The organism is Nocardioides sp. NPDC058538 (genome assembly GCF_042719275.1).
In the GTDB taxonomy this organism is placed as follows: Bacteria; Actinomycetota; Actinomycetes; order Propionibacteriales; family Nocardioidaceae; genus Nocardioides.
The window spans coordinates 1-56180 of the sequence record NZ_JBHXNY010000018.1; the positions used below are offsets into that span (position 1 = coordinate 1).

At 69.4% G+C, this 56180-nt stretch carries 54 protein-coding genes (1 of these 54 running past the window's edge); 26 read left to right on the top strand and 28 right to left on the bottom strand.

The features are described from left to right. Positions 1-86 precede the first annotated feature (86 nt). From ACFWQC_RS16705 to ACFWQC_RS16730, 6 genes are read right to left on the bottom strand one after another with little or no spacing between them, the layout of a single operon-like run. Positions 87-1067: a cyclase family protein gene (locus tag ACFWQC_RS16705; protein WP_378680048.1), complete on the bottom strand. Its 981-nt coding sequence runs from the start codon at positions 1065-1067 to the stop codon at positions 87-89. Further along, a complete protein-coding gene (locus ACFWQC_RS16710; RefSeq protein ID WP_378680051.1) occupies positions 1064-2236 on the bottom strand; it encodes an alpha/beta hydrolase family protein in 1173 nt (390 codons plus the stop codon). Before ACFWQC_RS16710 ends, ACFWQC_RS16705 begins: the two co-directional genes overlap by 4 nt. A 27-nt stretch (positions 2237-2263) precedes the next feature. Next, complete coding sequence (locus ACFWQC_RS16715; protein WP_378680054.1) at positions 2264-2980, bottom strand: SDR family NAD(P)-dependent oxidoreductase; 717 nt, start codon at positions 2978-2980, stop codon at positions 2264-2266. Continuing rightward, positions 2977-3966, bottom strand: a complete 990-nt coding sequence (locus tag ACFWQC_RS16720) for a fumarylacetoacetate hydrolase family protein (RefSeq protein WP_378680057.1) — start codon at positions 3964-3966, stop codon at positions 2977-2979. The genes ACFWQC_RS16715 and ACFWQC_RS16720 overlap by 4 nt, the downstream gene beginning before the upstream one ends. 9 nt (positions 3967-3975) lie before the next feature. Next, the gene (locus ACFWQC_RS16725; RefSeq protein WP_378680061.1) at positions 3976-4965 is read right to left on the bottom strand and encodes a VOC family protein; all 990 of its coding nucleotides are present in this window, start codon (positions 4963-4965) and stop codon (positions 3976-3978) included. 26 nt (positions 4966-4991) lie between these two features. After that, entirely contained in the window at positions 4992-6119 is a 1128-nt protein-coding gene (locus ACFWQC_RS16730; RefSeq protein WP_378680063.1) for an FAD-dependent monooxygenase, read from the bottom strand. Positions 6120-6235: 116 nt separating this feature from the next. Here ACFWQC_RS16730 and ACFWQC_RS16735 point away from each other — a divergent pair, with 116 nt between their 5' ends. The 5 genes from ACFWQC_RS16735 to ACFWQC_RS16755 all read left to right on the top strand — a co-directional run bounded on the left by ACFWQC_RS16735 (position 6236) and on the right by ACFWQC_RS16755 (position 12191). Beyond that, positions 6236-7162 (top strand): LysR family transcriptional regulator, encoded by a 927-nt coding sequence (locus tag ACFWQC_RS16735; RefSeq protein WP_378680066.1) that lies wholly within the window; start codon positions 6236-6238, stop codon positions 7160-7162. Between the two features lie 122 nt (positions 7163-7284). Next, positions 7285-8472 carry an MFS transporter gene (locus ACFWQC_RS16740; protein ID WP_378680070.1) on the top strand — a complete coding sequence of 396 codons (1188 nt, stop codon included), beginning with the start codon at positions 7285-7287 and terminating at the stop codon, positions 8470-8472. Positions 8473-8827: 355 nt separating this feature from the next. Then, on the top strand, positions 8828-9739 hold the full coding sequence (locus ACFWQC_RS16745; RefSeq protein ID WP_378680073.1) for a hypothetical protein: 912 nt from the start codon (positions 8828-8830) through the stop codon (positions 9737-9739). A 29-nt stretch (positions 9740-9768) separates the two neighbouring features. After that, on the top strand, positions 9769-10476 hold the full coding sequence (locus ACFWQC_RS16750; protein WP_378680076.1) for an LppX_LprAFG lipoprotein: 708 nt from the start codon (positions 9769-9771) through the stop codon (positions 10474-10476). Next, a complete protein-coding gene (locus ACFWQC_RS16755) occupies positions 10473-12191 on the top strand; it encodes an MFS transporter (protein ID WP_378680079.1) in 1719 nt (572 codons plus the stop codon). The genes ACFWQC_RS16750 and ACFWQC_RS16755 overlap by 4 nt, the downstream gene beginning before the upstream one ends. Here ACFWQC_RS16755 and ACFWQC_RS16760 read toward each other — a convergent pair. Next, a complete protein-coding gene (locus tag ACFWQC_RS16760; RefSeq protein WP_378680082.1) occupies positions 12178-12738 on the bottom strand; it encodes a DUF4188 domain-containing protein in 561 nt (186 codons plus the stop codon). The two genes, ACFWQC_RS16755 and ACFWQC_RS16760, sit on opposite strands and share 14 nt — an antisense overlap. Before the next feature lie 88 nt (positions 12739-12826). On the opposite strand from ACFWQC_RS16760, the gene ACFWQC_RS16765 reads away from it, so the two are divergent. Continuing rightward, on the top strand, positions 12827-13459 hold the full coding sequence (locus ACFWQC_RS16765; RefSeq protein WP_378680084.1) for a MerR family transcriptional regulator: 633 nt from the start codon (positions 12827-12829) through the stop codon (positions 13457-13459). A gap of 149 nt (positions 13460-13608) precedes the next feature. Here the strand turns inward: ACFWQC_RS16765 and ACFWQC_RS16770 are convergent, their stop codons facing one another. Together ACFWQC_RS16770 and ACFWQC_RS16775 are read right to left on the bottom strand one after the other, a co-directional pair. Beyond that, positions 13609-13752: a GPGG-motif small membrane protein gene (locus ACFWQC_RS16770; RefSeq protein WP_328531433.1), complete on the bottom strand. Its 144-nt coding sequence runs from the start codon at positions 13750-13752 to the stop codon at positions 13609-13611. Positions 13753-13997: 245 nt separating this feature from the next. Continuing rightward, positions 13998-14960, bottom strand: coding sequence for a glycosyltransferase (locus ACFWQC_RS16775; RefSeq protein WP_378680088.1), 963 nt, complete (start codon positions 14958-14960; stop codon positions 13998-14000). A gap of 149 nt (positions 14961-15109) precedes the next feature. On the opposite strand from ACFWQC_RS16775, the gene ACFWQC_RS16780 reads away from it, so the two are divergent. From ACFWQC_RS16780 to ACFWQC_RS16790, 3 genes are read left to right on the top strand one after another with little or no spacing between them, the layout of a single operon-like run. Beyond that, on the top strand, positions 15110-15904 hold the full coding sequence (locus tag ACFWQC_RS16780; protein WP_378680091.1) for a sigma-70 family RNA polymerase sigma factor: 795 nt from the start codon (positions 15110-15112) through the stop codon (positions 15902-15904). A 58-nt stretch (positions 15905-15962) separates the two neighbouring features. After that, positions 15963-16187 (top strand): hypothetical protein, encoded by a 225-nt coding sequence (locus ACFWQC_RS16785; protein ID WP_378680094.1) that lies wholly within the window; start codon positions 15963-15965, stop codon positions 16185-16187. After that, positions 16184-16453: a hypothetical protein gene (locus tag ACFWQC_RS16790; RefSeq protein WP_378680097.1), complete on the top strand. Its 270-nt coding sequence runs from the start codon at positions 16184-16186 to the stop codon at positions 16451-16453. Before ACFWQC_RS16785 ends, ACFWQC_RS16790 begins: the two co-directional genes overlap by 4 nt. 101 nt (positions 16454-16554) lie before the next feature. On the opposite strand, the gene ACFWQC_RS16795 is transcribed toward ACFWQC_RS16790, so the two are convergent. The 4 genes from ACFWQC_RS16795 to ACFWQC_RS16810 all read right to left on the bottom strand — a co-directional run bounded on the left by ACFWQC_RS16795 (position 16555) and on the right by ACFWQC_RS16810 (position 18437). After that, complete coding sequence (locus ACFWQC_RS16795) at positions 16555-16881, bottom strand: plasmid stabilization protein (RefSeq protein WP_378680100.1); 327 nt, start codon at positions 16879-16881, stop codon at positions 16555-16557. Position 16882: 1 nt separating this feature from the next. Then, the gene (locus ACFWQC_RS16800) at positions 16883-17026 is read right to left on the bottom strand and encodes a hypothetical protein (protein WP_378680103.1); all 144 of its coding nucleotides are present in this window, start codon (positions 17024-17026) and stop codon (positions 16883-16885) included. 28 nt (positions 17027-17054) lie between these two features. Further along, positions 17055-17519, bottom strand: coding sequence for a sigma-70 family RNA polymerase sigma factor (locus ACFWQC_RS16805; RefSeq protein ID WP_378680105.1), 465 nt, complete (start codon positions 17517-17519; stop codon positions 17055-17057). A gap of 276 nt (positions 17520-17795) precedes the next feature. Beyond that, positions 17796-18437: a response regulator transcription factor gene (locus ACFWQC_RS16810; protein WP_378680107.1), complete on the bottom strand. Its 642-nt coding sequence runs from the start codon at positions 18435-18437 to the stop codon at positions 17796-17798. Positions 18438-18572: 135 nt separating this feature from the next. Between ACFWQC_RS16810 and ACFWQC_RS16815 the strand changes: the two genes are divergently transcribed. Further along, positions 18573-19145, top strand: a complete 573-nt coding sequence (locus ACFWQC_RS16815) for a hemerythrin domain-containing protein (protein WP_378680109.1) — start codon at positions 18573-18575, stop codon at positions 19143-19145. 71 nt (positions 19146-19216) lie between these two features. Continuing rightward, positions 19217-19414: a hypothetical protein gene (locus ACFWQC_RS16820; RefSeq protein ID WP_378680112.1), complete on the top strand. Its 198-nt coding sequence runs from the start codon at positions 19217-19219 to the stop codon at positions 19412-19414. A gap of 175 nt (positions 19415-19589) precedes the next feature. On the opposite strand, the gene ACFWQC_RS16825 is transcribed toward ACFWQC_RS16820, so the two are convergent. Continuing rightward, a complete protein-coding gene (locus tag ACFWQC_RS16825) occupies positions 19590-21611 on the bottom strand; it encodes a M3 family metallopeptidase (RefSeq protein WP_378680115.1) in 2022 nt (673 codons plus the stop codon). A 61-nt stretch (positions 21612-21672) separates the two neighbouring features. Here ACFWQC_RS16825 and ACFWQC_RS16830 point away from each other — a divergent pair, with 61 nt between their 5' ends. From ACFWQC_RS16830 to tuf, 5 genes are all read left to right on the top strand, one after another. Next, a complete protein-coding gene (locus tag ACFWQC_RS16830; RefSeq protein WP_378680117.1) occupies positions 21673-22170 on the top strand; it encodes a beta-class carbonic anhydrase in 498 nt (165 codons plus the stop codon). Positions 22171-22223: 53 nt separating this feature from the next. Next, the gene (locus tag ACFWQC_RS16835) at positions 22224-23003 is read left to right on the top strand and encodes an ABC transporter ATP-binding protein (RefSeq protein ID WP_378680120.1); all 780 of its coding nucleotides are present in this window, start codon (positions 22224-22226) and stop codon (positions 23001-23003) included. A gap of 163 nt (positions 23004-23166) precedes the next feature. After that, positions 23167-25776: an ABC transporter permease gene (locus tag ACFWQC_RS16840; protein ID WP_378680123.1), complete on the top strand. Its 2610-nt coding sequence runs from the start codon at positions 23167-23169 to the stop codon at positions 25774-25776. Between the two features lie 10 nt (positions 25777-25786). Next, entirely contained in the window at positions 25787-28051 is a 2265-nt protein-coding gene (locus ACFWQC_RS16845; RefSeq protein ID WP_378680125.1) for an FdhF/YdeP family oxidoreductase, read from the top strand. Between the two features lie 280 nt (positions 28052-28331). Next, positions 28332-29528 carry an elongation factor Tu gene (gene tuf / locus ACFWQC_RS16850; protein WP_378680128.1) on the top strand — a complete coding sequence of 399 codons (1197 nt, stop codon included), beginning with the start codon at positions 28332-28334 and terminating at the stop codon, positions 29526-29528. 57 nt (positions 29529-29585) lie between these two features. Here the strand turns inward: tuf and ACFWQC_RS16855 are convergent, their stop codons facing one another. Both ACFWQC_RS16855 and ACFWQC_RS16860 read right to left on the bottom strand, forming a co-directional pair. Next, positions 29586-30038 (bottom strand): PaaI family thioesterase, encoded by a 453-nt coding sequence (locus tag ACFWQC_RS16855; RefSeq protein WP_378680306.1) that lies wholly within the window; start codon positions 30036-30038, stop codon positions 29586-29588. Positions 30039-30063: 25 nt separating this feature from the next. Continuing rightward, the gene (locus tag ACFWQC_RS16860) at positions 30064-31035 is read right to left on the bottom strand and encodes an NAD-dependent epimerase/dehydratase family protein (RefSeq protein ID WP_378680130.1); all 972 of its coding nucleotides are present in this window, start codon (positions 31033-31035) and stop codon (positions 30064-30066) included. An 81-nt stretch (positions 31036-31116) separates the two neighbouring features. On the opposite strand from ACFWQC_RS16860, the gene ACFWQC_RS16865 reads away from it, so the two are divergent. Beyond that, positions 31117-32025 carry an RNA polymerase sigma-70 factor gene (locus ACFWQC_RS16865; RefSeq protein ID WP_378680132.1) on the top strand — a complete coding sequence of 303 codons (909 nt, stop codon included), beginning with the start codon at positions 31117-31119 and terminating at the stop codon, positions 32023-32025. Positions 32026-32053: 28 nt separating this feature from the next. On the opposite strand, the gene ACFWQC_RS16870 is transcribed toward ACFWQC_RS16865, so the two are convergent. Then, positions 32054-32476 (bottom strand): hypothetical protein, encoded by a 423-nt coding sequence (locus ACFWQC_RS16870; RefSeq protein WP_378680134.1) that lies wholly within the window; start codon positions 32474-32476, stop codon positions 32054-32056. Between the two features lie 4 nt (positions 32477-32480). Continuing rightward, the gene (locus tag ACFWQC_RS16875) at positions 32481-34544 is read right to left on the bottom strand and encodes a type IIA DNA topoisomerase subunit B (RefSeq protein ID WP_378680308.1); all 2064 of its coding nucleotides are present in this window, start codon (positions 34542-34544) and stop codon (positions 32481-32483) included. 374 nt (positions 34545-34918) lie between these two features. Here ACFWQC_RS16875 and ACFWQC_RS16880 point away from each other — a divergent pair, with 374 nt between their 5' ends. Then, on the top strand, positions 34919-35125 hold the full coding sequence (locus tag ACFWQC_RS16880; RefSeq protein WP_040756289.1) for a hypothetical protein: 207 nt from the start codon (positions 34919-34921) through the stop codon (positions 35123-35125). Between the two features lie 87 nt (positions 35126-35212). Further along, positions 35213-35698 carry a DUF456 domain-containing protein gene (locus ACFWQC_RS16885; protein ID WP_378680136.1) on the top strand — a complete coding sequence of 162 codons (486 nt, stop codon included), beginning with the start codon at positions 35213-35215 and terminating at the stop codon, positions 35696-35698. Here ACFWQC_RS16885 and ACFWQC_RS16890 read toward each other — a convergent pair whose 3' ends face one another. The 3 genes from ACFWQC_RS16890 to ACFWQC_RS16900 form a co-directional block, all read right to left on the bottom strand. Continuing rightward, positions 35699-37663, bottom strand: a complete 1965-nt coding sequence (locus ACFWQC_RS16890; protein WP_378680139.1) for an N-acetylmuramoyl-L-alanine amidase — start codon at positions 37661-37663, stop codon at positions 35699-35701. Between the two features lie 143 nt (positions 37664-37806). Next, positions 37807-39372 carry an RNA polymerase sigma factor gene (locus ACFWQC_RS16895; protein WP_378680142.1) on the bottom strand — a complete coding sequence of 522 codons (1566 nt, stop codon included), beginning with the start codon at positions 39370-39372 and terminating at the stop codon, positions 37807-37809. Between the two features lie 139 nt (positions 39373-39511). After that, a complete protein-coding gene (locus tag ACFWQC_RS16900) occupies positions 39512-40090 on the bottom strand; it encodes an HhH-GPD-type base excision DNA repair protein (RefSeq protein ID WP_378680145.1) in 579 nt (192 codons plus the stop codon). A gap of 96 nt (positions 40091-40186) precedes the next feature. Here ACFWQC_RS16900 and ACFWQC_RS16905 point away from each other — a divergent pair, with 96 nt between their 5' ends. Continuing rightward, positions 40187-40672, top strand: a complete 486-nt coding sequence (locus ACFWQC_RS16905) for a hypothetical protein (protein ID WP_378680148.1) — start codon at positions 40187-40189, stop codon at positions 40670-40672. A gap of 157 nt (positions 40673-40829) precedes the next feature. On the opposite strand, the gene ACFWQC_RS16910 is transcribed toward ACFWQC_RS16905, so the two are convergent. Continuing rightward, positions 40830-41750, bottom strand: a complete 921-nt coding sequence (locus ACFWQC_RS16910) for a DUF4192 domain-containing protein (protein ID WP_378680151.1) — start codon at positions 41748-41750, stop codon at positions 40830-40832. Positions 41751-41887: 137 nt separating this feature from the next. On the opposite strand from ACFWQC_RS16910, the gene ACFWQC_RS16915 reads away from it, so the two are divergent. The 3 genes from ACFWQC_RS16915 (at position 41888) to ACFWQC_RS16925 (ending at position 46636) form a co-directional block, all read left to right on the top strand. Beyond that, positions 41888-43198, top strand: coding sequence for a DNA polymerase IV (locus ACFWQC_RS16915; RefSeq protein ID WP_378680154.1), 1311 nt, complete (start codon positions 41888-41890; stop codon positions 43196-43198). A 149-nt stretch (positions 43199-43347) separates the two neighbouring features. Continuing rightward, positions 43348-45483: a S9 family peptidase gene (locus ACFWQC_RS16920; protein WP_378680156.1), complete on the top strand. Its 2136-nt coding sequence runs from the start codon at positions 43348-43350 to the stop codon at positions 45481-45483. 205 nt (positions 45484-45688) lie between these two features. Continuing rightward, positions 45689-46636 (top strand): RNA polymerase sigma factor RpoD/SigA, encoded by a 948-nt coding sequence (locus ACFWQC_RS16925; protein WP_141803993.1) that lies wholly within the window; start codon positions 45689-45691, stop codon positions 46634-46636. A gap of 123 nt (positions 46637-46759) precedes the next feature. Here ACFWQC_RS16925 and ACFWQC_RS16930 read toward each other — a convergent pair whose 3' ends face one another. From ACFWQC_RS16930 to ACFWQC_RS16945, 4 genes are all read right to left on the bottom strand, one after another. Beyond that, positions 46760-47899 (bottom strand): DNA polymerase IV, encoded by a 1140-nt coding sequence (locus tag ACFWQC_RS16930; RefSeq protein WP_378680159.1) that lies wholly within the window; start codon positions 47897-47899, stop codon positions 46760-46762. A gap of 100 nt (positions 47900-47999) precedes the next feature. Then, positions 48000-49283 (bottom strand): glycoside hydrolase family 3 N-terminal domain-containing protein, encoded by a 1284-nt coding sequence (locus ACFWQC_RS16935; RefSeq protein ID WP_378680162.1) that lies wholly within the window; start codon positions 49281-49283, stop codon positions 48000-48002. A 96-nt stretch (positions 49284-49379) separates the two neighbouring features. Then, positions 49380-49970, bottom strand: coding sequence for a dephospho-CoA kinase (gene coaE / locus ACFWQC_RS16940; protein ID WP_378680165.1), 591 nt, complete (start codon positions 49968-49970; stop codon positions 49380-49382). Between the two features lie 41 nt (positions 49971-50011). Beyond that, positions 50012-50986 carry a helix-turn-helix domain-containing protein gene (locus ACFWQC_RS16945; RefSeq protein ID WP_378680168.1) on the bottom strand — a complete coding sequence of 325 codons (975 nt, stop codon included), beginning with the start codon at positions 50984-50986 and terminating at the stop codon, positions 50012-50014. 89 nt (positions 50987-51075) lie between these two features. On the opposite strand from ACFWQC_RS16945, the gene ACFWQC_RS16950 reads away from it, so the two are divergent. Then, positions 51076-51222: a hypothetical protein gene (locus ACFWQC_RS16950; RefSeq protein ID WP_355018322.1), complete on the top strand. Its 147-nt coding sequence runs from the start codon at positions 51076-51078 to the stop codon at positions 51220-51222. Between the two features lie 89 nt (positions 51223-51311). On the opposite strand, the gene rpsA is transcribed toward ACFWQC_RS16950, so the two are convergent. Further along, a complete protein-coding gene (rpsA, locus tag ACFWQC_RS16955) occupies positions 51312-52793 on the bottom strand; it encodes a 30S ribosomal protein S1 (RefSeq protein ID WP_350661292.1) in 1482 nt (493 codons plus the stop codon). Between the two features lie 252 nt (positions 52794-53045). Between rpsA and ACFWQC_RS16960 the strand changes: the two genes are divergently transcribed. After that, positions 53046-53933: a class I SAM-dependent methyltransferase gene (locus ACFWQC_RS16960; protein ID WP_378680172.1), complete on the top strand. Its 888-nt coding sequence runs from the start codon at positions 53046-53048 to the stop codon at positions 53931-53933. Between the two features lie 91 nt (positions 53934-54024). On the opposite strand, the gene ACFWQC_RS16965 is transcribed toward ACFWQC_RS16960, so the two are convergent. Next, on the bottom strand, positions 54025-54987 hold the full coding sequence (locus tag ACFWQC_RS16965) for a DUF3068 domain-containing protein (protein WP_378680174.1): 963 nt from the start codon (positions 54985-54987) through the stop codon (positions 54025-54027). Positions 54988-55097: 110 nt separating this feature from the next. Here ACFWQC_RS16965 and ACFWQC_RS16970 point away from each other — a divergent pair, with 110 nt between their 5' ends. After that, a protein-coding gene (locus ACFWQC_RS16970; RefSeq protein ID WP_378680177.1) for a hypothetical protein crosses the window boundary here: on the top strand, positions 55098-56180 show its 5' portion. Its footprint extends 840 nt past the window's final position; only the first 1083 of its 1923 coding nucleotides appear in the window; it begins with the start codon at positions 55098-55100; the stop codon falls past the right edge of the window.

The window sequence follows — 56180 nt, forward strand, 5'->3', positions numbered from 1 at the left end:
GACCAACACGGTCCTATCGAGCGCCGATGGGACCGTGTTGGTCTCGACACGCTCGCTGGCGCTCGCGGCTCGACCAGCGTTGCTGATCAGCGCAGCGCGATGGGGTTCACCGGGGCACCGACGGCGCCGGTGACGCGCAGCGGCGCCGCGGTGAGCAGGAAGTCGTAGCGCCCGTCCTCGGCGCATGCGGAGGCGAGGCCGTCCAGGTCCCACATCTCGCCCAGGAAGAGGCCGAGGTGCGGGATCGCGACCTGGTGCAGCGGCTGGAAGGCGTCGTCGAACTCGTTCGGGCGCACCTCGAAGCCCCAGGTGTCGGTGGCGATCGCGGCGATCTCGGTGCGGTGCAGCCAGTCGGCGGTCGTGAAGGAGAGGCCGGGGGCCGCTCCCCCGGCGTAGCCGCCCCAGCCCTCGCCGGCCGTGACACCTCGGCGGGCGCGGGAGAGCTGCCCGGTGCGTACGACGACGATGTCGCCGCGGCCAACAACCGAACCCTGGGCGGCGATGGTGCGCTCCAGGTGCTCCTCGGTGATGGCGAACCCGTCGGGAAGCTCTCCGTCGGTGCCGACAACGCGGCCCACGTCGAGCAGCACCCCTCGACCGCAGACCACGTCGGCGACCGTCTCGATCCCGGTGACACCGTCGCCCAGCGAGGTCACCACCGACTCCGCCGGGCGGCCGTTCCAGGCCCGTCCGTGGTCGAAGATGTGGCCGAGCCCGTCCCACTGGGTCGAGCACTGCAGCGGCATCGCGATGACGTCGTCCGCGCCGCCGATCCCGTGCGGGAACCCCTGGATGCCGGCGACCGCGTCGGTGCCGGTGTCGAGCATGGTGTGCACGGGATTCGTACGCCGCCGCCAGCCGTTCTGCGGCCCGTCCATGTCGAAGGGCAGCGAGAGCGAGTAGGACCGTCCGGTCTGCACCAGCCCCGCAGCCGAGACCCGTTTGGCGTCGGTGAGGAAGTTCATCGTCCCGCGGACGTCGTCCTCGCCCCAGCGCCCCCAGTTGGAGACGCGGGCGACAGTCTTCGCGATCTCGCCTTCGGGATCGCTCCGATCCAGGACGGTCACGAGGCGTCCAGCTCGGCGAAGGTGTCCGCGACCCAGTCGGCGATGAATCCGACGACGTGCGGGAAGTGGTCCAGGCCGATGTGCTCGGTGGCGCCCTCTTCGGGCGTGAAGATCCGCAGCTCACGCTTGGGGCTGTTGACCGCCTGGTCGAACGACCTCTGCGCATAGGCCAAGGGGATCTGACGGTCGTTCTCCCCGTGGGCGACCAGGAACGGCACGCTGATCTCCTCGACCACCCCATCGAGCTTGATCGACTCGGCGAAGTCGATGAACGTGTCGATGTCGGGCTGCCCCCACACCCACAGCACGTGGTCCCAGTAGTGCGGCACCGGGTTCTCGCCCTCGCGCTGCAGCCGGCGCTTCTGCACCGCGCCCCAGTCGTGGTTGGCACCCCAGGCCACGCACAGCGCCAGCCGCTTCTCGTACGCCGCGGCGCGAGGCGCGTAGTAGCCGCCCAGCGACCAGCCCACGAGCCCGATCCGGTCGGCACGCACGTCCGAGCGCGTCTCGAGCCAGTCGACGCAGGCCGCGGCCCAGGCCTCAGTGTCGACGCGCGCGGTGAGGCCGTCGAGGCGCAGCGCCTCACCGGCGCCGCCGCAGTCGACCATCAGCGTCGAGATGCCGCGGGCGGCGAGCTCGGTGTGGACGCCGGCGCCGACCATCATCTCCTTGGTCGAGTCGAGACCGTTCCACACGATCATGACCGGCGTCGCCTCCCCGTCGCGACCAGCCGGGTGGAAGTAGGCGGGCAGGGTGGTCTCGCGGCCGTTCTCGACGTACGGGATGGCGACCTTCACCGTCGGCTGCTCGAGCAGCTCGAAGGAGCGGACCAGCAGGTCGACGCTGCGCTGGTACTCGGCGTTGCGGCCGGGGTCCTTCGCGCTCTGCATCCGCTCGGCCTGGGAGACGTAGACCGAGGCGCGGAAGAGCTTCTGTCCCGCCGTACGCCGGTGGCCGGCCTTCTCGGCCTCGGCCGACTGCTCCTCGAGCTGGTCGGCGACACCGCGCCAGGCGGCCATGAACTCGGCCGTGCCCACGTCGGAGCCCTGCGCGGCCAGCTCCTTCAGCGGCCGGCAGGCGCGGTCGACCTCGTCGATCAGGCCGCCGGAGTTGAGCGTGGCGACCACACCCAGGTTCCACACGTAGTTGCCGGGAAAGTACTCGAACATCTCTTGTCCTCTTCTTATCGATGAATCTCAGCGCAGGGCGTCGGAGACGGCCTTGGCGCCGGCGTGCGAGGCGACCCCGCCGTCGACGGGGATCTCGGCACCGGTGACGTATGCCGCGCCGTCGCCGAGCAGGAAGACCACGACCGACGCGACCTCCTCGGGCGTGCCGACGCGGCCGAGCGGAGCGGCGGCGACCGAGGCCTCTCGGAATGCAACCGGCGCGGAGGCGGTCATGGCGGTCTCGATGAAGCCCGGGTGTACGGCGTTGACCCGGATCCCGCGTTCCCCCAGCTCGAGCGCCGCGGTGTGCGTGAGCCCGCGAACGGCCCACTTGCTGGTGGTGTAGGCCACCGGATAGTGCCCCTGCAGCGCGGCGAGCGACCCGATGGTGACGATCGACCCGCCGGCCGGCATCAGTGGCGCCAGCGCCTGGATCCCGAGCAGCGGCCCGAGCACGTTGACGTCGTGGGCGTCCCGCATGTCAGCGACGCTCGCCGCGCCAACGCGAGCGCGGCGGGTCACGCCGGCGCAGCTCACCAGCCCATGAACCGGCCCGGCAAGCTCGCGGGTCAACTCGGCCCAGGCGTCCTCGTCGCGAACGTCGAGCGTCCGTACGCCGGGCGCCGCCTCGCGGTCGACGCCCACCGCCGTCCCACCTTCCGCGGTCACGGCGGCGACGACCGCCGCCCCGATTCCCGAGGCGGCTCCGGTGACCACGACCGTACGTCCGGCCAGCGAGCTCATCGGGGCGCCTCACGAGCTGCCACCCGGGCGGCACTGTCGCGACGCCGAACCGGCGGCAGCTCGGGGGCGGGCGGCGCGACGCCGACGGTGTTGGTGAGGGTGCCGATCCCCTGGACCTCGAGGGTGACCACGTCACCGGGCTGCAGCGGCTTCGGCTCCTGCGAGCCATGACGGCCCCAGAGCTCGGCCAGGCAGCCGCCGTTGCCGACGGTGCCCGAGCCGAGGACGTCGCCGGCGACCACGCGGGAGTCGCGGGAGGCGTACGCGATCATCGTCTCGAAGGTCCAGCCGGCGTTCGAGAGTCGGTCGCGGCCGACCTCGACGCCGTTGACCGACACGGTGCACAGCAGGTCGAGGAAGCCGTCCTCGTCCCAATACGGCTCGAGCTCGTCGGCCGTCACGATCCACGGCCCGAGCGTGGTCGCGAAGTCCTTGCCTTTGGCGGGCCCGAGACCGACCTGCATCTCGCGGCCCTGCAGGTCACGAGCCGACCAGTCGTTGAAGATCGTGTAGCCGAAGACGTACGCCCCGGCCTCCTCCGGCGGGACCGACCGGCCCTCGGCCCCGACGACGGCGGCGACCTCCAGCTCGAAGTCGCGGGCCGCGCATGCCGCCGGGAACGGGACCTCCGCGCCCGGTCCGAGGATCGCGTGCGGGTTGGTGAAGTAGAAGGCCGGGGCGTCGTACCAGGCGTCAGGGACGCCGACGGCGCCGTCGACCGAGCGGCGTACGCCCTCGACGTGCTCCTCGAAGGCGACGAAGTCGCGCACCGAGGCCGGCTCCAGCGGCGCCAGCAGCTCGACCTCGGCGAGGTCGATGGCATCCGCTGCCCGGGCATGGTCGGCGGCGCGGTCGAGCACGTCGCGGCCGGCGGCGATGAGCGAGCGCATCGTGTGCCGGACGGCGAACGGGTGCAGTCCGTCCTCGGTGACCAGACCGACGCGCGGCACGTCGAGGTCGGGGTCGCGGAAGGTTGCCAGCTTCATCGGTCCTCCTCAGACCGGCGGGGCGACGAAGACGCCCTTGTCCGGGTCGTTGAAGGACTTGCCGGCTATCAGCTCGTCCATCGGGTTGGCCGTGCCCCACTGGTCGGAGACATTCGGGTCGCTGAAGTCGTGGAGGTGCGGGTGCCAGTTGTCCTCTTCGAGCTCCTCGAGCTCGGTGGTGTACTCGACGGTGTTGCCGTGCGGGTCCAGGAAGTAGCTGAAGGTGTTGTTGCCGGCCAGGTGCCGTCCCGGGCCCCAGATCTTCTCCACGCCGGCCCGGAGCAGGCGCCCGGTGCCGCGCATGTACTCGTCCAGGCCGCGCATCTCGAAGGAGGCGTGGTGCAGCGCGACGTGCGGCCCGCGGGCGATCGCGAGGCTGTGGTGGAACCGGTTCGTACGCAGGAACCACATCATCGAGCCCAGCCGCGGGTGCATCAGGGTGTCGGAGAGCGCGAAGCCGAGGTGGCGCTGGTAGAACGCCACCGTCTGCTCGGGGTTGGGCGAGTTGATGACGACGTGGGAGAGCTTGACCGGGACCGACTCGCCCTCCTCGATCCTGCGATGTTGACGCACGGCAACATCGCAGGAGACCTCGACCGTACGTCCGTCGTTGTCGAAGAAACGGAAGCCGTAGCCACCGCCCGGCGTCAGCACCGGACCCGGCTCGCTGACGAGCTTCACCCCGGCACGGCCGAGGCGCTCGGCCATCGCGTCGACGTCGGCCGGGCTGGCCGCACCGAACGCGATCAGGTCCAGGCGCTTGTCGTCGGCGCGGCGCAGGCGGACGGAGTAGTGCTCCGGGGAGCCCTCCGCGGCCAGGAACGCCAGGCCGCTGTCGGTCGTCTCGGCCTTGAGCTTCCAGGTGTTCGTGTAGAACTCCAGCTGCCGCTCGTAGTCCGGGACGGCCAGGTCGACGTGGCGCAGGTGGGTGATCAGCCGCTCGGCGGGCGGGGTCTCGATGATGGTCTCGGTCATTGGGTCGGTCATTGGGTCGGTCACGGTGTTCTCCTCGTGAGATGGGGTGGTCAGGCGGGCTGGGTGACGAGGGCGGCGACGCGGGCCATCAGCCCGGGCACGTCACCGCGCTCGCGCGCCTTCAGCCAGGCGCAGAGCTGGAGCGAGGCCTCGACGACCGCCCGCGCGCGGGGCAGCCGGCGCTCGGTGAGCGCGGGCCAGACGGTGGCCAGGTCGTCGTGGCCGGTGAGCAGCTCGGCGAGCACGGCGGCGTCCTCGAGCGCCTGAGCGGCGCCCTGGGCGAGGGTCGGCGGGCAGCTGTGGGCGGCGTCGCCGATGATCACGACCCGGCCGCGGTTCCAAGGGCCGTCGACGACGTGGCTCTCGAAGTGGGTGTGGTTGACCCGCGTCGGATCGGTCAGCGATCCGCGGATCTCGTCCCAGGGGCCGTGATAGGCCGCCGCGAGCTCGCGCATCACCGCCAGGCCCTCCTCGGCCGTCAGACCGCTCCGGTCCTGGGCGGGCTCGACGATGTAGGCGTAGAGGCTCTCCTCCGAGGTCGGGCAGTAGCCGGCGATGTAGGACGGCCCGCCGTAGACGAGGTCGGTACGGGCGACCGAGTCGGGCCGGTGGGTAAACGCCCGCCAGATCCCCATGCCGACCGGCTCGGGCTCGACGTCGACGCCGATCGCCCGCCGCGTCCACGACCGCACCCCGTCGGCGCCGACGACGACGTCGTAGCGTCCGTGCGACCCGTCCGCGAACGCGACGTCGACGCCGGTCTCGTCCTGGGAGAGCTCGGTCGCCGTGGCCCCGAAGCGCACCTTGGCCCCGGCGGCCCTGGCCCGCTCGAGCAGGATCCGGGCCAGCGTGGGCCGGTACATCCCCATCGTCGCGGGCAGTTCCGGACCGCCGGTGCGGTGGTCCTCGAGCTCGACCAGCAGCGTCCCGGCCGAGTCGGGCGCGCGCAGCCCGAGAGTGTCGTACCCATAGCCCTCGGCGCGGACCTGCTCCCACACGCCGAGGTCGCGCAGCACCCGCAGCGCGTTGCCCTGCAGGGTGATCCCGGAGCCGAGGGCGGAGACGTCCGGCTTGGCCTCGACGAGGTCGACCGAGACGCCCCGCTCGGCGAGCAGGATGGCGGTCGCCGTCCCGGCGGTTCCGGCACCGATGACGAGAACCGAGCTGATGGCGGGCATGAGATCTCCCTGTTGTGCGAGATGGTGGAGTGACGAGCACCACTCTGAACCGCACGCAACTATTCGGGAAGAGCAGATTTCCTATCCCGTATATACACCGTGTTTATAGTCAGACCATGGCAACCGAGCCGCTCCGCAACCTCGATCTCAACCTGCTGCTCTCCCTGGACGCGCTGCTCGAGGAGCGCAACGTGACCCGCGCGGCCGCGCGGCTCGGACTGAGCCAGCCGGCAGTCTCGGCGGCTCTGCGGCGCCTGAGACGCCACTTCGGCGACGAGCTCCTCGTCCGCACCGGCAACCGCTACGACCTCACCCCGCTCGCTGCCCAGCTGCGCGGTACCACCACGACAGCACTCGCCGGGGTCCGGCGGGTCTTCGAGGCCGAACCCGGCTTCGATCCGGCGACCTCGACGCGCGAGTTCACCGTGGTCGCCTCGGACTACTCCACGACGGTCCTCGGCGACCACCTCGCCACCGAGCTGGCCCGCGAGGCCCCCGGCGTACGCCTCCGGTTCCAGCTGCAGACCCACCACGACGTGGACCAGGCGCCGGAGTCGCTGCGGCACGTCGACGGGATGGTCCTCCCTCACGGCTTCCTCCACGACCTGCCCGCGGCCGAGCTCCACACCGACAGCTGGGTGCTGGTCGTGTCCGCCGACAACGACGCCGTCGGCGAGACGATCACCATGGAGCAGCTCGCCGAGATGCCCTGGGTCGTCACCCACCACGCCCCGACCGCCTTCACGCCGGCCGTACGCCAGCTCAGCATGATCGGGGTCGAGCCCGACGTCCACGTGGTGACCGAGAGCTTCCTTCCGGTCCCGTTCCTGGTCGCGGGGACCCCCCGCGTCGCCCTCCTGCAGCGCCAGCTCGCCACCCGGCTGGCGGGCACTGCCAGCGTACGCATCCTCGACTGCCCCTGGGACGTGATCCCGCTGAAGGAGGCGTTCTGGTGGCACCCCGCCCATCGCGCGGACCCGGCGCACGGCTGGCTGCGCCGGATGATGACGCGTGCCGCCGCGCGCCTGGAGGAGTCGGACTGACGTCGGGCTATCGACGAGGCTGATACCGGGCAGAAGCAGGTTTGGCTTCCGCAATACCTCCTGGATCTCCCACGATGCTGTGACTGCTGTCACACGATCTCGGCCCGATCCATGGAGACCCCATGTCCGACACCCTCACGCCCGTCCGGCAAGCCGGACGCACGCAGGGCTTCCTGCTGATGTTCATGAGCTGCCTGCCGGTCCTGGGCGCGGTGCTGCTCGCTCCCGTCCTGCCCCGGATGCAGGACCACTTCGGCGACAGCGGCGCCGCGACCGCGCTGGTCCCGCTCTCCCTCACCGTCCCGGCGCTGATGATCGCGCTGCTGGCGCCGTTCGCGGGTCGCATCGTGGACACGTTCGGGCGCAAGCGGCTGCTGCTGACCGGCTTGGCCGTCTACGCCGTCTTCGGCACCGCACCGCTGTGGCTGGACGGGCTGGCGGCGATCGTGCTCAGCCGGGCGGGGGTCGGCGTCGCCGAGGCGGCGATCATGACCTGCTGCACCACGCTGATCTCCGACTACTTCTCCGGGACCGAGCGCGACCGCTGGCTGGGCATGCAGACCGTGTTCGCCTCGCTGTCGGCCACCGTGTTCTTCGCTCTCGGCGGGGCACTGGGCGCTCAGGACTGGCGCAACCCGTTCTGGCTCTACGCCTCCAGCCTGCTCTTCCTCGTCCTGGCCGCGGCGCTGATCTGGCAGCCCGCCGGCGAGAACGCTCCGGCCGGGGAGCGCACCCCTCTCCCGCCGCTGCCTCGCACCCTCGCGCTGCCGTGCGCGGTCAGCGTCGTCGGCGGCATCGTCTTCTACACCCCGATCGTGGAGCTGCCCTACCTGCTCGACGCCGCCGGGATCACCGCCGTCCCCACCATCGGCGCCTTCACCGCACTCGCCTCGCTCGCCACGGCCGGCGGTGCGTACACCTTCGGCCGGGTCTCCGGCCGCGGCACCGCCACGCTCCTGCCGGTCGCCTTCGGGCTGGCCGGGATCGGTCTGGTCGTGCTCGGTGCCACCTCGGTGGTGCCGGTCATCGTGCTCGGCGCGGTCATCGCCTCGGCGGGCACCGGCCTGATGCTGCCCACCCTGCTCGTCTGGGCCCAGTCCGGTCTCACCTTCGAGCAGCGCGGTCGCGGCACGGGCCTGTGGACCGCCGCCCTGTTCCTCGGCGAGTTCGTCTGCCCGCTCCTGGTCATCGCCTTCACCGGTGCCCTCGGCGGTCTCGGCGCCGCCGTCGTCCTCGTCGGCGCCGTCGCCCTCCTCCTCGCCCTCTTCACCCGCCGCGTCCTCACCCGCGACGTGGCCGTCACCGCCTGAATCCCGTACGCGGGCGCGCGGACACGGGTCGTCGGTCGCACGCCGGATCGGCTGAGTCTCCTTGCTGAGCGTCGTCGGGACTCGACTCCAAGGAGGTCATGAACCGGCATTCCCGGGTACCGGGTCGCTCCGTCACCGAAGGAGGGGGCACGCCATGACAACTGCCGTCACGCCCGCGACGGGGCGATCGGCTCCCTTCCGCGCGCGAGTCCGCCGGCTTCCATGGGGTCAGGGCCTGACGACGGCTGCCGCAGGAGCCATCGCCTTCTGGGTCGGTGCGGTCTTCCCCGGGCCGGCGGGCGAATTTCCCTACTACGCGCCCTTCGGTGCCGTGGTAGCGATGTCCGCGACCGTGATGGGCTCGGTGCGCAAATCCGTCCAGAGCATCATCAGCATCTGGCTGGGCTCGGCGATCGCGCTGGCCATCGCGGCCGTCCTCACGCCCAGCCCCGCGACCGTGGCTCTGGTCATCGTTGTGGGAACGATCGCGGGGAGCTCGGGTTGGCTCGACGACCAGGGCCACTGGGTCCCGACGGCAGCCTTGTTCGTCCTGATCATCGGCACGGAGGATCCGGTGGCGTTCGTGAGCGCCTTCGGCGGCTTGACCCTGATCGGGGCCGCGATCGGGGTCGTGATGACGATGCTCTTCCCGCAGTTGCCTCTCGCGCCCACAGAGCGGGCGATAGATGACGTGCGGGCCGAGGTGGTCGTCCAGCTTCGTCTGGTGGCACATGCTCTGCAAGGCGATGGGCCGCCGACGCAGACCCAATGGAGTGATTGCCGGGCGGAGCTGGAGCCGGCGGTGCAGCGGATGCGCGTCGCCAGACAGCTCGTCCTCGATGCAGCCCGCGCCAACAGGCGTCACAAACACCACCGACACCGCCTGGAGAGACAGCTCGAGCAGGCAGCAAGCCTCGAGCGGGTGTGCATGCTGGTCGAGGACCTCACCCAGCTCCTCGAAGAGGAGGAGCGGGCGGGAAACGATCAGGTCGGGCTCGGCCCGGAGCTGCGGCCACACACGGCCCGAGCACTGCTCGCTCTCGCGGACCTGGTCCAGTCCGGAGACGGGCGCACCACGGACCTCCGAGTCAAGGCGGACGCGCAATACGCCTTGCTCGCACTTGTTGACCGGATCCATGACGTACGTGTGGGCGATTCCCCGGATCACGAGCTCTTCACCGCCGGCAGCATCGTCACCACCATCCGGCGGTGCCTGGAGACCCCGCGCCCCGTCAGCACCGCCGATGAAGCCACCTGGACAGCGTGAGGGTTGCCAGGCGTGGCATTCTGACCCGCATGCCCCTGAGCCTGCCACGCCTCGCCTTCGCTCTCGTCGCCCTCCTCGCCGCCACGTTGGTGCTCACCTCCTGCGGCGACGAGGACCCGGCCAAGGGGCGTACGCCGCAGCAGGTGCTCGCGGCGGCGCAGAAGCACCTCGACGAGACGAGCGGGATCAACTTCTCGATCGCCTCCGACGACCTGCCCGAGGGCATCACCACGTTGAAGGCGGCGACCGGGACCCTGACCCGTGAGCCCGCCTTCGAGGGCACCCTGACGGTGCCGGTCATGGGCGCTGAGGCGCAGGTCGAGGTGGTCTCGGTCGATGACGTCGTCTACGCGAAGCTGCCGTTCACGACCACGTTCCAAGAGCTCGACCCGGCCGACTACGGGGTGCCCGACCCGGCCGCGCTGATCGCGCCGGAGACCGGCATCTCCTCGCTGCTCGCCGCGACCGAGGACGTGAAGATCGGCAAGTCGGTACGCGGCGGCGCCGACAACGACGAGATCCTCTCGACCTACACCGGCACGCTCCCGGACACAGCGGTCCAGAAGATCCTCGCCGGCGCGACCGGCGACTTCGACGTCACCTACATCATCAACGACTCCGACGAGCTCACCGAGGCCACCATCAAGGGCAACTTCAGCGGTGAGGGCGAGGCGGCGTACTCCTACACGATCGACGTGACCGAGTACGGCGTCGAGAAGGAGATCGCCAAGCCGTGAGAGCGGTCCTCTGGCTCGCCGCGATCGCGGTGGCGTTCGCCGCCGCGGACACCTACGTCGTCGTGCTGGCGCTCCCGGACATGATGGCGGGCGTCGGGCTCTCGATCGAGGAGCTGCAGCGGGCCGCGCCATTGATCTCCGGGTTCCTGCTGGGCTACGTGGCTGTGCTGCCGCTGATCGGACGGCTCGCCGATCTCCTCGGGCACCTGCCGGTGCTCGTCGGCGGGCTGGTCGTCTTCGCGTTCGGCTCGTTCCTGACGGCCCTGTCGTGGGACCTGGCCGCGATGGTCGTCGGCCGGTTCTTCCAGGGGCTGGGCGGTGGCGCACTCGTGCCGGCGACCCTCGCGCTCGTCGCGGCGCTCTACCCCGCTGAGCGCCGTGGGGTTCCGCTCGGGCTGGTCTCGGCGGTCCAGGAGCTCGGTTCGGTGCTCGGGCCGCTCATCGGAGCGGCCGTGCTCGCTGTCGCGGACTGGCGCGCGATCTTCGTGCTCAACCTCGTCGTCGGCGCCATCTTGGCGAGCGCCATCAGGCAGATGGGCCGCTCGGGCGCTGTCCCAGATGGCCCCAGCCGACCGGACCTGATCGCGCTGCTGCTCTTGCTGGTCGCCGGCGCCGCGTTCGTGCTGCTGGCGATCGAGCCGACCGCGCTGGTCCAGGACCTGACCTGGGGCGCGCTCTACGTGCCCGCGGCCGGGGAGACTCGCTGGCTGACCCCGCTGGGCCTGGTCACGATCATCGCGACCCTCGCCAGCCTGGTGAAGTGCGGCCTCCGGCCGAACGTACGCCGTCTGCTCGGCCGGATCGCCGCCGAGGTCGACATCCTCGGAGCGCTGCTGCTCTCGTTCGCCCTCGCCGGGGTGATCCTGGCCTTCGCGACCGCCGACCCCGAGGTGGCGGTCTTCTCCGAGCAGGGCACCTGGTACCTGATCGCCGGCGGGCTGGCGCTGCTCGGCTTCGTCTTCCACCTGCGCCGGGCGCAGGACCCGATCGTGCCGCGGGGCGCGTTCGCCCGGACGCCGGCGTGGGGCTCGGTGCTGATCTCCTTCTTCGTCGGCGCCGCGCTCGTGGCGGCGCTGATCGACGTGCCACTCTTCGCCCGCACCACGATCTACGGCGACAGCCAGCTGAAGGCGGCTCTGGTGCTGCTCGAGTTCCTGGTCGCGCTGCCGGTGGGTGCCGTGCTGGGTGGCTTCCTGACCCGGCGGCTGCCGGCCGGCGTGATCGCGGGTGGCGGGATGCTGCTGGCCGCGGTGGCGTTCGTGCTCATGGCCCGCTGGGACGCCGACGCGCTGCGCTCGCTGTCGGCGACCGTCGTGCTCGTCGCCGGCGGCCTCGGCTTCGGCCTCGCCCTGGCGCCGGTCAACGCGGCGATACTGGCCACGACCGAGCAGTCGATGCACGGCCTGACCACCTCGTTCACGGTGGTGGCCCGCATGGTCGGCATGCTGGTCGGCATCTCGGCGCTGACCACGATCGGCCTGCGCAGCTACTACGCCGCCCAGGCCGACCTGCCGTCGCTGTCGTCGGTGTGCACCGACGGCGGCATGTGCGAGGACTACCAGGACCTGCTCATCGGCGCCGCCATCGCCCAGGAGCACACCGTCTTCGCCGGCGCCGCGGTCTGCGCCGGGATCGCCGCCCTGCTCTCCGTCGTGCTGCTGCGGGGCGCGCCCACCCAGGCGCTCTCCCCCACCGAGACCGTCACCGCACTGTAGAGGTCTCGACGTACTCCGGACGGGTGGAGCCCATTCGCTCGTGGGTCGCGTTCCGCCGTCCGGAGGCACGCTCGACGACCCCGAGCGCGGCACCGAGGCCGAAGGCCGGCATGTTGCCGTAGAGCGTCTCGACCTGGTCGGCGGGGACCCGATAGGTCTCGTGCCAGATCCCGATGTCGCCGGTCGAGGCCGTGCGCCGGTTGAAGGCGGCCCAGGCGGGAGCGTGCGTGAGCGACGGGTCCTTGGCGAAGCGGCCGAGGTCCTCGACGCTGCGCCAGTACTGCACCGTCAGCAACGCCCTCCCCGACCAGTAGCTGCGTGCGGAGAGAAGCCCGAGGTCGGGCTTCTTGGCGAGCTCGGCGAGCATCCGCGGCATCCCGACGAACGCCGGGAACCAGCTGCGCACCTTGTGCCAGCGGTGGATGCGCATCCCGATCAGGAACACCACGACCTCGTCGGTGCCGACCTCGGCGACGCTATGGCCGGGCGTGACGCCGTCCGGCACGTTCTCAGGAGCCTCCCGATAGCCCCGGGCGATCTTCGACATTCCGGTCCCCCTGACTGGATAGCGATAGTATCTAGTCTAAGATAGTGCTCCTATCCAGCAGCGCTGTCAACCAGTTCCCGGAGGAACGATGCGGATCTCCGAACTAGCCGAATCGACCGGCGTGAGCGTCGCGACCATCAAGTACTACGTCCGCGAGGGCCTCCTCTCCCCCGGCAGAAAGCTCTCCGAGCGCCTGGCCGACTACGACGACCAGCACGTACGCCGCCTGCGCCTGCTCCGCGTGCTTCGCGACGTCGGCGCCGTCCCCGTCGGGGCGCTCAAGGCGCTGGTCGACGCGACCCAGGACCGCACCGCGTCGGTGCACGACATGTTCGGCAAGGCCTGCGACGCGCTCCGTGTCGAGACGAGCGTCCCCGCGGCCCGCGGCGATCACACCCGCGAGCTCGCCGACAAGATCGTCGCCCAGGCGGGATGGACCGAGGTCAGGGCCGATGCCCCCGAGCGCGACCATCTCGCCGGGATCATCGAGGTCATCCTCGACAGCGGTCTGCCCACCGACCCCGAGGGCGCGGCGACCTACCTTCCCCTCGTCGATGCGATCGCCGCCTACGAGCTCGATCAGATCGACGGCACCCAGGACCGCGAGGCGATGATGGAGCAGATGGTCCTGGGGCAGGTCGTCCTCGGGGAGTTCCTGCTCTGCCTTCGCCGCCTGGCCCACGAGCACCACAGCGCCCTGCGGTTCGCCGAGCGCCGCTGAGCGATCGGACGGGGCGTACGCACTCAGGAGCCGCTGGTGACCCGGTCGCTCACACCCGTCACGCCGAACGCGTGGGCACAGTGGGCGCAGCAGACTTCACGCCGGACGCCAAGCGGCCCGGGCCTTCGAGGGCCCGGGCCGCATGGTGTCTACGTGAAGATGCTTACTCCACCGGGGCCGACCAACAGGCCGACCACGATGAGGACTGCTCCCCATAGGATCTGGCCGCGTACAAGGGCCAGGATGCCGCCGATGACCAGGACTGCCGCGATCAGCCAGAGAATTAGTGCCATTCGATCTCACCTCGGTGTGTAGTTGTTGTGGGGGATTGCTCAGACCTCGTCGTCCAAGCGGTTACGGAGCAGGGCTTTCCGCCTCCTCGGCACCCTGCACGGATGTACAGCCCTCCCGGTACCCACGCTCGCGTGCCCGTAAACCCTCCGGTCCGGCAAACCTCGAGAGAGCGCGAAAACTTTCTCCCATGAGCAGTGCGCGGCGAGCAGGTCGGGACAGAGCTCGTTGATCCCTACCCGCCGCCTCATGCGGCCGTGCCCGTGGTGACCCACCGGAGCACGTCGTCCCACTCATCGAGGAACCGCTCCAGGCCGTAGCGCTTTCTCGCGTGCCGGCGTCCGATGAGCCCGGCCTCCTCGGCGACGTCGGGATCCTTCATCAGGTGGCGTACGGCCGGGACGATCTCGTCGCGGCGAGTGGTGACGAAGCCGGCCTCGTGCGGCACCGCGAGCGGAGTCTCGGTCGTGGCCAGGGCGACGACCGGCATGCCGAGGTGCATCGCCTCGATCAGCGAGAGTCCGAGCGAGGTCCAGCGGTTGAGGTGGACGTAGACGCGGCGCCGTGGGAGGTGATCGTGCAGGTCCTGCTGCGAGAGGTCCTCGTACGTCCGCAGCCCCTGGTACGCCGGCAGGCGCTCGACGCGCATGCCGAAGACGTCGGCGCCGACGCCCTCGGCCAGCGCCGGGATGAGGTCGGCGCCGACCGAGCGGCCTCGGCGTACGGGATCGTTGACGACCATTCCGGCGCGCTCGATGTCGCCGGTGTAGCGGCGACCAGGGTCGAGGATGCCGTGCTCGATCACGGTGGTCGGGGTGCCGGCGCAGTCCCAGACGAGGTCGTTGAAGCCGGTCACATGCACGATCGGGATGCTGCCGCCCGCCATCGGGTGGCGGGTGTCGGGGACCCCGCCGGCGGGGGTGGTGTGCTCCAGGTAGACGGCGGGCAGGTCGCGGCCGGGACGCCGCCCGCCGAGCCACTTCTCGGCCAGTTCGACCTCGTGAGGACGCTGCAGGACGACGATGTCGACCTCCTCGTCCGCGAGGGTCTCGCTGCTCACCTCACGGGCGGCCGACGGCCAGTCCGACGTCCCGGCGCGGCCGAGACCGTCGGGGCCACGGTCGGGCGTCGTCGGAAGGAGGTAGTCGTGGCGGCCGTGCACGAACGCCGTCGTCCAGGAGCCGTGCACGCGCCAGATCAGGATTCTCATTCCCGGTCGGTACCCGCAGCCATCCGGCACAGCCCGGTCGGCGCACTTACCACCCCCAGGGGTGGTTGCGGCGTCGACGACGCACACCCGCGGGGGTGAACCTTGCGGCGAAGCCGTTGGGAGACGGCCGAGTCGGGCACTACCTACACATGACGACGACAACTTTCGAGACAGACCTACCCCGGGCCGAGCGCCAACGACTGACTTCGGAGCTGTTGGCGAAGGCGCACACCGCGGAAGGAGAGGAGCAGGACCGGATCCTCGAGGAGGTGATCCTGCTCAACGCCGCGGTCGCCCGCTCGATCGCGCACCGCTACACCGGCCGTGGCATCCCGCGTGCGGACCTGGAGCAGGTGGCTTACACCGCCCTCGTCAGGGCCGCGAAGAGCTTCCATCCCGATCGTGCCGACGACTTCCTCACCTATGCCGTACCCACGATCCGCGGTGAGGTGAAGCGCTGGTTCCGTGACCACGGCTGGACGGTGCGGCCGCCGCGCCCCATCCAGGAGCTGCAGAGCACACTGCTGCGAATCGGCTCGGAGCGAGGCCATCTGCCCACCTCAGAGCTGGCCGAGATCGCCCACGTGCCGGAGCAGAAGGTACGCGAGGCGCTCGATGCCCGCGGTTGCTTCACCCCCACCTCGCTGGACGCCCCGCTGCGTGCCGGCGAGGCGCACTCCTCCGCAGAGGCGACCATCGGCGACATGCTGCCCGCCATCGACGGCGGACTCGCCGACTGCGAGACCCGCCTGGCGCTGGAGCAGGCGATCCACGTGTTGTGCCCGCGTGACCAGCTCGTGGTGAGGCTGCGCTTCATCGAGGACCGTAGCCAGGCTGAGATCGGCGAGGCCATCGGCGTCACCCAGACCCAGGTCTCCCGGATCCTGACCCGGATCATCGATGAGCTCCGTGAGCAGCTCCAAGGAGTAGGGATCGCTGCATGACCTGCACCCACCACGGGTACGGGACACGGAAGCCGACCGCGACACAAGGAGATCTGGCATGTCGTACTCAACGATCACCGGCGAGCGGGCCAAGGACGCTCAGCGCTCGCTGTGGAACGGCACGACGCCCAAGACCAAGTGGCAGGGGTCGTCCTGGGGCAAGCGGATCGCGGCCATCGCCGCCTTCGCCGTCCCGGTCGTGATGACCGTCGCCACGACCGTCATCCGCAAGAAGGGCACCGACGCACTGCTGCGAAAGTTCAAGGGAGGCGGGAAGAAGTGAGGACCAAACGCAGCCTCTTCACCTTCGCCCTCGGCGGGGTGGCCGGCTACGTCGTCGGCCGCTACCCCGCCGCCACGTACGAGAAGCTACGTGACGGAGCCGGCATCACCATGGGCCTGGCCCGCGATCGGCTCGGCATCCTGTCCGAGACCTTCCCGCTCGCGCGCCCTGGCCACCACCGGGCTCCCACCGCGCCGTCTCCGGAGACCGCTGACGGCGTCTTCGAACGGACCTCGACGGCTTACGTCTCTCGGCCGCATCCGTAGCCCTTGGCTGCTATCGGCCTTCGAAGCGTCCCCCACCTACGCAGAAGTTCCCCGCCCTCCGGAGGGTGGGGAACTTCTGCGTAGGTGGGAGATCGACTCTGCTAACGCCCAACCGCCTTCTCGAGCTCAGCCTTGTTCATCTTCGAACGCCCCTTGACGTTCTTGTCCTTGGCCTCTTCGTACAGCTGAGCCTTGGTACGCCCACCGGAGCCGCGGTGACTGCGCAAGCCACCGCGGCGGCCTGAGGAGATGTCCTTGGTCGAGGTGCGGCTGCGTTCGCGGGACTCTCCCCCGCGGGCACGCTCCTTGTTCACCGTACGAGCCGCGATCTCCTCGGCGGTGTCCTCGCTCTCACCGCGCTCGAGCAGACCTTCCTTGACGTGCTCGTACTGTCGTTCTCGCTTCTTGCTCCAGGCACGTTGCGGCATCTCAGCTCCTCCTTCTCGGCTGATCAAAGCGCTCCTCGTCATCGGCGACGCGCTTGTTTCGGCGGGCGTCGTAGAGCCAGGCGGCGATGCCGGCCAGGATCACGATCACCCCGATCACGGTGAAGATGACGGCTTGGGTAGTCATACCTACCGGTACCCACCAGACGCATCGGTTACGCGGCGACGGCGATCCGCATCCGGCGGATGATCCGGACAAGGGCGCGGGAGACCTGCGCCTGGGTGGCACCGATCCGCTCGCCGATCTCGGCCTGAGAAAGACCGTCGACGAAGCGCAGCCGCAGGATCGTCAGGTCCGTCTCACGGAGATCGCCGATCGCCCCCGCGACCACGGCTCGCGCCTCGGCGCGATCGAAGCCGGGGTCGAGCTCCCCCATCTGCTCGAGCAGCTCATCGTCGCCACCGTGCGGACGTACGCAGCGGGCCAGGTCGCGGAAGCAGTGACGAATCTCGCCCTTGGCCATCGGCACGGCATAGGTCAGGAACTCACCCTCGGCGGGGTCGTAGCGGCGAGCAGCCTTCACCAGCCCCATGTGCGCGGCCTGGCGAAGGTCATCGGCCTCGACGCCGCGGCCCGAGTAGCGGGCGGCGAGTGAACGGGCCACCGGGAGGTGACTCACGACCAGATCCTCCTGCTGAAGCGGAGCCAGAAGCGGCAAGTCCTGCTGAAGCGGAGGCAACGGCGATGCTTCCTGCGTCCTGTCCATGGTCCGAGTCTTTCGCGCAGGCCAGCCAGATCTCCACGCTCAGGGGAGGAAATGGCCCTCAGGGGTGAGCTGAACCCCCACAGCGCACTCACCCCTGAGGGTTAGAACCGCGGTCCCGGGTCCGTTGCCGAGACCGCGGCACCGACAGTGCAATCGTGGTGTCCACCCCCACACCGCGGCAGGCGGAAGTCACCCAGACTGCTCTGTCGATAAGCTATCGGTAACCATCCGTGCCGCCACCGATGCACCCGACTCCAGAGAATTCTCGTCGGGCGGCGCGAACCCGTGGGTGATCGCCCAGCTCACCGCCTGACTGCGGGTGGTGACATCGATCTTTCGGTAGGCCTGACGGATGTGACTCTTGAGCGTGTTCACGCTCACCACGAGCTTCTCGGCGATCTCCTTGTTGGACAGCCCCTGGGTGATCAGGGCGAGCACCTCGACCTCACGAGTGCTGAGCCCGGCGAGCGTGCTCATCCGGTCCTCGTTCACGCCGACCGGCTCGCCTGCGGCGGTGAGCTCGATGCTGCGTACGAGCTCACCGGCGTGCACGCTCATCGACACCCAGGCATGGGCTCCCAGCGCGTGGGCCTGGGCCCTCAGATCGGGGCGCATGTCGCGGCTGAAGATCAGCACCTTGGCGTCGGTCTCGTGCACCAGATGCTGCAGATCGGCGCCGTCGCTCAGGTACAGACCGAAGGTGTCGTAGAGGATCACGTCGACGCCCGGCGCCCGGCTTCGTACCGCTGGAAGAGCCGTCACGACCAGCCGGTCGGGATAGTCCGCCAGCATGCTGACCAGCCCGCGCACGACAACCTCCTGCGGGCTCACCACCGCGACCCTCAACACCCCCGACCTCATCACTCTTGAACTTTCTCAGATCGGTGGTCAATTGGACAGGCGTATGAGCAGAACACGCCGTGGGTACCTGGGCTTATGTCCACGAATCCGAGACAGGAGCAGCCCATGTCGCACGTCACCGAAGCCCTCGAGAAGGCCTCCGAGCTACCCGACGGCGACGTGGTCAGGATCCTGCTGCAGCAGCACGCCGGCATCCGGCAGCTCTGCGCCACGGTGGGGCACTCCGAAGGCCCTGCCAAGCGCCAGGCGTTCGACGACCTCCGGGTCCTGCTCACGGTGCACGAGACCGCCGAGCAGATCGTCGTCCACACGGTCACCTCGACCCATGGCGGCGAGACGCTCGCCAAGGCGCTCAGTGCCGACGAGAAGGAGGCCACCGAGATGCTGGCCCGGCTCGAGGAGGTCGGTGTCGACAGCCCCGAGTTCGACGAGACCTTCCCGATCTTCCAGATCGCGGTCGAGCAGCACACCGAGGAGGAGGAGCGTGTCGAGTTCCCGCTGCTTCTCAGCACGATCGACGAGACGTCCAGGCACATGATGGGCAAGCGCCTGACCGCGACCGAGCTCGTGGCGCCGACCCATCCTCACCCCAGTTCCTCCGGATCGGTGCCCAAGCAGGTGGCCACGATGCCGTTCCACTCCATCGTCGACCGTGTCAAGGACGCACTGAGCCGATAGTGGCGTGGCACAGTGGGTGCTGAACGGCATCGACGACAGCAGCGAAGTCTTCAGATGGGAGAAGAACCACCATGGTCGAGAAAGAAACTCAGGACCCCGTGACCGGCGCTGACGAGAGCACCGAGTCGCCGATCCCCTTCCCCACCCCGGAGCGGGTCGAGGAGGAGGGCGACGAGCGCGACCCCCAGGACGAGATCGAGGAAGAGACCTTTCCCGCCAGCGACCCGCAGTCCAGCTGGGCAGGTCCCGCTGATCCGCGGGACCGTTGACCCTCGAGCGTTCCAGGCCGAGTGGCCAGGGTCGGCCGGACCCTCGACGCGGTATCGCAGATGCGTCACCCGGCCGCCCCTGGACCACCTCGGGATCGCGGAGCAGCACCGAGGCTGCGTACGTCCCGATCGGAGTGCCGCCGGGCAGGCGCCGCTCGGCGGTGGTTCGAACGCCTCAGGCTAGGCCGCGACGCTCCAGCAGCGGCGCGATCGGGGCCGGCCGGCCGCGCCACTCCGCGTAGGACTCCAGCGGGTCCCGAGTGCCGCCGATGCCGATCACATAACGGACGTACGCCTCGCCGTTCTCCCTGGTCAGGCCGCCGTTCTCCTTGAACCACGCGACCGTGTCGGCGTCGAGGACCTCGGACCAGATGTAGGAGTAGTAGGCCGAGGCGTAGCCACCGAAGATGTGCTTGAAGTACGCCGTGTAGTAGCGCGACCGCACCGCCGGGTTGTCGAGGCCGACAGCCGAGAGCGCGGCCGCCTCGAACTCCTCCACGGCCTCCGGCGAGGTCGGCACCTCGGCCGGACCGAGCTCGTGCCAGGCCAGGTCGATGAGCGCGGCGGCCAGGTATTCGGAGGTCGCGAACCCCTCGTCGAACGTGGCGGACGCCTCGAGCTTGCCGAGCACGTCGGCCGGGATCGGGTCACCGGTCTCGTGATGCACGGCGTAGTTGGCGAGCACCTCGGGCCAGAGCATCCACATCTCGTTGACCTGGGACGGGTACTCGACGAAGTCGCGGTAGACCGACGTCGCCGCGAACCGCGGGTACGTCGCCCGCGCCAGCAGCCCGTGGAGCGCGTGCCCGAACTCGTGGAAGAGGGTGTTGACCTGGTCGAACGTGAGCAGCGTCGGCTCCCCCGGCGCCGGCTTGGGCACGTTGAGGTTGTTCGTCACGACCGCCGACGGCTCACCGAGCAGGGTGTTGGCGGTGACGTAGGAGTTCATCCACGCACCGCCCTTCTTCGAGTCCCGGGTGTAGAGGTCGAGCAGGAAGAGCCCGATCGGCTCGCCGTCGCGGGAGACCTCGAAGACGCGTACCTCGGGGTGGTAGCCCTGCAGGTCTGGGCGCTCCTCGAAGGTCAGCCCGTAGAGCCGGCCGGCGGCGAAGAAGACGCCGTCGCGCAGCACCCGGTCGGCCTCGAACCACGGCCGCAGGACGGCGAGATCGACGTCGTACTCCGAGACCCGGACCTTCTCCGCGTAGTAGGGCCAGTCCCAGGCCTCGATCGGTCCGCCTGCCGATGCCTCGAGCGCAGACTGCTCGGCCCGGGCGTTGCGAGCCGCCGGCGCGGCCAGCCGCTCCAGCATGTCGCGGACGGCCTTCGGCGTGCCGGCCGTGTTGTCGGCGGTCACCAGACCGGCGTAGCTGTCGAACCCGAGCAGCTGCGCCTTCTCGGCCCGCAGCCGCAGCGCGTCGAGCGCGATGCCGCGGGTGTCGTTGGCGTTGCCGCGCGAGCCGCGGGCGCGCTGCGCCTCGAACAGCCGCTGCCGAAGCTCCCGGTTCTCGAGCACCGACAGGTAGGGGTGGGCGGTGAACAGGGTCAGCGTGATCAGGAACTTGCCCGCCAGCCCCCTGCCCTCGGCGGCCGCCGCAGCCGCGGAGATCTCCCCCGGGGTCAGCCCGGCGAGCTCCTCGACGGTGTCGACGACCACGGCGAGGTCGTTGGAGTCGGCCTGCGCTGCCTGCCCGAAGGCCGCCTCCAGGCCGGAGATCTCCTGGTTGAGCTCCCGCAGCCGGGCCTTCTCGGAAGGCCCCAGGGCAGCACCGGCGAGCACGAAGTCGCGGTGGTAGCGCTCGACCAGATAGCGGTGCTCGCCCTCCAGCTCGGCCCGTTTCTCGTAGACCGTGTTCACCCGGGCGAAGAGCGCGTCGTCGAGGAGCAGCGCGTCGTGGTGGGCCGCCAGCCGCGGAGCGTACGCAGCGTGGAGCTCGTCCAGATCGTCGTCGGAGTCCGCGGAGAGCAGCGAGAAGAAGACCCGCAGGACGCGGTCCAGCCGCTCACCGGACCGCTCCAGGGCGACCAGGGTGTTCTCGAACGTCGGTTCGTCGGCGGAGGACGTGATCGCGGCGAGCGCGGCCAGCTGCTCGGCCATCCCCTGCTCGATCGCCGGGCCGTAGTCCTCGATCGAGATGTCCGCGAAACGGGGCAGGCGGTGGGGCAGGTCACTGGGCTCGAGTAGGGCATCGATCACATCGCGCACGCTATCTGAAACAGCGTGAGGACGGCCCGCGGATATCGGCTACCTTGGCGTCATGGCCGATTTCGATGACCTGCTCGCCGCGAACCAGACCTATGCCGACGCGTTCGACACCGGCGGCTTCGACGGTGTCGCCCACGCCGGAGTCGCGATCGTGACCTGCATGGACTCCCGCATCGAGCCGCTGGCCATGCTGGGCCTGAGCCTCGGGGACGCCAAGATCTTCCGCAACCCCGGTGGCCGGGTGACCCCGCAGGCGATGGAGGCGCTGGTGCTCGGCGTGCACCTCCTCAACGTCAAGCGCATCCTGATCGTGCCCCACACCCGCTGTGCGGTCGCCTCCAACACCGAGGCCGAGCTGCGCGCCAAGCTCGCCGAGTCCGCCGGCCAGGACGCCTCCTGGCTCGACCTGACCGTCGTCGTCGACGACCAGGCGCGTGCGCTCGCCGAGGACGTCGCCAAGGTCCGGGCGCACCCGTTCGTCCCCGAGGACGTCAAGGTCGGTGGGTTCATCTATGACGTCGACACGGGGCTGCTGAACCAGAAAGTGTGAAATCGGTAGGAACCCCGATGCGCGCTCACCATGGGTGAGCCAGAGTTGGGGTCGTGACCGACGCAGACCGACTCGAGATCGCCGCCCAGGCGATCGACCTGCACAAGACCTACGGCAAGGGCGCCGCTGAGGTCCGCGCGCTCGACGGCGTGAGCCTGGACCTCTATGCGGGACAGTTCACCGCGATCATGGGCCCGTCGGGCTCGGGCAAGTCGACGCTGATGCACTGCCTGGCCGCGCTCGACAAGCCGACGACGGGCGAGGTGGTCGTCGGCGGTCGCAAGCTCGGCAAGATGCGCGACCGCCGCCTCACCTCGCTGCGGCGCGACAAGATCGGGTTCGTCTTCCAGGCGTTCAACCTGGTGCCGACGCTGACCGCGCAGGAGAACATCCTGCTGCCGCTCTCGCTGGCCCGGAGGAAGCCGGATCCGGGCTGGTTCGACCAGGTCATCGACACGGTCGACCTGCGGCCGCGGCTCTCCCACAAACCGAGCGAGCTCTCCGGCGGACAGCAGCAGCGGGTCGCCTGCGCCCGGGCACTGGTCTCCAAGCCCGACATCGTCTTCGCCGACGAGCCGACCGGCAACCTCGACTCCACCTCGGCCGCCCAGGTGCTCGACTTCCTGCGCCACAGCGTCGACGACCTCGGCCAGACCATCGTCATGGTCTCCCACGACCCGGTAGCCGCCTCCTACTGCGACCGGGTGATCTTCCTGGCCGACGGCCGCATCGTCGACGAGCTGGCCAAGCCCAGCCGCGAGGAGATCCTGGCCCACATGGCCGACCTGCAGGCGCGCGCGATGGGCCTGGCTCCGATCGGCGAAGGCGCCTGAGGATGAACGAGCGTCAGCGAGTGAACCAAACAATCGGCACGGCGCCACGTCCGTACTCTGGCGCTTGCGCAACGGCGACGACCGGAGCGAGGTCGAGCGGCGAGCTTGCTCGTCCGTTCGCGCCGAGCGAGGGAGTAACCCCGCGAAGCGGGGAGGTGGCGGCGTGCTCCGGCTGACGTTGCGCAACCTCGCCGCGCACAAGGTGCGCCTGCTCATGTCGACGCTCGCGATCGTCCTGGGTGTGGCATTCCTGGCCGGCGTGCTCACCTTCTCGCACGGGCTCGACCGCACCTTCTCCGGGATCATCAACGGCTCCACGCCCGACGGCCAGGTACGCCCGGCCAACAGCGCCAGCTCGGCCGAGGCCAGCCGCCCCGGCAGTGGCGGCGCGGCCACGCTGGAGCCGGCGGCCATCGAGAAGCTGCGTACGCTGCCGGAGGTCGCTCGCGCCGACGGCGTCGTCCAGGGCGCGGGGCTCTACGTGCTCGACACCGACGACAAGCTGGTCAGCAGCTCGGGTGCGCCGACGCTGGCGTTCAACCACACCGGAACCCCCAACCTGCTCGGCGAGCCGTCGCTCGAGCTCATCCGAGGGAGCTGGCCGACCGGGGACAAGGAGCTCGTCCTCGACGAGGCGACCGCGGAGAAGGCCGGCTACCAGGTCGGAGACTCCGTCACCCTGATCGCACCCCAGGGCGAGACCCGCCGCAAGGTCACCCTCACCGGCACCGCCTCCTTCAACGGCGGTGGCACCGCCGGCGCACAGCTGCTGATCTTCAGCACGGCAGGCGCCCAGAGCCTGTTCACCGACGGCAAGGACGTCTACTCCGGGATCTCGTTGACCGCCGCCCCCGGCGTCTCCCAGGAGGAGCTCGTCGAGGCCGCGGAGACGGTGGTCCCGAAGGGGTTCGAGGCCGTCACCGGCGACAAGATGGTCGAGGAGTCCGAGGACGCGATCGGCGAGTTCCTCGACGTGATCTCGGTCTTCCTGATCGTCTTCGCGGTGATCGCGGTCATCGTCGGCGCCTTCATCATCGTCAACACCTTCTCGATCCTGATCGCGCAGCGCTCCCGCCAGCTGGCGCTGCTGCGCGCCCTGGGGGCCTCTCGCCGCCAGGTCACCACCTCGGTGCTCTTCGAGGCGCTGGTGATGTCGCTGATCGCGGCCACCATCGGCGTCCTCGCCGGCTGGGGGCTCGCCCACGGCCTGGCCGCCGCCTTCCGTCAGGCGGGTCTGGAGATCGCCTCCGACGTCCTCGTCCTCACCCCGCGCACCATCTGGATCTCCTACGCCGTGGGCGTCTGCGTCACGCTCGCCGCGGCCCTGCTCCCCTCCCGCCGGGCCGGAAAGGTCCCGCCTGTGGCTGCGATGCGCGAGGACACCCAGCCTCCGGCCAGATCCACCATCCTGCGTACGTCGGTGGGGCTCGTCCTGCTAGCCGCCGGTCTCGCGATCGCCGCGGTGCCACGGATCGGGGTCCCGGAGATCACTCTTCCCGGCGGCTTCGACGTGCCGACGAGCCCGGCGCTGTGGGTGGGCGTCGGGGCCGGGATCTCGATCCTCTCGGTCGCCTGGATCAGCGCGTTCCTCGGCCGCCCGGTGCTGGCGGCGCTGCGTACGGTCTCGGGGGCGCTCTTCGGGATGACCGGCAAGCTGGCCGGTCAGAACGCGATGCGCGACCCACGGCGCACCGGCGCCACGGCGTCGGCGCTGATGATCGGCCTGGCGCTGGTCTCCCTGATCGGTGTGCTCGCCGCCTCGATGAACGCCTCGATCTCCGACGTGGTCGAGGAGCAGTTCAAGCCCGACCTGGTCGTGCAGAGCCCGACCTTCACCCCGTTCCCGACCTCGATCGGCGACGAGATGGAGAAGGTGGAGGGCGTCGCGACCGTCTCCCGTTCGCAGATCGCCCAGGCCGTCGTCGGCAAGGTGGACCTGCAGAACCCGAAGAAGAACGAGGTCGCGTTCCTCTTCGGCGTCGACGAGCACCTGCCGCAGGTCTATGACCTCGACGTGCTCGAGGGCAGCGAGGACGTCAAGCCCGGCCAGGTGCTGGTCACCGACGAGGCCGCGAAGGAGCACAAGTGGCAGCTCGGCGACCGCATCGACCTCACCTTCGTCAGCGGCCGACAGCAGCGCCCGCAGATCAGCGGGATCATCGCCCAGACCCAGGTCACCGGCGACATCACGGTGCGCATCGAGGACCTCGTCGCGGCCAAGGTGCCGCGCGAGGACGCCTCGCTGAGCATCATGCTCGCCCGCGGAGCCGACCCGGCCGTCGTCCACGACCGTCTCGACAGGCTCGTCGAGGACCAGCCGGTGGTCGCGGTGCAGGACAAGGAGGAGTTCGCCGAGTCGATCAAGGGGCAGGTCAACCAGCTGCTCTACATGATCTACGGCCTGCTCGCGCTGGCGATCGTCATCGCCGTGATCGGCATCGTCAACACTCTCGGCCTCAGCGTCATCGAGCGCACCCGAGAGATCGGGCTGCTGCGCGCCATCGGCCTCTCCCGCGGCCAGCTGCGCCGGATGATCACCCTGGAGTCGGTGACGATCGCGGTCCTCGGCGCGGTCCTCGGGCTCGCCCTCGGGGTGCTCTTCGGGGTGCTGCTGCGCGACGCGCTGCGCGAAGACCTCACCAGCCTGTGGGTGCCGCTCGACCAGCTGGCCGTCTTCATGGCGATCGCGGTGGTCGTCGGCGTCCTGGCCGCGCTCCTCCCGGCCATCCGCGCAGGGAGGGAAGACGTCCTCAAGGCCATCGCCTCGGAGTAGGGTGCCTCGGGTGAGCACCGAGCACTCCGTAGACCTGCCCGAACCCACTCTCCGCGTCACCGAGCCGGAGACGGCCGCCGTCGGACTCCCCGGGGTGGCACACTCGATGGAGTATGCGCTGCGCGAGATGGGCTCCAAGCGCAGCCTGCAGACGCTGCTCAAGGTCAACCAGGTCGGCGGCTTCGACTGCCCCTCGTGCGCCTGGCCGGACCCCGACCACCGCAAGGCTGCGGAGTTCTGCGAGAACGGCGCCAAGGCGGTGGCGTGGGAGGCGACCCGCAAGCGGGTGGACCGCGACTTCTTCGCGGCCAACTCGATCGCCTCGCTCAACGAGCGCGACGACCACTGGCTGGAGTCGCAGGGCCGGCTGACCGAACCGATGTACGTCGCGCCCGGCGAGACCCACTACTCCCCCATCACCTGGTCCGACGCGATCTCGCTGATCGCCGATCGGATGCGCGCGGCCGACCCCGACCGTTCGGTCTTCTACACCTCCGGACGCGCGTCCAACGAGGCCGCGTTCGTCTACCAGCTGCTCGCCCGCCAGCTCGGCACCAACAACCTGCCCGACTGCTCCAACATGTGCCACGAGTCCAGCGGCACCGCGCTCGGCGAGGTCATCGGCATCGGCAAGGGCACGGTCACCTACGACGACCTCGCCGAACACTCCGACCTGATCTTCGTGGTCGGCCAGAACCCGGGCACCAATCACCCCCGGATGCTGACCGCGCTCGAGTCCGCCAAGGAGAACGGCGCCAAGGTGGTGTCGATCAACCCGCTGCGCGAGGCCGGGATGGGGCGGTTCCGCAACCCCCAGACCGTACGCGGCGTCACCGGCGTCGGCACCCAGCTCGCCGACGTCCACGTGCCCGTGCAGGTCAACGGCGACCTGGCGCTGTTCGCCGGGATCAACAAGCTGCTCGTCGAGCGCGACGCGATCGCGCACCCCTTCATCGAGGAGCACACCGACGGCTTCGAGGTCGCGGCACAGGCGTGGGCGGCGATGGAGTGGGACGAGATCACCCGGCTCAGCGGCATCTCCCGCGAGGAGATCGAGTCCCTGACCGACCTGGTCGAGTCCCGCGAGCGCGTCATCGTGTGCTGGGCGATGGGCCTGACCCAGCACAAGAACTCGGTCGCCACGATCCGCGAGATCGCCTCGTTCCTGCTGCTGCGCGGCAACATCGGCAAGCCCGGCGCGGGCGCCTGCCCGGTCCGTGGCCACTCCAACGTCCAGGGCGACCGCACGATGGGCATCTGGGAGAAGCCGCCGGCGTGGTTCCTCGACGCGGTCGGTGCCGAGTTCGGCATCACGCCGCCGCGTGAGGACGGTTTCGACGTGGTCGCGGCGATCGAGGCGATGCGCGACGGCGCCGTCGACGTCTTCCTCGCCCTGGGCGGCAACTTCGCCGCCGCGACCCCCGACACCGCCGTCACCACGGCCGCACTGGCCAACGTCGGCCTCACTGTCCAGATCTCGACCAAGCTCAACCGCAGCCACCTCCATCACGGCCGCGAGGGCCTGATCCTTCCCTGCCTGGGTCGCACCGAGCGCGACAAGACCGGCGGCCGCGAGCAGTACGTCACCGTCGAGGACTCGATGGGCATGGTCCACGCCTCCTACGGCCGGCTGCTCCCGGGCTCGAAGGAGCTGCGCAGCGAGGTCGGCATCGTCTGCGCCATCGGCGAGGCGCTGTTCGGCTCGGACAACGGCGTCGACTGGGCCACGATGGGCGCGGACTACTCCCGGATCCGCTGGCACATCTCCGCGGTGATCCCCGGGTTCGAGGACTTCGAGACCCGGCTGAAGACGCCCGGTGGCTTCTCGCTGCCCAACGGCCCGCGCGACTCGCGCTCCTTCGCCACCGCGACCGGCCGGGCCCTGGTCACCGCCAACCCGCTGACAGCGATCTCGGCTCCCCCGGGTCACCTGCTGCTGCAGACGCTGCGCTCCCACGACCAGTTCAACACCACGGTCTACGGCTACAACGACCGCTACCGCGGCATCAAGGGCGGGCGCCATGTCGTCTTCGTCAACCCCGAGGACCTCCTCGAGCTCGGCATCGCCGACGGCGACACCGTCGACATCGTCTCGGTCTGGACCGACGGCGAACGCCGTGCCGAGGGGTTCCGCGTCGTCGCGTACGCCACCCCTCGCGGCACCGCCGCGGCGTACTTCCCGGAGACCAACGTCCTCATCCCGCTCGACTCCTACGCCGATGGCAGCCGCACCCCGACCTCGAAGTCGGTCGTCGTACGCCTGGAGGCGCGCTAGCCGGGAATTACATTGCTGGTGTCTGTGTTGGCATCTAACGTGATCAGCATGTTCCGCGTGGTTTCCGAGCACCACCTGTCAGGCAAGAGCCTGACGGGCGCTCCCACGTGGGCACCGTCAGTCGATTGCACCGGCGCTCGAAGCTGACCCTCCTCCTGACCCGCAGGACCCGCGGAGGAGGGTGGCCCGCACCGGCCCCCTCATCGCGGTGACAGCGCCATGAGGCTTGCCGGAGGGTCCTGGCTCACCCCGAAATCTTCTGACACACGAAGGATCTCTCATGGCCAAGGGCCAGTTCGTGCGGACCAAGCCGCACCTCAACATCGGGACGATGGGTCACGTCGACCACGGCAAGACCACCCTGACCGCCGCGATCACCAAGGTGCTCGCGGAGCGCGACCCGAGCGTGAACCGCTTCATCGCCTTCGACGGCATCGACCGTGCTCCGGAGGAGCTGCAGCGCGGGATCACGATCAACATCTCGCACGTCGAGTACGAGACCGCGACCCGGCACTACGCGCACGTCGACATGCCCGGGCACGCCGACTACGTGAAGAACATGATCACCGGCGCCGCCCAGGTGGACGCCGCGATCCTGGTCGTCTCCGCACAGGACGGCGCCATGCCGCAGACGCGCGAGCACGTGCTGCTCGCGCGCCGGGTGGGCGTGCCGTACCTGGTGGTGGCGCTCAACAAGGCCGACACCGTCGACGACCCCGAGCTGCTCGACCTGGTCGAGCTGGAGGTCCGTGACCTCCTCTCGGAGTACGGGTTCCCCGGCGACGACGTACCTGTCGTCCGGGTCTCCGGACTGAAGGCGCTGGAGGGCGACCCGGAGTGGACCGCCGCGATCGGTGACCTCTTGGACACGATCGACGGCTACGTGCCGGTGCCCGAGCGCGAGCTCGGCGAGCCGTTCCTGATGCCGATCGAGAACGTCGTCACCATCACCGGCCGCGGCACGGTGGTCACAGGTGCTGTCGAGCGCGGGTCGCTGAAGGTCGGCGACGCGGTCGAGGTCGTGGGCCTCGGCACGACGATCACCAGCACGGCGATCGGCCTCGAGACGTTCGGCAAGTCGCTGGAGTCCGCGGACGCGGGCGACAACGCGGCGGTGCTGCTGCGTGGCGTCAAGCGCGACGAGGTCCGTCGCGGCCAGGTGGTGGCGCTGCCGGGCAGCGTACGGCCGCACCGGAAGTTCCGGGCGAACCTGCACGCGCTGTCCACTGCCGAGGGTGGCCGGCACACCCCGTTCGCCGCGGACTACCGGCCGCAGTTCTACTTCCGGACCACGGATGTGCCCGGCGGGATCGACCTGGGTGAGATCGCCCTGGTCATGCCCGGCGACACGATCGAGCTCGGAGTGGAGCTGGAGAAGCCGATCGCGATGAACGTCGGACTCGGCTTCGCGGTCCGCGAAGGCGGTCACACCGTCGCCGCCGGTACGGTGACCGAGCTGCTCGACCAGCTCGACTGAGATACGGAACGGCCCTCACCTGGTGGGGGCCGTTCCCTCATTTCCCGATCAGCGGTCTCAGTCGCGGGGGCGCCAGCGCTTCCACAGCGCCTCGCCCTCGGCGCGGACCTTCCCGTCCCACTCCAGCCGCACCAGTGAGGTGATCTGGTCCTCGCTGGCGTCCTTGGTGGAGGCGATGAGCGTGACCGGCTCCCTGAGCGGAGCCGGCCGCCGGTAGCGTACGTCGATCCCGGCCGTGACGTAGGCCAGCGACTCCCCCTCGGCGGGCATCCAGCCGTTGAGGAACGCCTCCTGGTGCACCGCGGCCGCGCTGTGGCAGTCCAGCACGGTCGCGATGATGCCGCCGTTGAGGAACCCGCCGCCGTTGTCGTGCTGCGGCCACGGCTGGAAGGTCGCGGTCACGCTCCCGTCCAGCTGCGGATAGCTCTTCAGCTGGAGCCCCTGGGCGTTGGCCGGCCCGCACCCGAAGCAGGTCATCGTCGGCCACCACTCGTCCTGCAACGCGATCATCTTCACCGCGCCACCATAACCACGATCAGCCGATCCCGGTCCGGAAGCCCTCGCGCCAGGTGGCGTACGACGGCGTCCAGCCGAGCTCCCGCTTCGCCTTGGCGTTCGTGGAGCCCCGTACGGAGGTCATCAGCGCGACCCCGAACTCGCCGATCAGCGGCCGGGCGAGCCAGGCGGGCAGGCGCATCGGGTTCCTGCCGCCGACCTCCTCGGCGAGGAGCGGGATCCACTGGTTCACCGGAGCCGGCTCGTCGTCGACGATGTTGTAGATGCCCGACGCGCCCCGGTCCAGGGCCGCGACGGTCGCGGAGGCGACGTCGTCGATGTGGACGAACGACCACACCCCGGTGCCGCCGCCGACCACCGGCATCTTGCCCTTGCGCAGCATCTCGCCGAGCGCGCCCTCGCGGGAGGTGGCGTTGCCGGGGCCGTAGAAGTTGCCGTAGCGGAGCACGACGCCCTCGAGGCGGTGTCCTGAGCTTGTCGAAGGGTCGGTCGCCGCGGTGACCGCGGACTCCAGGTGGCGGATCGCTGCCAGAGTGCCTCGCGCCTCCTTGCCGGGGTCGTCGATGAGCGGGGCGGTCTCGTCCTTGACCCAGCTGCCGGTGCGCTCGTGGGTCCAGCCGCCGCCGAAGCTCTGCGCGATGAACCGCCGCACCCCGGCCGCTCGGGCCGCCGCCAGCAGGTGGTCGGTGCCCTCGGTACGCAGCCGGTTGGTCATCGCGAAGTCGTGGTCGAACTTCTTCAGGTTCCCGCTGAGGCTGCCCAGGGCGGTGAGCTGGTGCACGACGACCTCGGGCTCGGCCTTGGCGACGGCGTCGTGGACGCTCTGCGTGTCCAGCGGGTCCATCACGATCCCGGTCGCGCCCATGGCGGCCAGGGCCTCGCGCCCCGCGTCGTGCCGGGTCGAGCCGTAGACCTCGTGTCCGGCGGCCACCAGGAGCGGCACCATCCGGACTCCGACCGCACCGGTTCCGCCTGCGATGAAGATACGCATCGTTCTGTCCTCTCGTCGTTGTCGACCCCACCGACGAAACAACCTGCGCTCCTGTGACAGCTGGCGTAAGGTCCTGCACTCGTGGACCTCGCAAGCGCTCATGACGGGCTCCGCCCGCTGATGTTCTCGATCGCCTACCGGATGCTCGGCAGCGTCGCCGAGGCGGAGGACATCGTGCAGGAGGCGTTCCTGCGGATGCACCGCAGCACTCAGCAGTCCGAGGTAGAGGTCGACAACCTCGATGCGTACGCCACCACGGTCACCACCCGGATCGCCATCGACACCCTGCGCTCGGCCCGCCACCGCCGTGAGCAGTACGTCGGCCCGTGGCTGCCCGAGCCGATCCTGGTCTCCGACGAGGACCCGAGCCACCGCCTCGAGCTCGACGAGACCGTCAGCACCGCGTTCCTGGTCCTGCTGGAGTCGCTCACGCCGGTCGAGCGCGCGGTGTTCGTGCTGCGTGAGGTGCTGGGCTACGACTACGAGGACATCGCCCCCGTCGTCGACAAGAGCGCGACCAACTGCCGCCAGATCTTCACCCGTGCCCGCAAGCGGATCGCCGACGGCACGCCGCGGTTCGACCCTTCACGCGAGCGCCGCGACCAGCTCGCCTCGCAGTTCGTCGCCGCGCTGTCGGCGAGCGACATCGCCGGTCTGGAGCGGCTGCTCGCCGACGATGTCGTGTTCGTCGCCGACGGCGGCGGCCGCGCTCCCGCCATCCAGAAGCCGATGCTCGGTGCCGTCGCCGTCGCCCGCTTCCTGCTCGGGCTCATGCGTCAGGGCGAGCGCTTCGGTGTACGTCTGGAGCTCTCCCACGCCAACGGTCAGCCGGCGATGCTCACCCGCGGTGCCGACGGCGCCCTGCTGGGCGTCATCGCCCTCGACGTCGACGGCGGCCGGATCGTACGCATGCACAACGTCCTCAACCCCGACAAGCTCGGCCACCTGGGCGAGGTCGGCGACCTCTTCGCCCTGCTGGCCGAACGCTGACCGTCGAGGTCTACCCGTCGCTGGGGCTCTACCCGTCCAAGAACGTACGCAGCGACTGGTCGACCAGCGGCCGCCCCAGCGTTCCCTCCGTCAGCGCGTCGCGCAGCGCGGTGACCGAGTCGAGATCGGCGACGAGCGTCACCAGCTCGTCGACCTCCTCGCCGATCTCGGCGGGCGTGGTGGCCGCTACCGGCCGATCGAGCAGCAGCGGGCAGTCGACCGGACCGCCCTCCGGCTCCGGGTGGCCGAGCGCGGCGACCCAGCAGCCGATCTCGTAGCGCAGCGGCGCGCTCGGCCCGGCGCCCTGGGCGCGCAGGTCGACGTACCAGACGATGTCGTCGCTCTTGGGGTCACCGAGCCGGTGATGGCCCTTGCGCAGCGGCATGCCGCCCGTCTTGAACGCCTTGGTCGCCGCTGTCCGGGCTGCCTTCTGGTCCATCGCTGAGGTCACGGCCTTAGAAGTCGAGGTCGGTCTCGGAGAGCTGACCGCCTCCGGCGACGATGAACTCCTTGCGCGGAGCGACGTCGGAGCCCATCAGCAGGTCGAAGACCGCCGCGGCCTCGTCTGCGTCGTCCAGCGTCAGCCGGCGAAGCGTCCGGTGGCGCGGATCCATGGTGGTCTCGGCCAGCTGGTCGGCGTCCATCTCACCCAGACCCTTGTAGCGCTGCACCGGGTCCTTCCAGCTGACGTTCTTCTTCTTCAGCTCGGCGAGCTTTCGCTGCAGCTCCTGGTCGGAGTAGGTGTAGACGTACTTCTCCATCCCCTTCTTGGGGTTGGAGATCTCGATCCGGTGCAGCGGCGGGACCGCGGTGTAGACCTTGCCGGCGGCGATCAGCTCGGGCATGTACTTGAAGAACAGGGTCGCCAGCAGAGTACGGATGTGGGCGCCGTCGGAGTCGGCGTCGGCCATGAAGATGATCTTGCCGTAGCGCGCCCCGTCCAGGTCGAAGCCTCGGCCGGTGCCCGTCCCGACCACCTGGATGATCGAGGAGCACTCGGTGTTCTTCAGCATGTCGCCGACCGAGGCCTTCTGGACGTTGAGGATCTTGCCGCGGATCGGCAGCAGCGCCTGGAACTCCGAGTTTCGGGCCACCTTGGCGGTGCCGAGCGCGGAGTCACCCTCGACGATGAACAGCTCTGCGCGGTCGTCGGTGGTGCGGCAGTCGGCGAGCTTGGAGGGCAGCGCGGAGGACTCGAGCGCGTTCTTGCGCCGCTGGTTCTCCTTCTGCTGACGCAGCGAGAGCCGGGTCTTGGAGGCGGCGTACACCTTCTCCATCACCAGCTTGGCCTGCTGCTTCTGCGCCCCGCGCGACTCGGTGAGGAACGCCTTCATCTCCGCGGCGACGACCTTGCGCACCACGCTGCGAGCCGCCGGGGTGCCGAGGATCTCCTTGGTCTGGCCCTCGAACTGCGGCTCGGCCAGGCGCACCGTCACCACCGCGGTCAGACCCTCGAGGATGTCCTCCTTGACGATGTCCTTGTCGTTGACCTTGAGCACCTTGGTGGCGCGCATGGCGTCGTTGAACGTCTTGGTCAGCGCGTTCTCGAAGCCGCTGACGTGGGTGCCGCCCTTCGGGGTGGCGATCACGTTGACGAAGGAGCGGATCTCGTTGTCGTAGCCGCTGCCCCATCGCACCGCGATGTCGACGCCGAGCTCGCGCTCGACGTCCTGTGGCGTCATGTGGCCGGCGTCGTCGAGCATCGGCACGGTCTCGGTGAAGGTGTCCGACCCCTGCAGGCGCAGTACGCCGCTGACCGGCTCGTCCTTGGCCAGGAAGTCGACGAACTCGGCGATGCCGCCGTCGTGGCGGAACTTCTCCTCGACCGGGTCCTCGCCGGACTGGTCACGGATGACCAGCTCGAGCCCGGGCACGATGAAGCTCGTCTGCCGGGCCCGGCCGAGCAGTCCCTCGAGCTCGAAGCGGGCGTCCTTGGTGAAGATCTGCCGGTCGGGCCAGAACCTGACCCTGGTGCCGGTCTTGCCCTTGGCGACCCGCTTGCCCTTGCGGGTCAGGCCGCTCTGCGGCGTGAAGGCAGCCGTCGGGCCGTCACCGTCGAACACACCGGGCACACCACGGCGGAACGACATCCCCTGCTGGGCCGGCGAGCGGTCCACGTCGATGTCCATGCGGCTGGAGAGCGCGTTGACGACCGAGAGGCCGACACCGTGCAGACCGCCGGTCGCGTTGTAGGAGCCGCCACCGAACTTGCCGCCCGCGTGCAGCTTGGTCGCGACCACCTCGACGCCCGGCAGCCCGGTGCGGGGCTCCTTGTCCGTCGGGATGCCGCGGCCGTCGTCGTAGACCTCCACCGAGCCGTCGGGGTGCATCGTCACCTCGACGTGGCCGGCGACTCCGGCCAGCGCCTCGTCGACGCCGTTGTCGATGATCTCCCACAGACAGTGCATGAGGCCCCGGGTATCGGTCGAGCCGATGTACATACCGGGACGCTTGCGCACCGCCTCCAAGCCCTCGAGGACGAGGAGGTGGGCGGCGTTGTAGGTGTTGTCAGAGATGATCGGCTCCTGCGTAACTGCGTTGTTCCCGGGGTACTGCGTGGGGGTGTTCCTGGTTGAAATCTACCGTGCGACACGCCCGGGTCTCACGCAGGCACGCGGCAACCGACCCACGCACCATCGGGCGGCACACGTAGGTCGTGATCGGTCCGTTACGTGGAACTTGTGGGTTTCGATGCACGAAATGGTCGGTCGACAGGTAAGAATGTCTGTCACGGACAGCGATGTCCCGCGGGGTAGGTCCGACCCGGATCCCCAACCCGGAGCGACAACTGCAAGGATTAGAGCTGCGACCGAGGTAAGAGTCCAGGCTAGGGAATCTTCCAAGACTCACGTACGTTATCCCGGCGCAATCATGATTCAGAAATGAGGCCGATGTGACCACTGCCGTTGCCACCAGCTCGCCGCTCACGTCCGAGGACCGTTGCGACCGGTGCGGAGCGCAGGCCTACGTACGCGCGGAGCTCCACTCCGGCGGCGAACTGCTGTTCTGCGCCCACCACGCCCGCGAGCACGGTGAGAAGCTCAAGGAGATCGCGAGCTCGATCACCGACGAGACACACAAGCTCACCGAGAAGAACTGACCCCGCCCACCGACTCCCCGAAGGCCCGGACCACGACGGTCCGGGCCTTCGGCGTCTGCGGGGTGTCACGGGGCTAGGGTTCGCTCCGTGAGTCTCGTCGAAGTTCTCGTCGCGCTGGCCATCGCCTTCGGCATCGCCGGCATCATCGTCCCTGTCCTCCCCGGCGGAGCGCTGCTCGTCGCCGCCGCGATCCTCGGCTGGGCCATCTGGCTGGGAGAGTCCACCGGGTGGGTGATCTTCGGCATCTCCGCCGCCTTCATCGCCATCGGGCTGATCACCAAGTACGCCATCCCCGGCAAGCGCCTCAAGGACTCCGGGATGCCGCTGTCAACCCAGATCTTCGGCGCGACCCTGGCCATCATCGGCTTCTTCGTGATCCCCGTCGTCGGCGTCTTCGTCGGCTTCCCCATCGGCGTCTTCCTCGCCGAGCTCCGTCGCCACGGCGGTGACGCCCGCGTCGCCTGGGCCTCCACCTGGACCGCCCTGAAGGCGATGGGCCTGTTCATCCTGATCGACGCCGCCGCCGCCACCCTCGCCACCATCACCTGGGTCGTGGGGCTCGTCATCACGTGATCAGCCGTCGGCGACCGTCACGTCGTCTGCCATGACGTACGCGATCCGGTGGTTGAACCAGATCTGGTAGTAGGTCGTGCCGCCGGTGATCACGATGCAGTCGGGGACGCCGTCGACGGTGGAACAGTTGAAGTTGACCGCCTTGTAGTAGTCGGTCGGCACCGTCGCGTCGGCCAGGACGTACCTCTGACCTGCGGGGATGGTGTACTGCAGCGGCGCGATCGTCCGCGGCATGACGCCGTCGGGGTAGTCGCTGGCCTTCGCCGGATAGGCCGTACCGTAGATCTTCGCGGTGGTGCCGGGCTTCGGGGTGACGACCTTGCCGTCGGAGGGCACGAGTACGTCGCGGGGATTCTGGATCCAGCCCTGCTTGCCGCCGAACCAGACTCCCCACCACGTCGAGCGGGTCCGGTCGTTGACGACGACCTTCTGTCCGGCTGCCAGGCGCGGGCCCCAGTTGGAGACCTTGGCGGACCCACCGACGACGGTGTCCGGCAGCAGCGGAGCCTCGGTGGAGGGCTCGGCGTAGACGTTGACGAAGTTGGTGCCCCGGTCGCTCGGGCACGGGACGCCAGCCTCGGTGCAACCGGTCATCACGTTGCCGGTGTTCGTCTCGAAGTCGGGGTTGACCGTCCAGATCTCGCTGCGCGACTTCCGGTCGGCCTTGATCGGCGACCGCAGCAGGTCGAAGTAGTGGCTCCAGTCCCAGTAGGGGCCCGGGTCCCAGTGCATCCCGGCGACGTTGGCCGGCGCGACGCCCTGGACCTGGTCGTGGCCGATGATGTGGGCCCGGTCCAGCGGGATCCCGTAGCTCTGGGCCAGATAGCCGACCAGGGTGGCCGAGGTCTGGTACATCGCCTCGGTGTACCAGGCTCCGTCGGCGGCGTAGCCCTCGTGCTCCAGCCCGATCGAGTGGCTGTTGACGTACCAGTTGCCGGCGTGCCAGCCGACGTCCTTGCCGGGGATGTGGTGAGCGACGTGGCCGTCGACCGAGCGCAGCGTGTAGTGCCAGCCGAGGTAGGTCGGGTCCTGGACCAGCCTCACGGTGCCGTCGTAGGAGGTCTCGGTGTCGTGGATGACGATGTAGTCGACCGAACCCTCCTCGGGCCGGCTGGCGAGGTCGTGGTTGCCGTATTCGCCGATCGTGTCGCCGGTCTGCTGGTAGGGCGCCGGCAGCGACTCGCAGCCGAGCACCGCCGGACACTCGACCGTCTCCGCCGTCGACGACTCGGCCAGGTCGAGCCGTCCTATCGCCTCCTCGCTGGCGGCGACCGGCTTCGCGGCCAGGGTGACCTGGTGGCCGTCGTTGGTCGTACGCGACTCCCCCGCGCTCAGCGTCGCGAACACCTGCCGGGCGAACTTGAGCGCGGTCGCCTCGTCCGCGGCCCCGCTGTAGCGGCCCACTGCCGCGCTCCAGTCCGCCAGGCTCTCGGCGCCGCCCGCGGCCTCCTGGTAGGCGGCCAGCACCGCCGCGCCACCGCAGATGTTGGCGACCGCGTCCTCACGCAGATCGGCGACCGGGATCCCGGTGATGTCGTTGGCCGTACGCAGCGTCTCGACCTCACCCAGCCTGACCGCCTCCTCGCGCTGGCGCGTGGTGGGTGCGGGCAGGTTGGAGCCGTCGCCCTTGCCGAGCGGGTCAGGATGGGCCTCGGTGTCCTTCGCCAGGGCCGGCAGGTCAGTCAGGTGCATCGGTCCGTAGCCGCCCGATGTGCTCGGCGCCTCCCCGTGGGCATCCCAGCGCGACTCCATGTAGGAGACCGCGAGCAGCACCTCGGCCGGCACTCCGCTGGTCTCCGACGCTCGCTCGAAGACCGCCTGTCTGTCGGTGGTGCCCTCCAGGCAGACGTTCCAGTCGGGCTCGGCAGCCGAGGCAACCGCCGTGATCGGCACCGCGACGAGCAGGCCACCGAGCAGCGCTCCGGCCGCGGCCAGGGCCGGCCGGTGTGGACGTGAGAGACGCATAGGCACGAGGAGACCTCCCGAGACGCGGACGAAACCGACCCGTGCAACCTAGCCGAATCCACAGCTGTGGCGGGCGAGTCTGCGGAAATGGCGAACGCCCTCCCAGAAGTCCGGGAAGGCGTTCGAGGAGATCTTAGCCAGATTCAGTCGAGATAGTCGCGCAGAACCTGCGATCGGGACGGGTGTCGCAGCTTCGACATCGTCTTGGACTCGATCTGGCGGATGCGCTCGCGGGTGACCCCGTAGACCTTCCCGATCTCGTCTAAAGTCTTCGGCTGACCGTCGGTCAGGCCGAAGCGCATGCTCACGACGCCGGCCTCACGCTCGGAGAGCGTGTCGAGCACCGCGTGCAGCTGCTCTTGGAGCAGCGTGAAGGAGACCGCGTCTGCCGGGACGATCGCCTCGGAGTCCTCGATCAGGTCGCCGAACTCGGAGTCGCCGTCCTCACCCAGAGGGGTGTGGAGCGAAATCGGCTCGCGGCCGTACTTCTGGACCTCGATGACCTTCTCCGGGGTCATGTCGAGCTCCTTGGCCAGCTCCTCCGGGGTGGGCTCACGGCCCAGGTCCTGGAGCATCTGGCGCTGGACGCGCGCGAGCTTGTTGATGACCTCGACCATGTGCACCGGGATACGGATGGTGCGGGCCTGGTCGGCCATGGCGCGGGTGATCGCCTGACGGATCCACCAGGTGGCGTACGTCGAGAACTTGTAGCCCTTGGTGTAGTCGAACTTCTCGACCGCACGGATCAGACCCAGGTTGCCCTCCTGGATCAGGTCCAGGAAGAGCATGCCGCGGCCGGTGTAGCGCTTGGCCAGCGAGACGACGAGACGGAGGTTGGCCTCGAGGAGGTGGTTCTTGGCGCGCTTGCCGTCCTCGGCGATCCACTCGAGCTCGTCGAGGATCTTCGGGGTGATCTTGCCGCCCTTGCCGAGCTTCTCCTCGGCGAAGAGGCCGGCCTCGATCCGCTTGGCGAGCTCGACCTCCATCTCGGCGTTGAGCAGCGGGACCTTGCCGATCTGCTTGAGGTAGTCCTTGACCGGGTCCGCGGTCGCACCGGCGACCATGACGGTCTGCTCGGGCTCGTCGGTGTCGTCGGACGTGGAGACGACGAAGCTCTGCTTCGAGGCCTCCTTCTCGTCTTCCTTGATCGTGGGATCGGCTGCGACATCCTTCTCGAACTGCTCGTCGGGGATGTCGGGCAGGATCTTCTTGCCGTCGGGACCGAGCGGGACGACCGGGGTCTCGGTGTCGTTGTCCGAGTCGTCGACCTCGATGTCGTCGACATCGACCTCGACGTCCTCGAGGACGATCTCTTCGCCGTCCTCGTCGATCTCGGTCGTCTTCTTCGACTCAGGCTCATCGGCCTTCTTCGCCGCGACCTCGGCGGCCGGCTTCGCGGGCGCAGCCGCCTTCTTGGCGGCGGCCTTCTTCGCCGGCGCCTTGGCCGTGGTCGTCTTGCGGGTCGAGGTAGTCGCCGCCGCGGCACGGCCGGTGACGGCGGTGCCGAGGTCCACCGAGATGCCGAGCGTGCTCAGGTGACCGAGCAGTGCCTTGAGGTGCCTGGGCTCGACCGCGGCATCCTCGCTGGCCTGGCGGACCTGGTCGGGACTGACCCGTCCGGTTGGCTTGGCCTGGTCGATCAGCGCCTTCACGGCAGGGTGGGCGAGTACCTCAGCGGGTATCTTGCGCGCGTTCGAGGACACGAACACCTCTCCGTCGAACTTGGTCGAGACTTATCAAAAACTGAGTTTGGGCGCGGCAGGGCCCGGGGTCGTCAAGAGCCGCAGATTCATTCTGCCACGGTGGTGGTGAACATTCCCCATCCGGGGCATCATGTCCCCCAGCAACTCATCCGGCTGCTTTGGCTGCGGCTTTCTTCTGCTGTTTGTAGTCACGTACCTTCTGCAACGACGCAACGTCGACGACGTCAGCCACAGAACGGTAACCATCGAGCGCGTAGTCACCGACGGCCTCCTGCCAGCCATCGGGCCGCACCCCCAGCTGCTTGGCCAGCAGCGAGACGAAGATCTGCGCCTTCTGCTTCCCGAAGCCCGGGAGCGCCTGGACCCGCTTGAGCAGGTCCTTGCCGCTGGTGGCCTCGGTCCACAGCCGGGTGACGTCGCCGCCGTACTCGTTGGTGACGATGGTCGCGATCCCCTGCACCTTCGCCGACATCGAGCCGGGGAACCGGTGGATCGCCGGCGGCGTCGAGGCGATCGCCTTGAACTCCTCGGGGTCCATCTCGGCGATCTTGGCGGGATCCAGATGCCCGAGGCGGGTCACCAGCTTGTGACCGCCCTTGAACGCATCCTCCATCCGATACTGCTGATCCAGGGCCATGCCCAGCAGCAGCGCGAACGGATCCTCGGAGAGCAGCTTGTCGGCGGCCTCGTCGCCGGTGATGTGGAGAGAAGGCATAAGGGACATCCTGCCTCATCTCGCGGTGGCACGTGGTCATGCCTGTGGGCTGTGTCCTGTGGAAAGACGGTCGCGGGATTCCGGCTTCCGTTGCACGCTAGGCCCATGGCCTCCATGCCCACCCTGTCCGAGACGTCCGTCGAAGGGCTGCACGAGCCGCTCTCGCCAGTGCTCGAGAAGCGGCTGAGACGTGCCGTGCTCGACCACACCGCCACCGAGCACCGGCGCTCGTTCCTGGCGCTCGTCCATCTCGGCATCCCGGGTGGCAAGGAGGTCGCCCATGCGCATCGCGAGGACGAGCCCACCGACCATTGGTTGCGCACCGACATCATCCACAGCATGCGGCGCCGGGTCGGCGTGCCGGATCCGATCGTGTGGCTGACTCGCCCTGCCGAAGCGAAGCCCGAAGCGATAGGCGCTGTCGGCCTGGAGGTCGAGGACGTCGACCTCCGCTGGCTCGCCGCCGCCCGGGCTGCGTTCCGGGAGATCGGGTCCCCCCTGACGTACGTCGTGGTGGCCCGCAACGCGTGGATCGACCCGCGCTCGGGACTCAGCCGCCGGTGGAAGCGGCTGCGCTACCGCAACGACTAGGGCGCGTCTCCCAAAGACACGGCGGCCGCGAGCGGCATTTCGGGCCGATCTGGCAAGGCGGCGCTGCGAAGGCATCCTGGAGGCTGTCGAGCGGCGCCAACGCAGCCAGATCGGATGCGAAACGCCGCGTAGCGGGCGTGGATTTGGGAGACGCGCCCTAGGCCGGCCGATCCGACTGCGCCTCCTCCCAGGCCGTCGGAGGAACGGCACCCTCGAGCATCTGCGCGACCAGCACCCCGAGACCGTGGTGACGCTCGCTCGCGAAGCACCTGTCGAGGGCGCACCAGGCGAGCGCGCCGTCACCACCCAGCCAGGCGGCGAAGGCCAGCACGGCGGCCGGGTGGGCGACGTGCTCGTCGGGGCTGCGGCGTACGACATCGGTCCACAGACGCACGTGGGCCCTGGTCTCCTCCCGGGTCATCCCACCCCAGGCGGCGTCACGGCGCTGCGGGTCGCGCAGCGCCAGCAGCAGGGAGGCGACCTGGGCGGCAGACAGCACGGTCCCGGCGACCGCGTCGTCGACCAGCCGGCCGACCTCGTAGATCTTCATCGACGACGCTTGCTCCAGCGCAGCCTCGGTCTCGGCGACGGCCTCGGGCACCGCGGCGATCGAGGCGGCCAGCTCGGTGCGCGAGCGGCGCACCAGATGTCCGTCGTAGACCGCCTGGGCACGGAACGGATGCGCGCCGACGTCGAAGGGCACGCCATCGTCGGGAACGCCGTGGAACCCGAGCGGGTCGAACCATCGGCCGGCCTGCACCCGCAGGCAGCCGATCAGGTCGATCTCGCACTCGGCGAGCCTCTCGGCAAGACGGCGGGCGATCTTCACCCCGAACCGCGGCCCACTGTCGTAGAGAACGAGCAGGACGCCACGCACCTGGTGGCGGACTGCGGGCAGGAGCAGGCTGTCCAGACAGTCCTCGACCTCGTCCGGCGGAGGTAGGTCGATCCTGCCGTGGACCTGATGCTCACCCCCGAAGGTCAGCATGACGATCGACTTCTCGGGCTGGAAGCCGAGCAGGACGGGGACTGCCGCCAGGACGTCCTCGGGACGGGCGATGGAGAGTTTCGTGGTCATGCGGACCACACTCGCCGCGACCCACCGACAGTTTCGGCGCCAATAACCGTGCCTGTGGACAACCGCCTCCCCAACCGCACCTGTGGACGGTGAACGGCCCGCCTCAGACTGTCCCCGCTGCCAGATAGGTTGCCACCATGAGAGCGCACGCGTCGGTGATGCACCTCGACCTTGACGCGTTCTTCGCCTCGGTCGAGCAGCGCGACAAGCCGTCCCTGCGCGGCAAGCCGGTGGTCGTGGGCGGCATCGGCGGACGCGGCGTGGTCAGCACCGCCTCCTACGAGGCCAGGACCTTCGGCGTGCGCTCGGCGATGTCGACCCGCGAGGCCCGCGCGCTGTGCGGGCACGCCGCCTTCCTCTACCCGCGCTTCCATGCCTATAAGAAGGTCAGCGAGCAGGTCTTCGGGATCCTGCGCGAACTGTCCCCGCTGGTCGAGCCGCTCTCGCTCGACGAGGCCTTCGTCGATCTCGCCGCCGCCGACCTCCCCGACCTCGAGGTCGAGACCGTCACCGCGACCGCCTCGAGGATCCGCGAGGAGGTCACTCAGGTCACCGGCGGCCTGAGCGCCAGCGTCGGCCTGGCCAGCTCGAAGTTCATCGCGAAGATCGCCAGCGACCTCGACAAGCCGGACGGCCTCGTCGTGGTGGCGCCCGGCACCGAGCTCGACCTGCTCCGCCCGATGAACGTCAAGGTGATCCCCGGCGTCGGTCCTGCCACCGCCGAGCGCCTGCGCCGTGCGGGCATCCACACCGTGGCCGATCTGGAGCAGGTCAGCGTCGAGGAGCTCGTACGCCTCGTGGGCAAGTCCCACGGCACCAACCTCTACAAGCTGGCCAGGGCCCAGGACGACCGCCGCGTCGAACCCGAGCGCGAGACGAAGTCGGTCAGCGTGGAGGGCACCTACGACACCGACCTGACCGACCGTCCGCTCATGGAGCAGATCCTCACCCGGCAGGCCGGCGAGGTCGCCGCCCGGCTGAAGAAGAACGGGCTCTCCGGCCGCACGATCACGATCAAGGTCAGGCTCTACGACTTCACCACGATCAACCGCTCGACGACCCTGCCCGCCCCGACCGACCAAGCCGGCACCGTCGCCCGCATGGCCAGGAGCCTGCTCGGCGAGCTCTTCACCGCGGGCGAGACGGCCGGAGGCGTACGCCTTCTCGGGGTCGGTGTCTCCGGACTCGCCGACTGGGTCCAGGAGGACCTCTTCGGCGACGACACCGACGAGGACGCCGAGCCCGACCTCCCCCTGCCCGAGCCGGCGCGGCGGCCGACCTGGGCGGCCGGGATGGACGTCGTCCACGCCGAGATGGGCCGCGGCTGGGTCTGGGGCTCGGGGCGCGGCGTCGTGACCGTGCGCTTCGAGACCGCCGAGACTCCCGCCGGCCCGGTGCGGTCCTACGCCGTCGACGATCCCGACCTGCAGCCTTTCAGCGAGTCCTGAGGCCCACTCCCCGGCTCGATCCCGCTGTCGCGGCGAGCGGGTGCGGTATCGCGCCAGGCGACCTCCGTGTGCGATAGCGCGACGCGATGCACCCTGCGTGCCGGTCCCGTGGTCGAACCAGCGAGGGTGGCGGGGATAGGGTCTCGTTCATGTCTGCCGCCCTCTCCTCGACGCCCTGGCCGATCGCTCCCAAGAAGCCCTCGTCCAAGCAGTTCCACGGCCTGACCCGGGCCGATGACTACGAGTGGCTCCGGGAGAAGGAGAACCCCGAAGTCATCGCCTACATCGAGGCCGAGAACGCCTACACCAAGGAGCAGACCGACCACCTCGCCGACCTGCGCACGCAGATCTTCGAGGAGATCAAGGCGCGCACTCTCGAGACCGACCTGAGCGTCCCGACGCGCTCGCGCGGCTACTGGTACTACGGCCGCAGCTTCGAGGGGAAGCAGTACGGCGCGAGCTGCCGAGTGAAGGCCGCCGACCCCGACGACTGGACCCCGCCGACCCCGGCCGACGTCACCCACGACCAGCCCGCCCTCCCCGGTGAGGAGGTGCTGCTCGATCTCGACGCGCTCGCCGAGGGCCACGACTTCTTCAGCCTCGGGGGCTCCTCCGTCAGCCCGTCGACCACCCTGCTCGCCTACGCGACAGACGTCGCCGGCGACGAGCGCTACACCGTACGCGTCAAGGACCTCACCACCGGCGAGCTGCTGAGCGACGAGCTCACCAACGTGCACGGCGGCGCGACCTGGGACCGTGACTCCGCCAACCTCTACTACACCACCGCCGACGAGTCCTGGCGCGCCGACAAGATCTGGCGCCACCGCCTCGGCACCAGCCAGGACGAGGACGAGCTGGTCTTCCACGAGACCGACGACCGGTTCTGGGTCGGCGTGGGACGCACCAAGTCCGACCGGTTCATGTTCATCGGCACCGCCGCGAAGATCACCGCGGAATACCGCTTCCTCGACCTCGACGACCCCGACGCCGGCTGGCAGGTCTTCGCCGCCCGCGAGGAGGGCGTCGAGTACTCCATCGAGCACGCCGCCATCGCCGGCGAGGACGTCTTCCTGGTCACCCACAACGCCTCCGGCCCCGACTTCGAGATCGCCACCGCGCCGATCGCCCCGACCCCACGGACCGAGTGGCAGCCGCTCCTCCCCCACACCCAGGGCGTACGCCTGGAGGACGTCGACGCCTTCGCCGGCCATCTGGTCGTGCACCAGCGCAGCGAGGGCCTGACCCAGCTCCGCATCCTGGAGCTCGGTGAGAACGGTGTCGCCGACGACTACCTGGTGAAGTTCGACGACGAGCTCTACACCATCGGCTCCGGTTCCAACCCCACCTTCGATTCCCCGGTCGTGCGGCTCGGCTACACCACGATGCGCACCCCGGCCTCGATCTACGACTACGACGTACGCAGCCGCGAGCTGACCCTGCTCAAGCAGGCCCCGGTGCTCGGTGGCTACGACCGCGACGACTACGAGGAGCACCGGCTCTGGGCGAGCGCCGAGGACGGCGTACAGGTGCCGATCTCGATCGTGGCGAAGAAGGGGCTCCACGAGACCGGGCCGATCCCGGTGCTGCTCTACGCCTACGGCTCCTACGAAGCCAGCATGGACCCCTACTTCTCCATCGCCCGACTGAGCCTGCTCGACCGCGGGATCGGCTTCGCGATCGCCCACATCCGCGGCGGCGGCGAGATGGGCCGGGCCTGGTACGACGACGGGAAGATGCTGAAGAAGCAGAACACCTTCTCCGACTACATCGCCTGCGCGCGCCACCTCGCCGAGTCGGGCTGGTCGACGCCCAGCCAGATCATCGCCGAGGGCGGCAGTGCCGGCGGCCTGCTGATGGGTGCGGTCGCCAACCAGGCGCCCGACGCCGTGGGCGCGATCGTGGCCGCGGTGCCGTTCGTGGACGCGCTGACCACGATGCTCGACGCGACGCTGCCGCTGACCGTCACCGAGTACGACGAGTGGGGCAACCCGGAGGCCGACAGGGAGACGTACAACTACATGTCCTCCTACGACCCCTACACGAACGTCACCCGGCAGCACTACCCGCCGATCCTGGCCGAGACCAGCATCAACGACACCCGAGTCCTCTACGTCGAGCCCGCGAAATGGGTCGCCAAGCTGCGCGCGACGGCAGAGAATCCTGGTGACGTACTGCTGAAGACGGAGATGGCGGCCGGACACGGCGGAGTCTCGGGGCGCTACAAGGCGTGGGAGGACCGGGCGTTCAGCCTTGCCTGGATGATCGACCAGGTGACCTCTTCGTAGGGCATATCTGCGGGAACCTCGGGGTACTCCATGAGAAACCCCTGAGATTCACCTCACGATGCAACTTATCGCCCGCGGCGTACGTCGAACCGGACAAGAGATCGAAAACGGATTCGATGACAAGGCGCTCTACCAGGGAACACCTGGGAGGGGCGAAGCGTTGAAACCACCGTGAGGCCACAAACCTCACCGTGAGGAGGTTCCCATGGCGACACGCACCGCCACTGCCACCCGAGAGATCGAGGGCCGTGACAGCGTCGGGCTGTATCTCGACGAGATCGCCCGCAACGAGCTCCTGGATGCTGCCAAAGAGGTTGAGCTGTCCAAGGCGATCGAGGCCGGCCTGATGGCCGAGCATCTGCTGGCCGAGGGCCGCGTCGGCCGCAAGAAGGCACCCGGTGGAGCCACCCGAGCGGAGTTGGAGTGGCTGGCCGAGGAAGGCCACCGCGCCACCCGTCAGTTCATCAACGCCAACCTGCGACTGGTGGTGTCGATCGCGCGGAAGTACGGCCGCGCGCAGATGCCGATGCTCGACCTGATCCAGGAAGGCAATACCGGCCTGATCCGGGCCGTTGAGAAGTTCGACTACACCAAGGGCTACAAGTTCTCGACGTACGCGACGTGGTGGGTGCGCCAGGCGATCACCCGTGGCATCGCCCAGCAGGCGCGTGTGGTCCGGCTGCCCGTCCACGTCGTCGAGGAGCTCAACCAGGTCGGCGGCGCCCGCCGCACCCTGGAGCGTCAGCTCGGCCGCGACCCGGAGCCGGAGGAGATCGCCGGCGAGCTCGGAATGGACATCGACCGCGTCCTCGACCTGCTCTCCTGGGGTCGTGACCACGTCTCGCTCGACACCCCGATCGACGAGGACGGCGACACCTCGCTGGGTGACCTGATGGCTCAGGAGTCCTCACCGTCGCCCGACATGGACGTCATCGACGTCGAGTCGCGCGAGCGGCTCAACTCGCTGGTCGGCCAGCTCGACGAGCGTTCCGCCGACATCGTCCGCTCCCGCTACGGGCTCACCGACGGCCGTCAGCACAAGCTCGCCGACATCGGCGTCAAGCACGGTATCTCCGCCGAGCGCGTACGCCAGCTCGAGCGCGAGGCTCTGCAGAAGCTGCGCCGCTTCGCAGACCCTGACCTGGCGGCGTAGCACCCCAGCCGAGGCGTCACCTCCGACGGCCGAGGCGTCAGTTGAACAGATCGAGTTGGCACTACGGTGCCCACTCGATCTGCGTATGTGACGCTTCGGCCGACGCGGGCGACGTCTCGGCGGTCAGTAGCCGCCGGGCGGCGGGGCCATCTCCAGGCGTACGCCGATGAGGCGGACCGGGCGGTCCTTCTCGACCCGCTCCAGGAGCGCCTCGGCCTCGTCGGCGAGGCGATCGGGGTCGAGGGTGGGCTCGGGGAGCTTGTGGCCGCGGGTGACGGTGAAGAACGGCTTGAGGCGCACCTTGATCTCGACCCTGGTCACCGGCCGTCCCTCCTTCACCACGTCCGCGAGGCACTCGGCGCACAGGCGGCGGGTCGCGGCGACGATGTCCGGCCACTCGACGAGGTCCTGCTGGAAGGTCTCCTCGTGGCCGTGGCCGCGCGCGACCCACGGCGAGGGGTCCACGGAGCTGGTGTCGGCGCCACGACCCAGACGGCGCAGCCAGGGGCCGGTCGTGGGGCCGATCTCGGCGGCCAGACGCTCCGCCGAGGCCGCTCCCAGGTCGGCGACCGTCTCGATCCCGAGCCCGGCGAGCCGCTTCGCGGTCTTCGCCCCGATCCCCCACAGCGAGTCGGTCGGACGGTGGCCCATCTCGGCGTCCCAGGTCTCGTGGGTGATCCGGTAGACGCCGGTCCCCCGCGGCTGCCCTCCCGGGCCGGGCTCGTGGCCGCCCGCCCCGGCCTCACGCGCGAGAGCGCCGTCGACGCGCTGCTTGGCGAACCCCGTGGCGAGCTTCGCCTGCAGCTTGTTGTCGCCGACACCGACGCCGCTGCGCAGCCGGGTGCGTGCGAGCACGAGATCGCGTACGTCCTGGGCGAAGGCCACCGGATCGCCGAGGTCTCCGTGTCCGGGGCCGGGCCCGAGGAACGCCTCGTCCCAGCCGAGGACCTCGACCAGGACGGGTACGCCGCCCCACTCCAGCGATCGCAGCGTGTCCATGACGCCCGCGGAGGCCTCGTCGTAGGCCACGTGGTCGACCGGGAGCAGCACCGCGTCGGGACACTTCCGCACTGCCAGCCGCAGCGGCATCCCCGAACCCACCCCGTGCGCCCGAGCCTCGTAGGAGGCCGTCGAGACCACCGCCCGCTCGGTCGGGTCCCCGCGCCCACCCACGATCACCGGTTGACCGGCCAGCTCGGGCCGGCGCAGCACCTCCACCGCCGCGATGAACTGGTCCAGGTCGACGTGCAGCACCACGCTCATGGTCGCTCGCTCATGCCCCGATGGTGCCACGAACCAACTCGGCGACGCTTCGACGTCAGAAACTGACGCTTCGGCGCCAGAAAGTGACCTCTCGGCGGGGTCAGCCTTGGGAGGCCGCCTTCGAGAGGGCCGCGGAGGCCTGCTCCGCCTGCTCGCGTACGTCACCGGGGACCGGCACCGCGCCGGCGGTGCGCTGCTGCCACAGCTGCATGGCGACGACCTTCGCGGCGGCGTCCTCGACAAGCGAACGCTCGAGGCGCCCGGAGCGCAGCGCCTTGACGACGCTGCGGTGGGCGGCCTTGGAGTTGGCCGGCATCAGCAGGAGGTCGGCGCCGGCCTCGAGGGCGGCCACCGAGGGCTTCTTCGTGGTGGTCGTGACCGCGCCCATGCCCAACGAGTCGGTGACGGCGATGCCGTCGAAGCCGAGGTCGTCGCGGAGCAGGTCGTAGATGGGAGCCGCCATGCTGGCCGGCTTCCCGGGGGCCACGGCCTTGACGTCGACGTGGCTGATCATGACCGACGGCGCACCGGCATCCACCGCGGCGTCGAACGGCACCAGGTCGCGGCGCTTGAGCTTCTTCTTCCCGAAGTCGAGCTCCTGGAGCCCGAGATGGGTGTCACCGGTGACCGCGCCGTGGCCAGGGAAGTGCTTGGTGGTGGAGACCAGACCGGCGGCGTTGTAGCCCTGAACGGCCGCGGAGACCGCCGTCGCGGCGATCTTCGGGTCCTCGCTCGGGGAACGCGAGCCGATCGTCGGATCGGCCGCGCCGACGGTCACATCCGCGACCGGCGCGAACGCCCAGGTGAAGCCCAGGTCGCGCAGCTCGAGCGCCGTCGTCCGCGCCGCCTCGGTCGTCACCGTGACTCCCTTGCCCGGCTTCGCCTCGATGGCATCCCCGGTGCGCTCGAACTCGGGGAAATCGGTGGCCACGCCGCGCAGGTGGGAGACGACGCCACCCTCCTGGTCGACGCCGATCACCGCGGGGAACGAGCGGCCATCAGCGGCCACCGCACGGGAGACCGCGGCGGTCGTCTCGCGCACCTGGGCCTCGTCGACGACGTTCTCGCCGGTCACGCTCACCCCGGCGAGGTGGAGCTTGCGGACCATCTTGGCGGCCTTGGCCGGGTCGGTGCCGTGGTAGCGGCCGACGATCACCTGCCCGGCGAGCTGCTTCTCGTCCCAGCCCGACACCAGCTCGCGGGCGGTCGCCAGCTCTCCCCGCGTGGGACCCCAGGCCAGCGGCGTGGTGTCCTTCTTCGGGTCGGTCTTCGTGGTGGCGTTGGCCGGCCTGTTCGGCTCCTCATCGACCCTCGTCGGCATGCCGACGGTCACCGCTGCCGCGCCCGCCCCGGCCGCCAGGGCCAGCACGGCCCCCGCGATCACCGGTCGCAGCCAACGCCTCGGCCGACGCCGCTGATCCTCTGAATCGGTGTGCTTGCCCCCAGTCACGCGGCCGAGTATGTCAGCAACCCCCGCCCATTAACACGTTCCGGCGAGTGCGTCGTAGATCTCCCGCACCCGCTTCCGCAGGTCATCGAGGGTGCCGGTGTTGTCGATGACGTACGTCGCCGCGGCGAGCCGATCCTCGCGACTGGCCTGCGCGGCGATGCGAGAGCGGGCGTCGGCCTCGCTCATCCCCCGCGAGACCGCACGCTCGATCTGCGTAGACACCGGCACGTCGACGACGATCACCTCGTCGAAGAAGGGCGCGTAACCCACCTCGACCAGCAACGGGATGTCGTTGACGACCAGCTTCCCGGCCGTCCGCCCGGTCTCCTCGAGCTCCGCGGATCGCGCCCCGACCAACGGGTGCACGATCGCGTTGAGCCGTTCACGGGCGCCCTGGTCGGCGAAGACGATCTCCCCCACCTTGGCCCGGTCGAGCGCACCGGACTCGGTCAGCACCGACGGCCCGAACTCCTCCACGACCTGGGCGAGCCCCGCTGTGCCCGGCTCGACGACCTCCCGGGCGATCTTGTCCGAGTCCACGATCACCGCCCCGAACCCGGCCAGCAACTCCGACACCGTGCTCTTCCCCGAGGCGATCCCGCCGGTGAGTCCTACGCGCATGGGCCCAACCTAATGGGGCCGCTGTCGGCGCCTCACGCCGCCTAGGCCGGCATGGCCGAGTCGAGGCTGTCGCTGCAGGCGAACCGGCGCCGGTAGGCCTGCGGGGAGAGCCCTCGTACGCGCGTGAAGTGGTGACGCAGGGCCGCGGCGTTGCCGAAGCCGACCTCGCCCGCGATCCACTCCACCGACCGGTCGGTACGCTCCAGCAGCTCCTCCGCCCGGCGCACCCGCTGGGCGGTGATCCAGGCATAGGGCGTCGCCCCGGTCTCGGCACGGAACCTGCGGGCGAACGTACGCGGCGACATCAGCACTCGATGGGCGAGCGAGTCCACGTCGAGGTCTTCGTGGAGGTTCTCCACGATCCAGGCCAGCAGCGGACCGAGCGTCTCGGCCTCGACCTCTGGTACGGGGCGGGAGATGAACTGCGCCTGCCCGCCGTCACGCTGGGGCGGCACGACCATGCGCCGGGCCACGGCTGAGGCGACCGCTGCTCCGTACTCCTGGCGCCAGATGTGCAGGCACGCGTCCAGTCCGGCGGCGGTGCCGGCACTGGTGATGATCTGCCCGGTGTCTACGTAGAGCACCTCGGGCACCACCTTCGCCTCGGGGAACCTCTCCGCGAGCTCGTCGGTGTACTTCCAGTGGGTGGTGCACTCACGCCCGTCGAGCAGACCCGCCGCACCCAGTGCGAACGCCCCGCCGCAGACCGTCAGGATTCGGGCGCCACGGTGATAGGCGCGCAGCAGCGTCTCGGCCACCTGCGGCGGCACCGGGTCGCCCCTGCGCATCGCCGGCACACACACCAGGTCGGCCTCGTCGGCCCGCTCGAGACCGTACGTGGCCTCGATCCCGAAGCCCAGGTTCGAACGCACCAAGCCGGGCTCGAGCGAGCAGACGCCGAACTCCAGCAACGGCACCCCGTCGTCGCGCCGGTCGAGCCCGAACGCCTCGCACACGACTCCGAACTCGAAGGGGGCGACACCGTCCCAGATCACCGCAGCTACGTTCCTAAGCACCTTAGAAGGGTGCCAGTTGGCAGGAAATCGCGCAACTTAGGCATTTCTGCCAATGTGGCAGGAATGCCTGGTAGCGAAGAATTACTGCCATGAACACAGCAATCCTCGTCCTCATCGTCCTGCTCGCCGTCGCCGCCTACGCCACCATCTCGACCGTACGCCACGACCGCCCCAAGGCCGCCCCGCGGTCCCACGCCTCCGACCCCGACTTCCTCCCCGCAGTCCGCTGGCACTGAGAGACGGGCACCCGAATGAGTGCACCTGAAGATGCCGAAGACCCGGCCCCACGACGGGGACCGGGTCTTCAGCGTTTCAGCTCAGCGTTTCACTGACCGCCGGTCAGCTTCTCGCGGAGAGCCTGCAGCGCCTCGTCGGAGGCGAGCGAACCGCCCTCGTCCTCGGAGACGGTCTCGTCGACCGAGCCACCCGAGGAGTAGGAGGTGGCCTCGCCGGCCTCGGCAGCCTTCTCGGCGGCCTCCTGCTGCTGCTTGATGTGGGCCTCCCAGCGAGCGTGGGCCTGAGCGTACTGCTGCTCCCACTTCTCACGCTGCTCGTCGTAGCCCTCGAGCCACTCGCCCGTCTCCGGGTCAAAGCCCTCGGGGTAGAGGTAGTTGCCCTGCTCGTCGTAGCTGGCCGGCATGCCGTAGAGGGTCGGGTCGAACTCCTCCACGTCGGTCGAGGTGACCGTCTCGTTGGCCTGCTTGAGCGAGAGCGAGATGCGACGACGCTCGAGGTCGATGTCGATGATCTTGACCATGACGTCGTCGTTGACCTGGACGACCTGCTCGGGGATCTCCACGTGGCGCTCGGCCAGCTCGGAGATGTGCACCAGGCCCTCGATGCCCTCCTCGACACGGACGAACGAACCGAACGGCACCAGCTTGGTGACCTTACCCGGGACGATCTGGCCGATCTGGTGGGTGCGGGCGAAGTGCTGCCACGGGTCCTCCTGCGTCGCCTTCAGCGACAGGGAGACACGCTCGCGGTCCATGTCCACGTCGAGAACCTCGACGGTGACCTCGTCACCGACGGTGACGACCTCGGACGGGTGGTCGATGTGCTTCCAGGACAGCTCCGAGACGTGGACGAGACCGTCGACGCCGCCGAGGTCCACGAACGCACCGAAGTTGACGATCGAGGAGACGACACCCTTGCGGATCTGACCCTTCTGGAGCTGGGTCAGGAAGCCGTGGCGAACCTCGGACTGGGTCTGCTCGAGCCAGGCACGGCGCGACAGGACCACGTTGTTGCGGTTCTTGTCGAGCTCGATGATCTTGGCCTCGAGGGTCTGACCCACGTACGGCTGCAGGTCGCGGACGCGACGCATCTCGACGAGGGAGGCGGGGAGGAAGCCACGCAGGCCGATGTCCAGGATGAGACCACCCTTGACGACCTCGATGACCGCGCCCTCGACGACGCCGTCCTCCTCCTTGACCTGCTCGATCGTGCCCCAGGCGCGCTCGTACTGCGCGCGCTTCTTGGACAGGATCAGGCGGCCTTCCTTGTCCTCCTTCTGGAGCACCAGGGCCTCGACCTTGTCGCCGACCTCGACGACCTCGGACGGGTCGACGTCGTGCTTGATCGAGAGCTCGCGCGACGGGATGACACCTTCGGTCTTGTAACCGATGTCGAGCAGGACCTCGTCCCGGTCGACCTTGACGATGACACCGTCCACGATGTCGCCGTCGTTGAAGTACTTGATGGTCTCGTCGATCGCGGCGAGGAAGTCCTCTTCCGACCCGATGTCGTTGATCGCGACCTGAGGCGCGTCGTAGTCGGGAAGAGGAATGTTGAGCGTGCTCGTCATAAGGGAGGTGGTTTCCTTGGGTGGACAGATATCGTCGGGTCACACACGGCTCAAGTCTCCGGTCGGCCACCCCTCGCCGGCACCAGCACAAACAGGCTTCGTCGCCCGGCGCGAACCGGCGGTCGAGGTAGCAAGCCAAGGTCCACTAGGTCTGGGACCCGGGCAGACTTCAGACGCAGTTTCTTAGCCTACGCTCCCGTCACAGGCTCCGTCCAACTGTCGACGTCACCGCGAAGGGCCTACCCTTGAGAGGTGGACCAAGCCATCAGCCCGGTCGTCCGACCGGAGGCGCCCATCGATCCCTTCGGCGCGATCGAAACCATCGGAACAACCGGCCCTGTGGTCAGAGCCGAGCGGCGTACGGTCGGTGAAGCCGAGTCACGCCACGCGAACGGCCCCGACTGGGACCGCTATGCCGACGAGTACCAGGCGACCCACGGACCGTTCCTCGGCGAGGCCGGGTTCGTCTGGGGGCCGGAGGGTCTGACCGAGGCCGATCTCGGCGTCCTCGGCGACGTCAGCGGCAAGGACGTGCTCGAGCTCGGCTCCGGCGCCTGTCAGTGCTCGCGATGGGTGAACACCCAGGGCGGTCGCGCGATCGGCCTGGACCTCTCGGGCCGCCAGCTCCAGCACTCCCGGCGCCTCGACGAGCAGACCGGCGTGGTCGTGCCCGCCGTGCAGGCCACCGCGACCGACCTGCCCTTCGCCACCGACTCCTTCGACGTGGTCTTCTGCTCCTTCGGAGCGCTGCAGTTCGTCAGCGACATCGCCCACGCGCTCGCCGAGACCGCCCGCGTCCTGCGGCCCGGCGGCCGCTTCGCGTTCTCGATCACCCACCCGACGCGGTGGATGTTCCCCGACGACCCCGGCCCCGATGGCCTGATCGCCGCCCAGTCCTACTGGGACCGCACCCCCTACGTCGAGGTGGACGACGAGACCGGCGAGGTGTCGTACGTCGAGCACCACCGCACCCTCGGAGACTGGGTCTCGCTCCTGGCCGGCGCCGGGTTCCGGATCACCGATCTGGTCGAGCCCGAGTGGCCCGAGGACCACGAGCGGATCTGGGGCGGCTGGTCGCGCACCCGGGGCCTGTTGACCCCCGGGACCGCGATCTTCGGTGCGGACCTGACGAGCGGCTAGACAGGACCCAGCTCAACCCCCATGGAAACGTCTGCGGGCCCGGAGACTGTCCTCCGGGCCCGCAGACGTCGACGCTGGCGTGTGTTGAGCCTCAGGCGTCGACCAGGGTGCGGTCGTCCGCGGAGGCGTGGGCGCCACCGTTGGGCTTGCGACCGCGCAGCGCCAGCCACAGGCCGATCAGCAGGAAGATCAGGCCGGCGACGACGCCGCCGACGGGGATCCAGGTGCCGATCAGGTTGAGCTGGGCGATGTTGTCCTTGGCGTCCTGGGCGTTGTTGGAGACGGTCTCGTCGGAGTAGCTCATGTCGGCATCGATCAGCACGGTGCCATCACTGGTGACCATCTTCTGGGTCGCGCTCTGGTCGATGTAGGAACCGGTGGTCGGCTCGACGTAGATCGTCTGGGTCGCCTCGTAGGTGCCCCGGATGTCGTCCTCGGTGTCCTTCACCTCGTCGTCTCCCGCCGAGAGCGACGCGTCGTCCTCGGAGGCAGCGACCTCGAACTGGTAGGTCTTCACGCCCTTGACGTCGACGTCGTCGACGTAGGTGGCGATGACGGTCGTGCCGAGCGTGTCGTCCCAGTACTCATAGTCGTGGCGCTCGGTGTCGAACGGGAACTTGCCGGCCAGGCCGGTCATGCCCTCCACGGCCCGGTCCTCACCGACGTACTTGGCCTGGTCCTCGACGACCTCGGAGCTCTTGCGGTCCATGGCGTAGGCGCGCTCCGTCGTGGTCACCACGCGGTCGTCGTCCTCCGCGCGGGCGCACGGAGGCGTGTCGCCCTCCTGGATCATGATGCAGCCGGCCTCGACGAAGACGACGACGTCGTCGGTCGACTCCTTCGGCGCCGCCTCGGTGGTCCGGGTGTACTTCACCGGAACTGGGGTATCCGACTTGGCCAGCGCGCCGCTGGCGGTGCCGTCCAGGACGGTCGTGGTGTTGACGTTGAGCGGCACGGTCGCCGCGGCGTCCCGACCCCAGAAGCCCGCTACCGCGGCAGCGGCCAGCGCAAACGCGCCGACCAGCAAGAAGACGTAACCAATCACTCTTCGCATGTTTTTGCCCCTCCCAAGGCCTCAGTTCCCCCCTCGATCCGCGAACCGTAGCAGCAATACCTGGGCAGGTGTGCAACGGGTCACAAACTGCTGTGCGACACTTCCTCTTCGTGTCCTCCCCCCATCCCACAACCACCGCTGCCGGGCACACCGGCGGGCCAACCGACGCGCCCGCTGCCGACGGCCTGCTCGCGACTCCCCGCAATGTCGTGGCGACCGCGCTCGCCCTGATCGTGGCCCAGCTCGCCTTCCGCGCCTGGGCGCTGAGCGGCTCGTGGTACCGCTTCGACGACGCGAACTTCATGTCGAAGCTGATGTCCGACGGCCTCTCGGCCGACCTTCTCTTCCACGGGTTCGCCGGACACCTGATGCCGGGAGCGTTCGCGCTGACGGCCTACAACTTCGGCCTCGACCCGTACGCCTGGGCCTACCCGGCCGCCGAGCTGCTGGTGCTGCAGGCGATCGCGAACCTGGGCGCACTGGTCTTCCTCTGCTCCGCGTTCGGGAAGCGGCGCGGAATCCTGCCGCCGCTGGCGCTGTTCCTGTTCAGCTCGATCAGTCTGCCGGCGTTCCTGTCCTGGGGTCCCGGCATCACCCAGCTGCCGTTCCTCGCCGCGATCTTCTGGGGATCGTGGGCACACCTCAACTACCTGCGTACGCGGCGGTTCGGCTGGGCCCTGCTGGCAATGCTCATCACGCTGGCCGCCATCGCCTTCGGCGAGAAGGCGATGCTGCTGTTCTGGCCCTATGCCGTACTGGCGCTGGGCTGGTTCGCGACCGGTGACATCCTGACCCGGCTGCGGACGATCATGGGCCGCTACCTGCCCGGCGTGCTCCTCTACGGGGTCGTCTCGATCGGCTCCGTGGTCGCCTACCTCACCCTGGGCGCGGGGTCGTCGAAGGCGTCGGGCAGCTCTGACGCCAACGGGTTCGCGCTGGTCGCACAGCGGTTCCTGCTGGAGTCGTGGGCGCCCGGCGTGGTCGGCGGGCCGCTGCGGTGGAAGTGGATCGAGGGCAACTCCGCCGGCTGGGCCGAGCCCGGCGCCGTGGTCTCGGTGCTCGCCGTCGGCGTGCTGGCGCTGCTGACCTTCGAGCTCGCCCGCACCCGCTCGATCGCGCTGCGGGCCTGGTGGCTGGTCGGCGGCATCCTCGTCATCGACATCGCCCTGATCACCGCCATCCGGGCCGGCGGC

What these genes read in the sequence shown, in the direction of transcription:
- ACFWQC_RS16795 (WP_378680100.1), bottom strand. Translation starts at nt 16,881, where the DNA reads ATGCCGCAACGTGCCTGGAGCAAGAAGCGAGAACGACAGTACGAGCAC.
- ACFWQC_RS16800 (WP_378680103.1), bottom strand. Translation starts at nt 17,026, where the DNA reads ATGACTACCCAAGCCGTCATCTTCACCGTGATCGGGGTGATCGTGATC.
- ACFWQC_RS16930 (WP_378680159.1), bottom strand. Translation starts at nt 47,899, where the DNA reads ATGAGCGTGGTGCTGCACGTCGACCTGGACCAGTTCATCGCGGCGGTG.
- ACFWQC_RS16830 (WP_378680117.1), top strand. Translation starts at nt 21,673, where the DNA reads ATGGCCGATTTCGATGACCTGCTCGCCGCGAACCAGACCTATGCCGAC.
- ACFWQC_RS16770 (WP_328531433.1), bottom strand. Translation starts at nt 13,752, where the DNA reads ATGGCACTAATTCTCTGGCTGATCGCGGCAGTCCTGGTCATCGGCGGC.
- ACFWQC_RS16765 (WP_378680084.1), top strand. Translation starts at nt 12,827, where the DNA reads ATGCGGATCTCCGAACTAGCCGAATCGACCGGCGTGAGCGTCGCGACC.
- ACFWQC_RS16890 (WP_378680139.1), bottom strand. Translation starts at nt 37,663, where the DNA reads ATGCGTCTCTCACGTCCACACCGGCCGGCCCTGGCCGCGGCCGGAGCG.
- ACFWQC_RS16965 (WP_378680174.1), bottom strand. Translation starts at nt 54,987, where the DNA reads ATGCGAAGAGTGATTGGTTACGTCTTCTTGCTGGTCGGCGCGTTTGCG.
- ACFWQC_RS16760 (WP_378680082.1), bottom strand. Translation starts at nt 12,738, where the DNA reads ATGTCGAAGATCGCCCGGGGCTATCGGGAGGCTCCTGAGAACGTGCCG.
- ACFWQC_RS16740 (WP_378680070.1), top strand. Translation starts at nt 7,285, where the DNA reads ATGTCCGACACCCTCACGCCCGTCCGGCAAGCCGGACGCACGCAGGGC.
- ACFWQC_RS16820 (WP_378680112.1), top strand. Translation starts at nt 19,217, where the DNA reads ATGGTCGAGAAAGAAACTCAGGACCCCGTGACCGGCGCTGACGAGAGC.
- ACFWQC_RS16815 (WP_378680109.1), top strand. Translation starts at nt 18,573, where the DNA reads ATGTCGCACGTCACCGAAGCCCTCGAGAAGGCCTCCGAGCTACCCGAC.
- ACFWQC_RS16855 (WP_378680306.1), bottom strand. Translation starts at nt 30,038, where the DNA reads ATGATCGCGTTGCAGGACGAGTGGTGGCCGACGATGACCTGCTTCGGG.
- ACFWQC_RS16785 (WP_378680094.1), top strand. Translation starts at nt 15,963, where the DNA reads ATGTCGTACTCAACGATCACCGGCGAGCGGGCCAAGGACGCTCAGCGC.
- rpsA (WP_350661292.1), bottom strand. Translation starts at nt 52,793, where the DNA reads ATGACGAGCACGCTCAACATTCCTCTTCCCGACTACGACGCGCCTCAG.
- ACFWQC_RS16950 (WP_355018322.1), top strand. Translation starts at nt 51,076, where the DNA reads ATGAACACAGCAATCCTCGTCCTCATCGTCCTGCTCGCCGTCGCCGCC.
- ACFWQC_RS16715 (WP_378680054.1), bottom strand. Translation starts at nt 2,980, where the DNA reads ATGAGCTCGCTGGCCGGACGTACGGTCGTGGTCACCGGAGCCGCCTCG.
- ACFWQC_RS16910 (WP_378680151.1), bottom strand. Translation starts at nt 41,750, where the DNA reads ATGACCACGAAACTCTCCATCGCCCGTCCCGAGGACGTCCTGGCGGCA.
- ACFWQC_RS16900 (WP_378680145.1), bottom strand. Translation starts at nt 40,090, where the DNA reads ATGTCCCTTATGCCTTCTCTCCACATCACCGGCGACGAGGCCGCCGAC.
- ACFWQC_RS16920 (WP_378680156.1), top strand. Translation starts at nt 43,348, where the DNA reads ATGTCTGCCGCCCTCTCCTCGACGCCCTGGCCGATCGCTCCCAAGAAG.
- ACFWQC_RS16745 (WP_378680073.1), top strand. Translation starts at nt 8,828, where the DNA reads ATGGGCTCGGTGCGCAAATCCGTCCAGAGCATCATCAGCATCTGGCTG.
- ACFWQC_RS16710 (WP_378680051.1), bottom strand. Translation starts at nt 2,236, where the DNA reads ATGTTCGAGTACTTTCCCGGCAACTACGTGTGGAACCTGGGTGTGGTC.
- ACFWQC_RS16915 (WP_378680154.1), top strand. Translation starts at nt 41,888, where the DNA reads ATGAGAGCGCACGCGTCGGTGATGCACCTCGACCTTGACGCGTTCTTC.
- ACFWQC_RS16860 (WP_378680130.1), bottom strand. Translation starts at nt 31,035, where the DNA reads ATGCGTATCTTCATCGCAGGCGGAACCGGTGCGGTCGGAGTCCGGATG.
- tuf (WP_378680128.1), top strand. Translation starts at nt 28,332, where the DNA reads ATGGCCAAGGGCCAGTTCGTGCGGACCAAGCCGCACCTCAACATCGGG.
- ACFWQC_RS16905 (WP_378680148.1), top strand. Translation starts at nt 40,187, where the DNA reads ATGGCCTCCATGCCCACCCTGTCCGAGACGTCCGTCGAAGGGCTGCAC.
- ACFWQC_RS16735 (WP_378680066.1), top strand. Translation starts at nt 6,236, where the DNA reads ATGGCAACCGAGCCGCTCCGCAACCTCGATCTCAACCTGCTGCTCTCC.
- ACFWQC_RS16730 (WP_378680063.1), bottom strand. Translation starts at nt 6,119, where the DNA reads ATGCCCGCCATCAGCTCGGTTCTCGTCATCGGTGCCGGAACCGCCGGG.
- ACFWQC_RS16720 (WP_378680057.1), bottom strand. Translation starts at nt 3,966, where the DNA reads ATGAAGCTGGCAACCTTCCGCGACCCCGACCTCGACGTGCCGCGCGTC.
- ACFWQC_RS16750 (WP_378680076.1), top strand. Translation starts at nt 9,769, where the DNA reads ATGCCCCTGAGCCTGCCACGCCTCGCCTTCGCTCTCGTCGCCCTCCTC.
- coaE (WP_378680165.1), bottom strand. Translation starts at nt 49,970, where the DNA reads ATGCGCGTAGGACTCACCGGCGGGATCGCCTCGGGGAAGAGCACGGTG.
- ACFWQC_RS16775 (WP_378680088.1), bottom strand. Translation starts at nt 14,960, where the DNA reads ATGAGAATCCTGATCTGGCGCGTGCACGGCTCCTGGACGACGGCGTTC.
- ACFWQC_RS16925 (WP_141803993.1), top strand. Translation starts at nt 45,689, where the DNA reads ATGGCGACACGCACCGCCACTGCCACCCGAGAGATCGAGGGCCGTGAC.
- ACFWQC_RS16780 (WP_378680091.1), top strand. Translation starts at nt 15,110, where the DNA reads ATGACGACGACAACTTTCGAGACAGACCTACCCCGGGCCGAGCGCCAA.